Here is a 57,671-nt window from a genome sequence, read left to right as displayed (position 1 = left end):
AAAAGGAGTATAAACTATTGGCCTTACTTATAAGTGATCCTACGAGGGCATTTTCATACCAAGAAATTCATAAACAAGTGTGGAATCAACTAAATTCAAGTAATAATTATCGAATAGCGAATCTGGTGCTTCATCTTAGAAATAAACTGGATGAAAATGAAAAAGACAGTTATATAAAAACAGTAAGGTCAATTGGTTATCGATTAGTTGACTTGGAAATAAGAAATTAAGGTACTAAGTATCGTTTAGATGAATCTATAAGCGACAGATATATTTAGTTTGAGATGACTATTATTCCATCGGTGATAAAGAGCTGTAAGGAGGAAAAAATGAGAAACAAGAAATTAATATATAGGAGTATGGTTTGCAGTTTAGGAATACTTAGTTTGTTAGGAATATTATGGGTTAGTATTCAATCTACTTCTATTAGTGCTAAGCCGAGCGGCACACCAATTATTATTGATAAGAAGGATCCTAATGTACCTGAGGAGGGTCCAGACTATTCTTTTGAACTACCAAATGATGCTACTAAGTTAGTAGAAGAAGATCTCATCAATAATAGTCAATTTGATGGTTTTGTGCAAAATGAGGATATTGTAACAAACTTTAAAAAAGAAACAAAGTTTATTGGATATAATTCTATTCCTAATTTTAAAGATAGTTTTGAAGGGAAATTTATACAAGTTCCTAATAAAGAAGAATATATTATACAAGTTTCTATCAGTAATAGTCCTACTAATGGAACAATTTTACTAGTTAAAGTAGATAGTAACGGGAATTATATCAGTAAATTTTCTTTAGCTGATTTATCAGTATATGGATCAGATTGGCAACCTGTAAATAAAAATTTACAAAGTCCTTCAACGTGGTTTATATCAAATGTAACAAATATTGAGTTAAGTGATGGGAAAGGTATTGTATATTATTCGCAAGGAAATGGGACAAATAATGGTTATGTAAAAAAATATGTATACTATAATTTAGCTGATTTTAAAGTTTTATCTAAAGGTATAGCATCAGGTTGGGGTGTTGGATATACAAATGGATCTGGATATGGTTCAGTTGGACCGGTGTCAGCATCAAATAAAGATGCAGCGCTAAACGGACTAGATGGTAAACCTAAGGATCGCTTTCAGATTCCTGCACTTTCTGATTTTGGTTCATCCAAAATAACTACAGGAAGAATTGAATTTGGGGTAAATAGATTACATAGTTTATCTGATGGAAGTGTAGGTGGAACATTTACATACTCAGATAAAGGCTTTTTAGGCAATGGTGAGGAGGCTATCATTTGGGATGAAAAAAATGGAGATTTACCTAGACAGATAAAAAATAGATTTGGTTTAATTAAAGGAAAAAATACACATTTTCAGATAATTGCTGAATTAAGTTCAGACAAAGAAGTATATTATCAATATACGTTAGCCAATGAATTCTATAAAATAGTCAAATATTCTATTGCAACAAATACTTTTACAGTAATAAGATCGTTTGAAGCGGGAACTTCTCTTAAATTTTTTAAGAAAGGAAATGAAATATCTTTTATAGGGTATGTACCTATATTACCCAACAATAACATAAAAGAGGCGACTATTGCAGGAGTAATGGATGTAGAACTAAATATATTATCCGTATCAAATATACCATCTAATGTTCCGCTTGACTTTTTAGATATAGTAGGATTATATAATGAAAAATTTTTAACTATTGGAAATACTATAAAAAAAGGTAATTTTATTGATGAGTGGGTTGGTCAGGATAGTAATGCCGTATTTTTAGGCGTATTAAGAACAATTCCAGATTATTCCCCTATCATTGAGTCTCCCAGTAGTATATCTCTTAATTTAGATATATTTAAGAATGAAGAATCATCGATAAAAGAAAGTATTCTATTAAGTAAAGATGGTGGGAAGCAAGCTATTAGAGTTTATGATGAACATGATATTAATAAATCATTAAATCCAATATCAGAACAAGAATTTCAAAAAAGACTTAATCGTAATCCAAAAGATATCACATTACCAATAGACTGGAAATCGTTAGGATTTGACGAAGACAACACAGGGCCGCAACGGGTAACCTATTTTGTTACTGATAGTCAAAAACAAGCAACAGCGACCTCTCGTATCATTAATGCAAAAACAGGTAAAACAAAAGAAAAAGACAACTATTTTTTAGATGCTAATAACTTTTCTTTGCCACTGACAGATGTTTCCACCTTGACAGAAAAGGCAGTTAAAATCAAGGCTAAAACAAAGGCTTGGAACGGGAATTTGGAAGATGAGTTTTTAGATGAAGATGCGACAAAGGAGACCCCATTCCTCAGTTCAAAAGTAACCTTTCCGATGCCAGATCAGCTAAAAGCAATTCAAGAGACAAAAAAAGTTGGGGTCTACCCTCTAGATATTGAATACAAAGGGGCGGACGCAATCAAGGTTTCTAATCGTATATGGGTGTTTGTGACAGATAAAAATACTGTTGTAGATAAAGAAAATAATATCGTCATGTATGCCAATGATTATTATCGTCCTGTGCATGAAGCGAAGAATGAAAATGCAGTGAAAATGTGGGGATACACGCCAAAAACACCTGCTGAAGGAGAAACACCAGCAGTGCCAGAAGTACCTGGTGCAGATATTAAAGTGTACAACTACAAGGCAACAGAACAGACTGGAGATACGCTACCAATGCTAGCTGATAAAGATAAAACTACGTATTTAAGTGTCAATGAGGAGCTGCTAACCGCGATTAGAGAGACACCCTCACCATTACCAAATGGTGAAACAAGTAGAAATTATCCAGCTCAGATTAGCTATACTGCTAATAATAAAACGACCACCGCAAGCATTACTGTTACACTAGGTCAAGAACTTACCGATGTAACGATTCGTTTTGTGGATGAAGATGGGACATCAATTAATGCCAATGTGATTTTAAAAGATCGTCAAATCAACTCAACAATTGATTTGTTAAAAGAACAAGCAATTACAGATGTGAATAAAGTACTCGTGGATTCTAAGAACTATGAACAAAAAATTATCCCAGAAACCTATAAGGTTCAGGTTGAAAATAATGAAGTAACCTATATTTTTAAAGGACTCCTTCGTTTAGTTGATGTTTCAGAGGAATTAACGTTCCAACAAGGTTACACCTCACCCAATGATCAAGTATTAGAATATGAATCATCCAATGACTTTGTGGTGAATGTGGGGGATTATAGAAATTATACCGCTCTAACAGGTGAAGAAAAGAGAGCGAAACAAAGAGGGAACTTTAGCATATCGGTTGCACTGTCTTCACCATTTAGGTTGGTGGGTTCAGATGGGCAACCAATGACAAAAGTGTTATCTGAAGCCCTTTTAAATTATACACCTAAGAATGTGGTCGAACCGCTCACGATTACTCCAGAAGGGGTTACGATTCATTCCTCAACGCAATCAACAGAAGATCCAAAGAAAACAGATTTCTCACTAAAACTGGATGAAAAAAATAAAACAGGAAGAACTGGAAAAGGATGGTCATTATTTGTTCCATCCAAGAAAGTACAAAAAGGAACGTATCAAGCAGAATTGACATGGTCATTAACGACAGGTCCATAGGAGGAAATGAAGATGAAAAAAATGGTCCAGTATAGCTGTTTAATTGGCATAGCTTTTCTATTAATGATAGGCCTATCCGCAACACCAGTATTTTCGGAGAGTACAGCGGATGGACAAACACCAGTAGGTGTGACCTTTGTTGAAGGGGATCCTACAGAAACTAGTGACTCTAAATTTTCAGAGAAACAAGTGGGAAGAACGCCTTCATGGTTACCAGAAACAGGAGAGATGGCAACAATCTTTGGATTGCTAGGTTTTCTTCTCGTAATAGGGATTGTAAGTACTTATTATTATCGACAAAAGAACCATTGAAAGACTTAAAAGTGGCATTAAGCATAACCTAAGGTTATCTATGCAATATAAATGAAAAGAGAGAAAGGAAGAAACATAGAATGAAAAAGTATATACTAAGTAGTTTTCTATTAAGTATTGCTGCACTAACATTATTTGGCCATACAACATTGGCACAAACAGTAAAAGGAAACTCAAAAGCGGATATTCAATTTGAAAAAGGGGAGCTTCCATCAGTGGTAGATCCAACAGATCCCAACACTTCAGTAACACCCAGTCCAGGATTGAGTAAACCTATAGAAACAACAGATGGTGTCGGGGTAACGGCAGTTCCCTTCTTTAGTTTTGGCACAGTAAAAGTGAATGCTTTAAGTCAAGAATATCCTATACAAAAAGGAATGTATACTAAAGGTGAGGGAGAAGATAAGTCCACTTATTATTCTCCTCAGTTCCTTCAAGTTGCAGATGTTTCAGGAGCAGATAAGCTTTGGTCTGTGAGCGTTGGCCAAGATGCTGTTTTTACTTCAGGAGAAGGAAAAGACAAACAAACATTAGAGAACACACGAATTCGCTTATACGGTCAAACAATCACAAATAGTTTACAAGAGCCAGGGAAAGATTTGATAGGTTTTAACCAAAGTGAAGGGTATGGAGAAATTCCTGTAGGATCTACAACGTTAGAAGTATTCAGTTCCAAAAAAGCTGGATTTACAAATAGTTCAATGTCTTCCCTAGTATTTGAAAATAACTATACAGAAGAAAGTAAATCTACTGAAAAAGGTACGAGTGATGGTGTGAAATTGTATGTTCCGAGTAGTGATAAACCAAAGGTAAATAACAAGTATACCGCCAATTTAACATGGACGTTAGCAGTAACACCATAAAAAAGAAATATACTAAAGAAAAATATAGAAACAAAGAGGAGAAAAAATGATGAAAAAATTAGTTATCAGCAGTTTATTAGTAAGTACAGTAGCATTAGGTGGATTTGGAATGTCTGTGTCAGCAGCTCCAACAACAAACGGAAAGGCATCATTTACAGATAAGGATGCGCATACGCATGTTGTAAAACCACAAACGTTAGAAGCAATTAAAGATGTCACAGGAGGTCAAGCACCAGATGGATCTGTTGCAGAAAGTGGAGCAGTTCGATTAATGTATGCACCGACTTTTGATTTTGGAATCAATCAAATTTCAACCATTGATGCAGATTATGCTGTGAAGATGAACTCTGTTCAACCTATTACTTGGACAGAAAACATTGAAACAAAGCCGTCTACTTGGACACACAAAAATACACAAACAGGTGATCCTGCAAAAGACGCAGCAGCCTATGATATCCCACAATTTGTCCAAGTATCGGATATTTCAGGAATAGATACAACGAATTGGAATGTAACGGTGAAACAAGATACAGCATTTACTAATGGAACTGGAGCAGATGCCAAAACATTAAAAGCCGGCACAACGATTGATATTTATGGACAAACATTGACAACAACGTCAGAAACAGCTGTAGCGAATCTTGCAGCGGGGATGACTATGGATGCCTCAGGTAAAGCATCTATTCCTATTGGAAAAGATGTCGGTGGATTAAAAGTATTAGGTCGTAAAGACTCAACCGCAGCAAGTGCGACTACAGGAACGATTACGTCAAATGTCTTCAAGAAAGAGTATGGTGAAGCAGATTATAGTTCAACTAAAACAGCAACATCAACTGAAGATTTTCGTTATAATAACGATGTGAAATTACATGTACCAGCTCAAAAAATTACGAAAGACGTTACTTATTCAACAACCTTAACATGGGCAGTCACAATTGGTGAATAATTAAAGATAAATCTACGTTTGGGCGGGCAAGTGCCCGCTCTTTTTTTAATAGAAAGGAAGCAAGTAATGAAGAAAATTATACATAGTCTACTCCTTATACTGGTGTGTTTTATTTTACCTACAGGAATTGTAAAGGCAGAAGAAGCACCAGAAGGAAGTATTCCATTATCAGTAAAAGCGAATATCCCAGAAAATCAAGAAGAAGGGAAGGAAGGGTATTTTTCATTAAAGGTACAACCAGGAGCGGAACAAGAACTAAGTATTTCACTAAAAAATACAGGGGAAAAAGAAATAGAAGTAGCTTTAGCCGTTAATACAGCGACAACGAATCAAACAGGAAGTATCGAATATGGACAACTGTACGATAAGAAGAAGAAAGATACGAGTTTGAAATTTCCACTTTCAGAATTGTTAATACCAGAAGCAAAAACAGTGAAAATTCCTGCAAAAAAAGAAATAGAAGCAACATTCAAACTGTCTGTACCAGCTGAACGATTTGAAGGAATGTTATTGGGTGCCATTAATGTATCACCAGTAAATAGTGAAGAAAACAATAAGAGTAATGGCGCTGTTGTTATAAAGAATAGATATGCGTATAATATAGGTGTGAAATTAACGGAAGAAGAAGACCCAGGAGAAATCAAAAATACATTGGATCTTTTAGGCATTGAGGCTTCACAGATAACAGGAAGAAATACGATTTTAGCACGGATCCAACATGCCAATCCGACCATTGTAGATGAAGTTTCATATGAAGCAAAAGTGTACAAAAAAAATAGCGATGCTATTTTGCATGAAAAGAAAGCAGAGAATTATCGAATTGCCCCAAATAGTACGTATGAATTTCCGATTTCATGGGAAAATGAGCGTTTTCAAGCAGGAGACTATCGGTTAAAAATGGTAGTGAGTTCAAAGAAAACAGGGGAAAAATGGGAATTTGACAAAGAATTTGCGATCACTCGTGAAGAAGCGAATAAATTGAATGAGACAGCGATTGATTTAACTCCTGACTATACTCGTTGGATTATTTTAGGAGTGGTAGCCTTTGTAGTTCTTATTGTCGGACTGATAGTATTGGTAATTCTGTTACGTCGACGGAAGCAGAAACGTCAAGCATTAGAAAGAGCGAGAGCAAAAAAGAAAAGAAAGAAAAAAGCAGGTGTAGCAAATAATAGAAAGAAAACTGAGACAGGGAAGCCAAAGAAACGAAAGGACTCAAGGGAATGACATTATCAGAGCAAGAAGAACAAGAACTGCCAGTTGTTGAGCTGGAAGAAGCATCACTTCTTTTAGAGGAACAAGAGGTTGTGGAAGAGGAAGAAATGTCAGAGCAGAAATTTCCTTGGAAGCTATTAAGCGGATTGGTAAGCGGTCTCCTAGTCGTGAGTCTTTTAATGGGTTTTTATTTTCTGTATCCAGCAACATGGAAAGTGAAAGGCGACTGGAAAACAAAAACAAGACCTTTTATTGAGATGTCCATTGATTCGTCAAAAAATACAACAATAGAGTTTTTGAATTACGGAGGAGCGAGAGGAATTACGCTCCAGTTTATCGGTAAACTAGAGGCAGTAAATTTTAATAAGTATCAACTAACAAAGATCAAAGGGGAACTACATTTTGATAAGGACCAAGTATCCTCAGACCAACTAAAGCCCTTTGACGAAAATCGCTCATTCTATAAACCTGTATCTGGAACAAAACAAACAGTCCAGTATCAATTGACCAAAAAAGGCTTAGAAAAATTGATGGGCACAAAAGAAGCAGGCCGTTATTTTGTTTTTGATCGAGTATCACTGATTCCCTGGAAGACACCAACATTCTGGCTGAACAATTCTTTAGTATCAGAAAGACGTATAGAATTTACTAAGGAGTAATAGAAAATATAATAAAAGCGATGAAAAAATAGAAACGATGGACAAGGTTGTAAGAAAGCAACCTTGTTTCTATCGTTTTCAATCTAAAACAATGGATTGCATCGGAGAAAGAACACTATATTACATTTATCATCTAACAACAAGTATACTTATTATATAGTCACTATTTTTGCAATGTTGCTTTAAATCGAATCTTAATTATCTAGGAACTGTAATCTGCCTGATAGGGCTATTCATTTGCTGGCAACGCTTAGAAATGATGATAGTGAATATGTTAGAAAATCATGCGGCAATGCACTAAGGGATATTAGTAAAAAATATCCTGAAAAAATTATGGAGGAATTATCGTTATGGCAAGCTAGTAAGGAAGAGCTTCAAATAAAAAAATTTATTTTCAAAAATAAACATTTAGGACATTTTCTTAATAACAATAAAAAAGGACTGAATCATCTTGTTGACAACTGAACGTATCTCTTTTCAACACGAAGAACAAATAATTCTAAACGATATTACCACATCATTCGAAAAAGGGAGCCATACAACGATTACCGGACCATCTGGCAGTGGGAAAAGTACCTTGCTTAAATTACTGGCTTCTTTATTAACTCCGACTAAAGGAGTCATCCTATTCAATGACCAAAACATTGCAGAGTTAACACCAGAAAAGTATCGCATGCAAGTTTCCTACTGCTTTCAACAACCATCATTATTCGGTGAAACTGTGCGAGATAATTTTATGTTTCCATACGAAGTACGCAAAAAAGAGTTTCAAGAGAGCCATGTACTAGGTTTGTTAAAGGAAGTTAAACTCTCTGAAAGTTATTTGGATAAAAAAATCACCAAATTATCCGGTGGCGAAAAACAGCGTATAGCCTTAATCCGTAATGTGATTTTTCTCCCTGAAGTGTTACTGTTAGATGAGGTAACAGCAGGTTTAGATGAAGAAAGCAAAGCAATCGTCAATCAATGGTTGTTAAAATTGAATCAGGAAAAAAATGTAACATTGATTCGTGTCACGCATGATCCTGAAGAAATTGCTCAAGCCTCGATCGTCAAAAAAATCGTAGCGGGTAGCTTGGAGGGCGCAAAATGAATCTAGCTGTCAATGATCTGTCACTTTTATTTGCTGGAATGCTAGTTGTAGTAGCATTACTGATCAGTTATAAAGAAAAATTAGGATTTACCAAAGATATTATAATCAGTGTTTGCCGGGCAATTGTTCAACTTGTTTTAGTTGGATACCTTCTTAAATATGTCTTTCAAATCGACAATGTGATTTTAACCGTAGTCATGGCTGGAATTATTATTGTCAATGCTGCGTTGAATGCAGGGAAACGTAGTAATCATCTGAAAAATGGTTTTTGGATCTCTTTGTTGGCAATATTTTGTAGTACAGGAGTCACGATCGGTGTTCTGGTTTTATCAGGTGCGATTCGGTTTATTCCTTCGCAGATCATTCCTATTAGTGGCATGATCGCTAGTAATTCAATGATTGCGATTGGTTTATGTTATCGGAATATGGATAGTTTATTTCATGATCAAAGACAAGCTGTGCTTGAAAAATTAGCATTAGGTGCAGATATCAAGTTAGCTTCTCGCTCGATTGTTAGAGCAAGTATCCGAACTGGAATGGCGCCAACCATTGATTCTGCTAAAACGGTTGGGATCGTTAGTTTACCTGGGATGATGTCAGGACTGATTTTTGCTGGAGTTGATCCAGTTCATGCAATCAAGTATCAAATCATGGTGACCTTTATGTTGCTTTCGGCTACAAGCATTGGTTCAGTTATTGCAACTTATTTAGCGTATAAAGAGTATTATAATGATAGAAAACAATTGATTATATAATTGGCTTGTTAAAAGATAAGATGAATTTTGTCTTGTCTTTTTTTGTATACTTTGTTTTATAAAAGTATAGACATTTAAAAGGGTTCGCTTTATAATAGTAGTGAATAGGATCGCGAAAAGTATTTTGAGGAAAGTAGGGACAGTCATGCAAAGAACATTTAAAGAAGATTTCTGGTGGGGCGCTGCGACATCAGGCCCGCAAAGTGAAGGGCGTTTTAATAAAAAACATGCGAATATGTTTGATTATTGGTATGAGATCGAACCAACAGATTTTTATGATCAAGTTGGTCCAGATGTGACGTCTAATTTTTATAATAGTTTCAAAGAAGATATTGCATTGATGAAAGAAATTGGCTTGAATAGTGTTCGTACTTCGATTCAATGGAGTCGTTTGATCGATGATTTGGAGCTTGGATCGGTCAATGAAGATGCGGTTCGTTTTTATAATGAAGTGATTAATGCGTTTTTAGAAGCTGAGATTCGTCCTGTGATGAATTTACATCACTTTGATTTACCTGTAGAACTGTACCATAAATACGGTGGATGGGAATCAAAACATGTCGTTGATTTGTATGTAAAATTTGCGGAAAAATGTTTTGAACTTTTCGGTGATCGCGTGAAGGATTGGTTTACTCATAATGAGCCGATTGTGGTTGTTGAAGGAGAATACTTACATCAATTCCATTATCCAAAAATCGTGGATGGTAAAAAAGCAGTACAAGTTGCATATAATCTGAATTTAGCTTCTGCCAAAGCAATTCAAGCGTTCAGAAAAATGGGGCTGCAAAATGAAGGTGGTAGAATTGGAATCATTCTAAATTTAACCCCAACTTATCCTGCATCTGATTCACCCGAAGATGTAGCTGCGGCCAATATTGCTGAGTTATTTAATAATCGAATGTTTTTAGATACCGCAGTACATGGAGAATTTCCACAAGAGTTAGTTGATTTATTTATCAAAGATGGTGTTCTTTGGGAAAGTACACCAGAAGAATTAGTGATAATCAAAGAAAATACAATTGATGTTTTGGGAGTTAATTTCTATCATCCTAACCGTGTACAAGCACCGGATATTGCACCAAATAGTGTGGGAGCTTGGCTTCCAAATCGTTATTTTGATGAGTATAATATGCCAGGACGTCGAATGAATATCGATCGAGGCTGGGAAATTTATCCTAAAGCATTATATGATATTGCCATCAATATTCGTGATAACTACAATAATATTCCGTGGTTTGTCTCTGAAAATGGAATGGGAATTTCTGGCGAGGAACGTTTTATGAATGAAGTAGGTGTTGTTCAAGATGATTATCGTATTGATTTTATTCGAGAACATTTAGAATGGGTTCATCAAGGAATCGAAGAGGGTTCTAATTGTTTTGGTTATCATTTATGGACACCGATCGATTGTTGGTCGTGGGCAAATGCCTATAAGAACCGTTATGGTTTCATCTCTACTAATATTCATACGCAAATCAAAACAATCAAAAAATCAGGTCATTGGTTTAAAACGGTTGCCCAAACAAATACAGTAACAGATAAATAAAAAAAGAATGTGACGCAAAATGGATTATCCGTTTTGTGTCACATTCTTTTTTTTAACTAGGCATAATCAACATTTAAAATAGAATAACTTCTTTGATCGTACCGATTTCGGCTACATGAAAACTCGATGGGACGACCATTTTTTGAATAGACAACTTGCTGTACTTCAAGTACAGGATCATCTTTTTTGCAATTTAAATAGTGTTGATCGTATTCATCAGATTTATCTGCTTGAATATTTCGATAGGCTCCTGCAAAATCGAGAGATAACTGTTCTTTAATATACGTATAAATAGAGTCTTTCAAAATATCTGTTGTGAGGCCAGGGACTAAATCACAAGGCATAAACGTATGTTCCAAAATAAAGGGCTCATCTTCAAGAATCCTAAGACGAATAATCTTGTAAACAGGCTGTTCTTTAGAAATAGCTAAACGTTCTTGGACTTCTTTAGAAGGAAATTCGACTTCAAATAAGATCACTTGGCTTTTTAACTTTTTATGGCGGTCATGCATTTGTTTGCTAAGCCCATCATATTCATTAGCTGGTGAAGTATCTTTGTCCCAAAAAGAGCGATTCAATACTTTGGTGCCTGAACCTCGTTGAGAGTATAAAAGTCCTTCCATGACTAAAATACCGATTGCTTTTTTAACTGTCATTCGGCTTACATTAAATTCTTTTACCAAATCTGTTTGGTTAGGAATCAAGGTATCTGTTTTATAAATATTATTCTTTATTCGTTCACGCAAAGTATCTGCGATTTCTTCATATTTTGGCTTCATATCGTTACAACCTCCTCATGTGTATTGTAACTGATTATGAATGTATAGACAATTAAAGAAAAAAAGTGCAATTAAATCGCACTTTCTTTTTCTTTATCTAATAAACGTAAGAATGGATACCAGATCAGACCGACAAGGAGTAGATCGATAAGTTGTAAGATACCGCCTAAGATCGAATTTGTTGCTAGCATGCCACTAAAGAAAATTGGAACAGTCCAAGGGACAGATACACCAGTTGGAGGTGGAATAATGCCTGCCGCCATTACAAGATAATTAAGCACTGTAACGATCAGTGGAGCTAGTACCCAAGGAATTAGGATAGTCGCATTTAAAACGATTGGTAAACCAAAAATTACGGGTTCATTTACGTTGAAAATTCCAGGCGCTAAACTTAAACGACCAATATCTCGGTATTGTTTTTTCTTCATGACAAAGGCCATGATCAAAATAACTGCAAGAGTCATACCAGAACCACCCAAGCCAACAGTGAAAGTTTCCATAAAGGGTTTTGTAATGATATGGGGTAATTTTTCTCCTGCTTTATAAGCATCTAAGTTTTCTAACATTAAAGTGTTCCAAATAGGATCCATTACAGAATTAACAATGATTTGTCCGTGTAAACCGAAGAACCATAAAAATTGGACAAAGAATAAAGCAATTAAAGTTGCCGGTAAGCTGCTGCCTAAGCCGACTAACGGTTTTTGGATAACTTCATAAATGACATCATGAAGATTAGTTTTGAACAAACCAGTAACGATTGCATTGATAAACAGAAAAACAGATAACGTTAATATAGCAGGAATCAAGGCAGCAAATGATTTAGCGACAGCAGGTGGTACACCATCTGGCATTTTAATTTGCCAACCCTTTTTAGTGATTCTACAATAAATTTCACCAGCAAGAAAGGCTGCGATCATCCCAATAAACATCCCTTTAGCGCCTAAACGATCTAAAGATAGGACACCAGATACTTCTGTACCATCTTCAAGTGTCATCATAAATGGAGTTAGAAGTAGAAAACTAGCAAATGAAACTGCTCCGCCAAAAATGCCTTCAACGTCATAAGATTTAGATAAATAATAGCCAATACCGAACGTAACAAAGACTGCCATAATGCTCATTGTCGCATTTTGACCGTTACCAAATAAAGAGGATAAAGTTCCTTTGGTAGTGTCACTAAAAAAAGGTAAGTTGTTGATAACGACAATGATTGATCCGAACATTGTTAAGGGAAAAGACAACATAAAAGCATCTCTTAAAACAGAAAGATAACGATTTTGTCCGAGTTTATTGGCAAGTGGCATGATCTTTTCTCCAAGAGAATCCATGAAACTATTCATACTGATCAGTCCTTTATAGTTTATTTGTAATCGATTACAAAAATAATATACCACTTTATTTATTAAATGTCTATACTTTTATCTTTAATGAATATATATATATATGCGGATGAAAAAAGAGCAAACCACAAGGGTTTGCTCTTTTCTTGATTTATTTAGATAAAATCGGAATGCTTCAATTTCTAAATACTAGCGCCGCCACCACCGGAAGAACCGCCTCCGCCAGAGAAGCCACCTCCACCGCCGAAGCCGCCGCCACCACTTGAAGAGCCACCGCCAAAACCGCCACCCCAATACCAAGGACCACCGCCGCGACCACCTCGGCCGCCACGTCCCCCAAATAATATGAGAGGCAGGATAATAAGGAGAACGAAGAAAACACTGAAGAATCCTTCGCCATCAGAGCTGTCTTCTGAGGCAAATTGATCTATTTCATCATCTGACAAAGCATTTTTATCAACAGGATAGTCATAATGTTTATCGATTAAAGTAGTGACTGCATTAAATGTATACTGTAGTCCCTTATTGATCGAAGTATCATTAGATGATTTCAGATCATCTTTAGCATGTTGCAGAATATTTCCAGCAACGCTATCGGTAATGACATCTTCCAAACCATAACCAACTTCAATCCGGACATTTCGTTCGCCATCATTGACTGCGTAAAGAATCAAAACGCCGTTATCTTCTTTTTGATTACCAATTTTCCATTTTTTAAATAAATCGGGCGCATAACTATCAATACTGTCACCATCAGTCGAATCAATCACAGCCAAAACAACTTGTGGTGCTTCTGTTTTTTCTTTATAAAGCTTGCCTTTTTGATCAACTAAATTTTTAGTTGTTTCATCCAGAATTCCTGGTTGGTCCAGGTAAAAATGATCGGGTGAAGCAGGTAAGTTTTCAGCAAAAGCAGGTAGTTGAAAGCCAAGGAAACAGGTGACAAGGAAAAATAATAGGCTAGGGAATAAACCTCGTCTAAAACGTTTCATCGATCATCACTTCCCACTAGAAGTGCTAGTAGAATTATCAAAATTCACGGAAGGTACAGTGCTAGCTGTTGGATCAGCTTTAAAGTAATCCTTCTTACCTAGACCCATCATATTTGCAAAGATATTTTTAGGGAAAGAAACCACTTGTTCATTGTATTCTTTCACGACTTCATTGTAACGTTTACGTTCAACTGAAATACGGTTTTCAGTGCCTTCTAATTGTGTCATTAATGTTTGCACATTATCATTTGATTTTAGCTCAGGATAATTTTCATTGATGACATTGATCAACGTTCCAACAGATTGATCCAACTCTTGGCTAGCTTTGATTTTATCTGAGTCATTGTTAGCAGAACCATAAGCCTCACGAGCTTTAGCAATATCACCAAAGACTTTTTGTTCTTGCTGCATGCTTCCCTTTACGCTGTTGACTAAGTTTGGCACGAGATCTGCTCTACGCTGCATCACGTTTTCTACTTGACTCCATTGAGACTCTACTGATTGTTCTTTTTTCGCTAATCCGTTGTATTGACTGACCCCGAAAACGCCTAGTAAAACAATGACGATTACAGCGATCAAGCCAAATCTTGTTTTGTTGTTTTTCATGTCTTTTCCTCCTAAAATTAAAAAACTGAGTGAGCTCGTGAAACGAGCCTTTTAAAGTTGATGTAATGATATTGTAATGTTTTTGCAATGTTTTGACATCCAACTTAAGACCTATTTTTTATAAACAGATGGTTTTATATTGTTAATTATAAGGAGTTTTAAGCGATAAGCCAAAGAAACCGACTTTTTATGAAAACTTGTTTAGTGTAAAAACGTATCATTTGTCAGCTCTAGTATTTTGTATTAGGGTAAAAGAGTAAGCTGGTAGTTCTTTTTTATTGCCAACAAATTCATAGGAGGAATCAAGATGACAGAAAAAATCGAAAATCCGTTAACAAGATTCTACGATGGGAAATTTGAAAAACAATCACAGGAAGCACCCGCATTACAACAAAAAATGACACCTGTACCTGATTGTGGAGAAACTTCATATAAAGGGTCTGGCAAATTGGAAGGGCGTAAGGCACTAATTACAGGTGGAGATTCTGGAATCGGTCGTGCTGCGGCCATTGCATATGCAAGAGAAGGTGCAGATGTGGCAATCAATTACTTACCTTTTGAAGAAGAAGATGCGAAGGAAGTTAAATCATTGATTGAAGCAGAAGGACGTAAAGCTGTGTTAATACCAGGTGATCTAAAAGAAGAATCATTTACACGCAAACTTGTTCATGAAGCTGCTAAAGAGTTAGATGGTTTGGATATTTTAGTCCTAAATGCAGGTATGCAGCAAGCTGTGGAGAACATCAAAGACTTATCCACACAACAAATAATGGATACGTATACGACAAATATCATATCAATGTATTGGACAGTGCAAGAAGCGTTAGATTACTTGCCAAAAGGCGGTAGTATTATCACAACGACTTCGATTCAAAGTGCTGAACCAAGTGCAAATTTATTAGATTATGCCGCAACAAAAGGGGCGATCACTTCGTTTAGTAAAGGCTTATCCGCACAATTAGCTTCTTCAGGGATTCGTGTAAACACCGTTGCACCGGGACCTATTTGGACAGCCTTACAAATTTGTGGTGGACAACCACCAGAAAAAATTCCAGAATTTGGACAGCAAGAATCAATTGGCAGAGCGGGACAACCTGCTGAATTGGCTGCTGTGTACGTGTTCTTAGCTTCAAATGAGGCCAGTTATGTTACTGGACAAGTTTATTCGATCACTGGTGGTAGTTTCTTTGCCTAACTAATTTCTTTATGTAAGGAGATGAATGATAATGCCTTGGGATTTAAAAGATTATCCAAGTTCGTTTAAAAACTTTGAGCTTTTATTAAAAAAGAAAGCCATTGAGATTGCGAATGCATTAGTCAGTGAAGGGTATCCAGATGATAGAGCGATCCCGATTGCGATTTCACAATCGAAAAAGTGGCTTGACGAAGCGACCGATACTGAAAAAGCTGCTTTTAAGAAGATGGCTGATCCTAAAAAGACAGACAAACACAGCGATAAAAAAATCAATACAGATTTGTTAGATAATGATGTGTTGGTTTTTTATAAAGAAAATCGGTGGTATGTTCAGACGAAAAATGCTGAAAAAGCGGTTGATTCATTTGATACTAAAGAACAAGCGATAGAAAGAGCAAAAGAAATCGCTGAAAATAAAGACTCAAAGGTTGTTGCGTATAAAAAAGACGAAGAGCCTAATACTTGATCATGTGATAGTAGATTTTTAGATAAAAATAACAAAATAGCTATGGAGTTCGTTAACAATTGACTTCCATAGTTATTTTGTTATTTTTTTAATTGAGTCCAATCATTTTGAAAACTCAAAAATAGATTAGACCCAACGTTTCTTTAATTTGTAGCGGTTACATTATATAGTGAGTACAGGAGGAGCAAGATGATTGATTATCGAATGAGTTATCTTACTGGCATGTCGCACAGTGTAGGGTACTCCTTTCAAGAACTGAGCGAAATGACAGGATTACCTACAGAAACAGTGATTGATCAGTTAGGAAAAATTGATGAGCAGCTGCAGAAATTTTCCTACGAACCGATTTATTGGGAAAAAGACAAACTCTATTTTCCAAAGCAAGTAGCTGATAAATGGTTGGAACTTCATTTTAGCAAGTTGGAAATAGAAATCTTCTATTCAGAGTATGAAAGACAAGCGCTGCTTTATCTGTTGACGTTTACTGCAGACGAGGATTTATCTGTGTTTCATTATCAAGAATTTTTTCAAGTCAGTAAAAATACGATTTTAGCGGATATCAAAAAGTTACGGAAACACTTAGCTATACAGCAAATCAGTTTAGACTATTCACGAAAAAATGGGTTTTATTTATCGGGGAACGAAGAGCAGATTCGGATTCAAGCACATCAGATGATTGCCAAAGTCGTCACATCAGTTTCAGGGAAATGGGGCTTAAAAAAAGGCTTGGTCAAGTATACAAGAACGTTTGAAGCAGACGTTCGTACGTATCTTTTTGACACGATCAAAGCAAGTGAGTTGGTTATTGTACCCAGCCGAATTGAAGAGACGATTTATTTTATGGCGTATGTTTTAAGGCGGGCAAAATCACATTCAATTAAGTTGGATAGACAAGCAAAAGAGAGGTTAAAAGAGCTGAATGCGTTTCATGGAAGTCAGTTGTTTTTAGCTAAATTTTCGAACATCTTAGATTCTGAAAGTGAAGAATTCTATTTCACAGTCATTTTTATGACGATCACACAAGGAGAAATCCGTGATACAGCGCTAGAATTTTTGCTAGAATGTGGGAGCCAAATCATTCATGAGATGGAACGTTTGGCGGTCATCGAATTTAAAGCCTATCGAAAATTACTACTCGATCTTTTTTATCATTTAGTGCCAGCTTTTTTTAGAATCAAGTATCATTTTTCGCTGACCAATGTGTTGATAGAAGAAATCAAAGAACAATATGGTGAGCTATTCGCCTTAACCAAAATAGCGCTACACCCTTTAGAGAGGCTGACAGGTCAAGCGATCCCTGACGAAGAAGTGGGGTATTTTACGATTCTATTTGGTGGTGAAATCGGGAATCAGCGGGAGTTAAATCGGGTGAGCCGGTATAAAGCATTGGTTTTATGTCCAAGTGGAATTAGTTCTAGTCTAATCATGCAATCAGAGTTGAAGGAACTTTTTCCAACGATCGACTTTAGTTTAACAACAACCGTTGATCAATTAGAAAGTATTGCCGAATCTGAATACGATGTGATTTTTTCGAGTGTTCCATTAGATACGCCAAAGAAAACGTATTTGATCAATCCAATCATGACGCAGTTAGAAAAAAATAACTTGATCCGACATGTGCAAGAAGAGTTATTGATACCAGGAATCGTTGTCCCTTCTATCGACGAAATTATTGAAACGTTATTACCGTATATCGAGTTAAAAAAGGGTGTTACCAAAGAAAAAATATACAGAATTTTAAATCGAAAAATGATCAAAAAACTAAAAGTGAAAGAAGATGAGAAGCCAATGCTATCGGAGTTGCTAACGACAGAAATGATTCAGTTGACGGATAAAAAATTAACGTGGGAAGAAGCGATTGCTTATGCGGCCCAACCTCTAAAAGAGCAGGGGAAGATTACAGAGAATTATATTGAAGCGATGATTAAAAAGGTGAACGATTATGGCGCCTTTATTCATATTGGGAAAGGAATCGCCTTGCCTCATGCAAGACCTGAAGATGGGGTCAAACAATTAGGAATGTCCCTTTTAAAAGTGGAAGAACCGGTGTTGCTTTTAGATGATCCGAAGCATGAAATAACGATTTTTATCTGTTTAGCGGCTGTTGATAATGAGATGCATTTAAAAGCATTGGCAAGTTTAACGAAGATTTTATCCAATAAAGAGAATTTAGAAAGACTATTAGTAGCAAAGGATCAAGCAACAATTATTCAGTTATTAAAGGAAGGAGAATCATTATGAAAATGGCAGCAGTTTGCGGATCTGGATTAGGATCTAGTTTTATGGTGGAAATGAATATTAACAGTGTGTTGAACGAATTAGGGGTAACAGGAGTTGAGGTGGCCCATTATGATATGGGAAGTGCCACACCGGATTTGGCAGATGTCTTTTTTGTCGGTGGGGATTTAGCAGATAGTGCGCAGCATTTAGGAAATGTAGTTATTTTAGACAGTATTATCGATATGGACGAATTGAGAGAAAAAGTGAAAGCCGTTTGTAGCAAAGAAGGGTTACTTTAAAGTCTAAAGAAGGTGGGAGAAAAAGATGAATAGCGTTTTAAATATATTGATCGATATTGCAAGTACCCCAGCAATTTTGGTGGCGTTGATCGCGGTGCTTGGGTTAGGTTTGCAGAAAAAGCCGATTTCAGATGTTGTCCGTGGTGGAATCAAGACATTTGTAGGGTTTCTAGTCGTGACTGCTGGTGCGGGAGTGATCGAAGGGTCACTGGCACCGTTTGGTGAAATGTTCCAGCATGCGTTTAATATGCAAGGAGTAGTGCCAAATAATGAAGCAATCGTTGCTTTGGCTTTAACAAAATACGGGACATATACAGCACTTATTATGTTAGCAGGAATGGCGTTTAATATTTTGATTGCCCGTATTACAAAATTTAAATATATCTATCTAACGGGTCACGCGACACTTTATATGGCGTGTATGATCGCTGTGATCATGAGTGTGACCCAAATGAGTGCAGTGCCGTTAGTTTTAGTTGGTGGTTTGGCGTTAGGATTGGCTAATACGATTTTTCCAGCGATCGCTCAGCCATTTACCAAACAAATCACGAAAAATGATTCAGTGGCTTTAGGCCATACAGGAAACTTTGGCTATGCTCTAAGTGGGTTTATTGGTAAATATGTGGGCAATAAAGAAAAATCAACGGAAGATATCAATTTTCCAAAGGGCTTGTCGTTCTTACGTGATTCAACGGTTAGTATTACATTGACGATGGGAATTGTGTATACGATTGTGGCGTTGTTTGCAGGAAATGAGTTTATTTCAGAAAACCTTAGCAATGGGACCAATTATATTATTTATGCCTTACAACAAGCAGGGATGTTTGCAGCAGGTGTCTTTGTGATTTTAGCTGGTGTTCGTTTGATCTTAGCTGAAATTGTACCAGCGTTTAAAGGAATCTCAGAAAAATTAGTGCCGAATTCTATTCCAGCTTTGGACTGTCCAATTGTTTTTCCTTATGCGCCAAATGCTGTGTTGATCGGTTTCTTAACTAGTTTTGTTGGCGGAATCGTAAGCTTGTTTATAATGATCGCAACTGGTACGACTGTAATCATTCCAGGTGTGGTGCCACATTTCTTCTGTGGCGCGACGGCCGGTGTTTTCGGAAATGCTACAGGCGGTGTACGTGGCGCTGTTGTCGGTTCATTTATTCATGGCGTGATCATCAGTTTTATGCCGATTTTATTGATGCCAGTTATGGGTGATCTAGGCTTCCAAGGATCAACATTCTCCGATACAGATTATGGTGTGACGGGGATTTTTCTTGGGAAACTAGCAGATATGGGCGGTCAAATCGCAGTCGTTGCAGGAGTGTTGGCTGTGTTGGCGTTACTGATCGGTTTAACTGTTTTCGGCAAGAAAAAGACCACTGAAACGAAGGAGGCAGCATAATGGATACACAGAAGTTTGTGGATCAGATTCGTTTTTATACGATGAAGGAATTAGACAATCTAGGCTTTGGTCATTTTGGTGGAAGCTTATCTATTGTAGAAACATTAGCGGTTCTATATGGAAACGTCATGAATGTATCGCCAGAAAAGAAAAATAATCCAGACCGTGATTATTTTGTTCTGTCGAAAGGACATGCTGGACCTGCACTATATGCTACCTTATTTTTAAAAGGTTATTTTGATGAAGGATTTCTTTACAGTCTAAATCAAAATGGAACCAATCTCCCTTCACATCCTGATCGAATCAAAACACCTGGTGTAGATATGACCACAGGTTCACTTGGGCAAGGGATTTCCGCTGCAACAGGTATTGCAAAAGGCAATCAATTGTTAGGTAAAAGTAATTATACCTATGCGATCGTTGGAGATGGAGAATTAAATGAGGGTCAATGCTGGGAAGCCTTTCAATTTGCGGCGCATCAAAAGTTAGATCATTTGATTGTGTTGATCGATGATAACAAGAAGCAGTTAGATGGTTATACCACAGATATTTGTGATCCATTTGATTTTGTTGAAAAAATGCAGGCGTTTGGTTTTAGCAGTTGGCGGGTAGATGGCAGTGATGTTGATGCCATTGAAGCTGCAATCGATCAAGCAAAACAGGTAAAGGGAAAACCAACAGCAATCGTTTTAGATACTGTAAAAGGACAAGGCGTTCCTTATTTGGAGGAGTTAGTAGATAATCACCATATACGTCCAGATGAAGCAGACAAAGTAGCAATCAAAAAAGCCATTGTAACATTGGCTGGAAAAATCGAGGTGAATCCACAATGAAGGACTTAGAAATGCGGCAAGTTTATACAGAAACCATTTTAGCATTAGCAGAAAAAAATCAGAAAGTTGTCGCTTTAGAAGCAGACCTAGCGAGTTCGATGGGAACGAGCAAATTAAAAGAACAGCTAGGGGAACGCTATATAAATGTGGGAATTATGGAAGCAGAAGAAATGGGGGCAGCTGCTGGTTTGGCGGTTACTGGCTTCACACCATTTATCCATACCTTTGCGCCATTTGCGACTAGACGCTCATTCGATCAAGTGTTTCTTTCGTTAGGGTATGCTCAAAATCATGCAGTCATCGTTGGGACAGATCCTGGTGTCACAGCTGAAATGAATGGCGGAACGCATATGCCGTTTGAAGATGTTGCATTGATGCGGGTGATTCCAGGAAATAATATTTATGAAGTGTCAGATCCGTATCAGTTTAAAGCGATTTTAGAGTATGCGCATACGGCAAAAGGGTTGTTTTACATTCGGACGATACGCAAACAAGCAACATCACTTTATACTGGAGAAGAAGATTTTTCTAAAGGATACGTTAAACTGAAAGAAGGAACAGCTGGGACGATTTTTGCGAGTGGGATCATGGTAGAAGAAGCGCTTCAGGCAGCGGCCGATTTAGAGAAGTTGGGTATTTCAGTTCAAGTGATCGATTTGTTTAGAATCAAGCCGATGAATGAAGAAATCGTGATTGAAGCAGCTAAAATGGGTCCTATCGTAACCGCAGAAAATCATAATGTGATCGGTGGTTTAGGAAGTGCTGTAGCGGAAATCGTTACGGAAAATCATCCAGTAAAAATGAAACGGATTGGGGTCAAAGAGCAATTTGGTCAAGTGGGTAAACTAGAGTATTTGAAAGAAGCTTATGGATTGAAAGCAATTGATATTTCAAATGCGATAGTTGATTTATTGCATTAAGTGTTTTGAAGGAACGAAGAAATTAAGAAGTAACACTAAAAAGCCGTGCAAATTTTACATGACTTTTTTAGTGTTACTAATAATAGTAGATTTAAGGTATTAATTATTTTAATTTGAAAAGTGTTTCGACGGTTACGCCAAATACACGTGCTATTTCCAGTGCTAACTCTAAGGATGGATTGTATCTGTTGTTTTCTAAATGAAGGATAGTTTCCCTTCGAACACCAACTTTTTCCGCAAGTTCTCTTTGAGTCAGACCTTTTTCTTCTCTGTATTGTTTTAAAGTCGTTTCTATTTTTCCCATGAGTTATTTACCTGATAGTTCTAATGATCTAAAAGTTGAACCATGAAGGATTAGAATTACAGCGAGTATAAATGAAATTATAGCGGGTGAGAGATTGAGACCCATTGGAATAAAATAAACCACTATTCCAACTACGAGTAAAAATATCAAAATAAAGAAAAATGTTGTATTACTAGATTTATAAAAATTATTTAAGGCACGTTCATCAAGTTTTTCTTTATTAGTAAGGATGGTTACGACCATTATTAATAACAAGACTAGAATCATTAAACCTATTGCTAGGTTTTTTATAATTTCTGGGGTTGTTGGTGGCGTAATGAATAGAATTCCTAAGCTATAGAAAATCATTCCGCTCAAGAGTTCTATGGTATAGATTTTTCCAGTTAGATTCATTTTAGTTTTCATAATTAGTACATCCTTTCTGGTGATATATTTATAACTTAGTTATAAATATATCACCAGTTGTTTTAATAGTCAATAGAATCTTTTTCGATATAGTTAAACAATCATATTTCGTTTTTTATGTTATGATAAGCAAAAAAGTTATGCGTAGGAGAAGGATATGAAAAAGAACCAACCATCGAAATTTGACTGGTACCATAACCAATGGGGGAAACCCACACATGATGATCATTTACTTTTTATCTTGTTAACAGTAGGCACCTTCCAAGCTGGATTAAGTTGGAAAGCAGCAGCGGGGAAGCTGGATGTGTTTTTGAGAAACTTCCACAATATGGACATTCAAAAGGTGGCTGGTATGATGCCAGATGATGTGGAGAAAATCATGCAAGATCCCGAAATGATTCGCAACCCAAGAAAAATCAATGCGACGATTCAAAATGCTCAAGCGATTTTAGCTGTGCAAAAAGAATATGGCAGTTTTGCTGAATATATGTGGGATTTTGTTGGAGGTGTGCCTCGTTTGAATGTTTATGAAGAAGCATATGAGGTTCCAAATGTCACACCGTTATCTAAAATTGTAGCCAAAGATATGAAGAAACATGGTTTTACCTTTGTCGGACCCGTTGTGACGTATATGTTTATGAAAGCCAGTGGCATGATTCAAGATGAAGTGTTGAATCATGAGTCATGATAAGAAAGAGGTTGGACAGTAGTGTTTAATTCTGAGAACCAAGTAGGTACTGTACAACATTAAATCATACTTCGTTGTTATGTTTTACAGCAATAAGAAGGAATTCACGAAGATTGCCAAGTATCACAGTGAGCTTGTGAACTGCTGATACTTGGTACCTACTTGGTGATTTCTTTAATTTTTTATGAATTTCAAGTTATTTCAGAAAGAGTTACTTCTGCTCCTACCGTATAGTTAGAAGTGGCGAAGACGTGAGACGCAGAGTTATTTATGTCCTAGTAAATTTCTATTGTGGTAAGTAGTAATTATTAATGATTCATTTCATTTATAAGCTTTTTTAATTGCGACTTATTGATTAGATAGTCCTTGTCTTGTTTGATCAAATAACCTTCCTCCGTCATTTTTTTTAAGACATGTTTATAGTGCCTATAGCTAACACCAAGGTATTCTGCAATTTCGACGTGTTTTTCATGGTAAATCCCATTAATTTGGGCTTGTAAAATAATCTCTGCCAGCCGATACTTTAATTCATAGGATTGATTTCTAGAAAAATGCTCTACACGAATAAGGAGCTTTTCTCCGATATATTGGGCTATCTTCTTGAAAAAAATCCCCTCTGATTTTTGAATCTCCCTCATTGGTATAGCCAAACAAACTGTATTCCCTATTGCTAATACATCTTTAGGTATCTTCTCCGCTCCAACTACTGTTAAATCTCCAATAAAATCTCCAACTGTTAAAAATTGAAGTAAGTTTTTCTTCCCATTTTCGTGAGTAACATAGATTTTTGCTCTACCTTGTAGTAAAAAGAAAAGCTGGTCTAACGGTTGCGTTGCTTGCGTAATATATTCATTATTTTTATATTCTCTGATTTTAGCCATGTCTAGCATCTGATTTGAAAAATAGCGTTTAATGCTTTCTAAATCAGCTGTGCTTAATCCTTGATAAACTTGTAAACTAGTTTGTTTCATTTTTTCACCTCAATAATAGGAGATATCTCCTATTATCATAGCACACTTCTCGTTTATACTAAAAAGGTAAGGAATCAAGATTAAAGGAGTGTTTCTCATGAATAACATCATTAAAACGTTTATTTTTTATGTCTTCAGTGCTTTTGGTATCAGTCTAACCATTAAAGCCAGTATTGGGGTAAGTAGCTTCAATTCCATGAATGTCGCATTAGCTGAAGTCCTTTCTATTAAAGTTGGCACTATTACAACTGCGACTAATTTAGGCTTTCTTTTATTGTGCCTGTTTCTTTCTAAGAAAAATATCTTGAAAGACTATCTACTCATGTTCAGTGCGCTTATTTGCTTTGGCATTGTTATTAATTTTTTCCTCTACGATATTCTTGCTAGCTTTACCATTAGTACTTACTTCTTAAATGTTAGTCTCTTTATTTTAGGAACAATTATTGCTGGTTTTGGAACTGGACAGGTGTTAGCGATTGGTGTTCTTAAATTTCCCATCGAAAAATTTTGCGAATTAATGGCTGCTAGAACCGTTCATTCATTTGCTTGGTATCGTTATGGACTTGATATTTTCTTCGTGCTTACTTCACTCACACTATCATTTTTATTTCATTTTCCGATTTTAATTAGAGAAGGGACCTTACTAAGTTTGTTGCTATTATCTGGCATTATTGCTTGGTCAAAAAACTTAAGCTTAAATAACAAAAAAGAGTTGGGACCAGAAGCGTAGCGCCACCCCCAAAAAAGTTAGAGCGAATAGAAAATCAATTGGTGGGCTGAAGTCGTCAGTATACTGTATTTAGTCCAGCCAATTTTTCTTAACTCGATAACTAATTCATCTAAATATCTTTATTATATAGTAAGTAGTCTTGATCAAAGTGAACTAGTTTTTTTGAAAAAGATGAAGCACATTTTTCATGTTTAGTTGAGATTGTTCGAAAAAAGCTTGATCGTTTTCTTTGATTTCATAATCACTATGAAGTTCATCAAAAATAGGAGTTGATAGTTGGAACAATGTCAAAAAGCCCATTCATTGTCCTAATAAGTGCTTGGAACATCAGTCGTTATCAAAGGTTTCATATAATAGGAATAGCGTTGTAGATAAGGATCTATATCATTTTTAGCAGGTGCAATCGTTATGTAATAAAGAATACACGCTGATGGAACAAGAACAGCTTTTTCAAAGCTCTGGCAAATTACCTCATTAAGAATGAAAACAACTTGTGGAGGATACATAGAACCTACACAGGTTGTTTTTTTAAAGATATTTAGTTAGGTTGATTCCACTAATTTATTCAAAGATTCCTCAGTATCGACCAATAAGGTTCCAAAATTCTGATAAACCACACCGAATATCTCTGAGCAAGCTTCTATCTCTCTAGTGGTTCTTACTTTCTTAGTATCAAGAAAATGAAACATAAAATGCAATGCTTCATGCCATGATTTTAGCTCACACAAAGTAGCTTTTACTGACAAAATCTCCTGATAAGTGATTGTGTTAGATTCCTGTGATTGTCCCATGTCTACATTCTCCTAGTCTAAAGTTGATTAAAAACCCAACTAGATAGACAAATAAAAAACGATCAGACCCGCGCCTCATCGTTTTCAATAGACACAACCACAGCAAATTTGTCGACACAATCCAAAAGAATTTCTCACATAAGGTAGAAATCTGCACTGAAATTGGGTACAATAAAATATGCTGGTACTTTGGTATCGGCTATCGGCAACTTGTATTGGCAGTGGATGCTGTCTTTACAGGGCCTCATAATTTTGGTTCCCGCCAAAATTGTGAGGTGCCGTTTTTTTATTTTCTATCAGGTTGTTGTTACAAAATAGGATAGCAAAAAAAATAGATATCGGGAAAATATCCCAATACCTGTTCATCAATAGTATGAACTAACTTTACTATTTCACTTCTCATCAAATAAAACACGACAAAAAAGAAGCGGTCAATGACACTTGTTTTTTGTACAATGAAAGAAGCTAGTTGTAATGCTAGCGACTATTGGCGACTTGTTTGGGCAGTGGATGCTGACTTTACAAGGACTTCAAGTATAAGGTTCCCGCCAGATACTTGAGGTGCCAATGGTTATTTATATGTGATGGCGCTTTGCGAACTTTTACTAGTTCGTAAAGCTTTTTTCGTTGCTATCCTATACCAATAAGTATAAAGAACTTAACATGAATGGTCAATACGAACAAGGGAGAAAAATAGTTGATTTAAGTAAATTGAATGGTTAGCCATTGTGGGTGTGCTAGATAATTAATTATGAAGCAAAAATTTCGATGAAATCGACAACAAAAAATCATAATTATAAACACGGAAATATTCAATAAGAAGTAAAAATGAATGGCATAATATAATCAATATCTATTCAAAAAAGACCTGATGCAAAACTTCCAGAAGTTACGAGCTATTTCCCAGTTGTTAAAATGTTAGACGGTGATGAATTAATCATTTATTAAAAACTATACATACTGATTCCGCATTATTAACAGGTATGTGAAGGGAACAAAAACAAGTAGTATACCCAACATTACCAACATCGTGCGAATGTATTCTTTATAGTTTTAGCAGTAAGTAGGATTTTACAATATGTTATGATGTCATTGATTTAAAATTATTCCCTTGAACTTATTCAACATTGAAAATAACGCCAATCCAACGTTTAACTGTTGTATTTGACGTTACAATTCAGATGGACAGACTAGTTTGGTTAATTTAAATTATCTTAGTGAAATAAAAATCAACCATAAATTTTTTTTAGTGAAACTTTTATTCAAATTTTGAAGTCTAATAAGTGAAGGAGAAAATATTTAGTCTATGTTTTCTTAGAAATGGAAGGTGTATAAATGAAGAATAATGATTCAAGAATATTTTTAATTAAAAGAGCTAAAAATGGTGATGCAGAGGCATTTATCCAACTTTGTAAACTATATCAGGATGTTTTATATAACTCAGCATACAGAATACTCTTAAATGATGAAGATGTTGCTGATTGCCTGCAAGAAACAGAAATTAGAGCATGGGCAAACATTAAAAAGCTAAAAAATGAATTAGTTTTTAATACGTGGCTATTTCAAATAATGATTAATGTTGCAAAAACTATGTTAAAAAAAAGAGAGGATATCGTCCCACTAGAACATGAAAATATTATAGACACAGGGAATTCACCTTTTGAACTAAAAAATGAATTGAGTACTCTACCAGAGATTTATAGAATCCCTATAGTATTATATTATTATGCAGGATTTAGCATAGAAGAAATTTCTAAAGAATTAAAAGTACCAAAAAATACTATAAAAACAAGGTTAGCACGTGGAAGAAAACAATTAAAAAAGATATTAGGAGGAAGCTTTAATGAGTAAAAAGGATATTGATTTGATAAAAAAAGAAATGAAAATTCCATCAGAAGTACTGGCGAAATTAGAAAAAAACAGACAAAATATTTTAGATGGAAAAATTCATCAAAAAAAGAATCTAACCAAAGAAATAATAATTTTTGCAAGTGTTATTGCCTCAATAATTGCTCTTGTATCATTTAATCCTCAAGTAAATACAGCAATAAAAAGTTTGTTAGGAATTAGTCAAGATCAAGGAATTGAAACTGTAGAAAATGAAGGGATCTCTACAAAGACACAATTATCTAGTACCAAAAATGATTTAGAAATTACACTTACTAAGTTTGTTGCTACGGAAAAAAAATATGCTTTTGATTATCAATTTGAAATCAAGGATGATAAGTTAACAGAATTACTGGAGAAAGAAATCAAGAGTGGAAATAACAGACAATTTATTCGATTTCAATTGTTTAGTAATGGTAATCAAGAAGAATTAAATGATAGCGAAGGTGTCAAATCTACTTTTCGTAAAGAAGGTAACATGTTTTACGGGTCTGTAATTTCTACTTTTACTACTAACAAGATACCCAAAGATGCTAAATTAACTTTAGTTATTAATAGTTTAGAATGGCAAGATCGAGATGTTTTGGAGGCAGCAAAAAAAGGAGCGCAAGCGGATCCAGAAAGTAAATACTTTACTGTAGATCCAGCTTTAAAGTATTCGGGAGATTGGTGTTTTGAAGTTAATACAGAACTTTTAACTCAAACTGCTATCCCAAAAATCAGCAATAGCAATAACATTACTAATATCATCGCTTCTAGTGATGCCTTACAAACAACGGTTACTTTTGTTGCTAAAGGAGCTCAATTTGAAGACTATTATTCAGAAATTGAAAGATTATATGATGAGAGATATGCTACTACTATTTATAAAAATGGTATCGAAAGTAATGATCAATTTTTAATGGAAACTTGGGATCCTACTACTGGTGAGTTTGAAATAGTGTTTAATTTAAGTGCGTTAGATAAACAATCTAGCTACAAACTTGAAGTGAATCAAATCGACGACACAGGAAAGGCTATTAAGGCAGTTGGATCATTTGAAATAGATAATAAATGAATTTAAGATTTTTCTTGAGAGTTGTAAAGTAAACTATAATTTCAAGTGCATTGACACGGGACTTCGAGATATGTTATTCTGTTAATAAGAAATATATAAAGGAGTTTTTGTATGAAAAAGATATTTTTGGGAATTGGAGTATGTTTGTTTTGTAGTATTATTTTAAGTGAAAATGCATCAGCTGCTTCATTTGAATCGATGAAAGAGAACGTAAACAACGGAGAAGGGCTAGTATATAATCCGATTTCAGAAGGCTTCATGACTGAAGAAAGCTCTAAGGAGTATGTAGAGATTATTGAAAAAAAATTGCTTGAAAATCAGGAAGAAGCAAAAGAGGATATCTTACCAGAAGTAATGGAGGAGACTTATGTAGAGACTCAAGATTTAGAAGTAATAGATTCAGAAACGTCACCTGAACCACCTGCTGATATGAGTAGACGTGCTAGCAAACCAACTGCTGTAAGATATTTAGACGAAATTCCTATGAGTTCAGGCTCAAATATTTTTTCAGGAAGTGGATGGAGATACAGTGGATACTATTTCAGGTTCAGGAACATAAAGGCTAATCCTTATTATGCAGTTGCTGTTTCTGGAGACTCTTTTTACTTTCATGGCATTTATGGAGGGAAAGATCCTGTTTACCCCGGATACACTTATTATTTTGATTCGACAAAACCTGGAGTAAATTACCCTGCTTATTTTTCAACATACAATCCTGTATATGGTAGTAGATACTATATATGGTAGTATTTATTAAACCATATTAAGTTTATTAGTTTTTGGCTTTGTAAATAATGTTTTTTAAGATTTTTTTATCAAATTAGTCTTTTTTCAATATCTATGTTGAATTATTTTAAAATACTTAATTGATTAAATAGAGTAGAAAAGAACAAATCAAGAAATTGATTTGTTCTTTTCTACGTTTAACTATGTTCGCCCAAAACGAGCAAAATGATTCTTGTCTGCCCGCTTTTTATTTTGGCTCTTTATCAACTAATATTGGTAAAGAAAATCCAAAGAATTAAAATGAGTATTATGAAGTTACTCATCTAAACTCTTACAACTCTTCACCATTACTCTTAATCACTTGCTGATACCAATCAAACGACTTCTTCTTAGAACGCTCTAAAGTCCCTTGTCCTTCATTATCCTTATCCACATAGATAAAACCATACCGTTTCTTCATCTCACCAGTTCCCGCAGAAACCAAATCAATAAAGCCCCAAGGCGTATAACCAATCAACGGAATCCCATCAAATTCAACAGCTTCTTTCATCATCTCAATATGAGCTTTCAAATAATCAATCCGATATTGGTCATTGATCGTGCCATCTGCTTCAATTTCATCAATGGCACCAAAGCCATTTTCCACAATAAACAACGGCAATTCATAACGCTCATTAAACCAGTTCATGGCATAACGCAAGCCTAACGGATCAATTTGCCAACCCCAGTCAGAGGCTTCTACATAAGGGTTCTTTACTAAATCTTTCGACTCATCATAATCAAAAGCAGGGCCTTTTTCATGATCTTTGATCGCAAACGACATATAGTAGCTAAAACCGATATAATCCACACAACCATGGGTTAAATCAGTCAAATCCTGTTCCGTAATATCTAAATCAAAGCCTTTACGCGCCAAATAATTTTCCATAAAGCTAGGATAATGACCGCGAACATGAACATCCGTAAACCAGTACCGTTTTTGCATGGCACTGACTGACATCATCATATCTTTTGGATCACAAGAATACGGATAGATTGGACACATGGCAATCATACAACCAATTTGAAAATCTGGATTGATTTCATGGCCGATTTTTACCGCTTGGGCACTCGCTACTAATTCATAGTGAGCCGCTTGATACATGATTTTTTCACGATCTTCGCCTTCTTGGTATTTGATACCAGAGTTGGTAAAAGGAGCAAAGTCTTCAGCGTAATTCGCTTGGTTATTGATTTCATTGAAGGTCATCCAATATCTAACTTTATCTTTATAACGATCAAAACAAACACGGGCAAACTTCGCAAAGAAATCGATCATTTTACGATTACGCCAACCACCATACTCGGTGACTAAATGATACGGCATTTCAAAATGAGATAAAGTGATTACAGGTTCGATCCCATATTTTAAACATTCATCAAACAAATCATCATAAAACTGTAATCCTTCTTCATTCGGTTCTGCTTCGTCACCATTGGGGAAAATCCGGGTCCAAGCAATCGATGTTCGGAAACAATTTAGCCCAAGGTCTGCGAATAATTTTACATCTTCTTTATAATGATGGTAAAAATCGATGGCTTCATGGTTGGGGTAATTTTCCCCCTGCAACACACCATCTGTAATTCTTCTAGGAACACCGTGAGCGCCAACCGTCATCACATCAGCAACACTAACACCTTTACCACCTTGGTCCCAACCACCTTCTAATTGATGAGCGGCAACTGCACCACCCCAAAGGAAATTTTCTCTTAAAATTGACATGTGATCTACTCCTTACAACCTTACTATTTTTTTGACGAAATACTTTATTATCCCTGCACAGCTAGGAGGAATCATTTGAACGGAATCAGCTGTGCAGGAATGTTTAAGTCAGTTTAGAACGGATTTTTTTTAAGCTTCTGCTTCAATTTCTTCTAAGACTTCTTCTGTAATGGGTTGATTTGTTTCTTGTGCATAATTGATTGCATCCATTTTTCTAGCAAATGGTAAGTAGATGAAGAAACCTAACGTTAAGACAAATGCTTGTAGTAACGCTGCTTGCCAACCTCCGACTAATAATCCGGAAATGATTGGAGGCGTTGTCCAAGGGACTTGAACCGCTGTAAATAGTGGAACTAAACCAGTATAGAGTGCAAAATACGTAATAACAGATGAAACAACAGGTGTTAAGATAAACGGAATCGCCATAATTGGGTTCATAACGATCGGTGTCGCAAAAGTAATTGGTTCATTGATATTGAATACAGCAGGACCAATCGATAAACGACCTAATTGTTTGAACTGCGCAGATTTAGCAAAGAATACCATGTAAACCACTAATCCGAGTGTCATACCAGCACCAGTCACCGTTAAAAATTGATCTAAAAATTGTTGTGTTACGATATGACCACCGTTGGCAACAGTCAACTCTTTACCAGCTTTTAAAATATCTGTGTTTTCTAAAGAGTTCGCTTGTAAGATCGGGCCCATGATTCCGCCAACAATCGTTGAACCGTGAACACCAAAGAACCAGAATAGGGGAACTAAGAAACCAAGGACTAAGGCGCCGCCTAATGAGTCTGTTACACCTTGAAGTGGAGATTGTAAAACATCGTAAATGAAATCAAAGAACGTTGTGTTAAAGACTTTATCAAAGAAAATATAAACAAACATTGCGCCAGTAATTAAAGCTGCCGCTGGAATCAAGGCTGTAAAGGAGTTCGCAACATTTTCGGGAACTGCTTCAGGTAATTTGATCCGAATATCATGACGTAAGAACCAGCTGTATACCCAACCAACAATTAACCCAACGATAATTGCTGTGATCATTCCTTTACCGGCAGTCCAATCTTTATTGATAACATTGCCGATTGTTACACCGCTGTCTAAATCAGTAACACCAGGTGCCATAAATAATATAAAGACAACGAGTGAAATCATTCCAGCAGGTAATCCTTCAAAGCCTTCTGTTTTAACATAAGAATAAGCAATCCCAATAACAGCAAAGATAGACATGATCGCAAAAGAGGCACCATACGCCTGATTAAAGTAAACAACTAAACCACTGTCAGTGATCCATTTTGCCACAGATTCAATTGGTAAATTGGCTAATAATAGAAAAATCGAACCGACGATCGTAAATGGCATCGTGTATAACATACCATTTCTTAATGCTGTAATCGCTTTAGTATTAACGAATTTTAACACGGGTGGTAGAACTTTTTCATTGATCCATTCATTCATTCTAAACCTCTCCTTTGGCTAACTAAAGTAACGGAAAATAAGTGCTTGTAGTAGTATTTCAATAGAACGGCCGCTAAGATTTTTTTCTAATGAATACGTTTACAATTTTACTATAAAAGAATTTTTGCGTATTTTAAATAGGGTAAGCTTGTTCAGAAACATGTACCGTGTAAAAAAACAAATCAATCAAAATACGACCTTGAAATAAATCAAACAGCAATTTACTTCAAGGTCGTATGTTTATTTACTAACTGCAGGTAGTTTTAAGATGATTTTTTTATTTTCAAAATCAAGTAGTTGAATATTGTTTGTTCCACCGATCTCATATTCAGGTGATTGGTAAAGCTCGCCATAACTTGCGCCGATAAAGTTATCAATATCTGCCAAAGTTTCCCAAGGTCCTGTGAATACGGCGTAATCGCCAGTTTGTAGTGTAAAGGTACGATTTCCTTCGCTATCTTCAACAAAATATTTGTACGTACCATTGCTTTCATCAGGGTCATTGATAATGATTGCTCGGATACTTTTTTTGTCAGTAGGCAAAATCTCTAGTTTTTGGTTATTCACTTCAGCAAAATCTTCTGGTGTTTTAGGAATAGCAAATTTGTACTGTTTTCCAGTGATTACTTCGTTGTCCAAATGCTCGATGTTAAAAGACATGAATCGTCACGCTCCTCTTTTATAATAGGTCAGATGTACTTTCATTATTTAACTATGTTTGGCTCCAGATACTTGGTACACCGTCTCAAAAACCATAGCAACTCTTAAGTGTTTTGTCAAAATTTCGGTATTATAATTTGTTTAAATCATTTACTCGGGTTGTTGTTTTTTTGCTCCTCTGTTTTTGCAAACTCTTTACCCGCTTGATGGGCAAGTAGTTCGATCAAGGCAATAACTGGAATTTGTGTAGTGATATTGATATACGGATCAGTGTAAATAGATCGTTCGTCAGGCATGTAATAGGAGATATTGTAGTCAGCTAAACGGGCAATCGTTGAATGTTCATCATTGGTAATACTTAAAATTTTAGCACCAGACCGTTTAAAATCAGTCACCTGTTTGATAACTTCAGTGGTTTCACCAGAAACAGAGAGAATGATTGCTAACGTATTCTCAAACCCCCTTTGAGGAATTGGTGTAAATGGGTCACCGATACTGTAGGCGTTGATGCCCATATTAGCAAAGTAACGACTACCATAGGTTCCTAAAATGCCACTTGTTCCAATCCCTGAAAAAACAATATGGCGAGCAGAGGAAATTAAGGTGATCGCTGGTTTCAATGTTTCATAATAGGTTTGTTGATTAAGACGTTTTAAAAAAGAATCAACATGGATTGTGGCATCATAGTATTGTTCAAAGGAATGTTCTTGTTGTTGTTCTTCCTTTTTTATAGCATATTTCAATTCTGAAAAACCATCGAATCCCATTTTAGAACAAAAACGTAGAATCGTTGAAGTGGACACATGACAATTTGTAGAAAGTTGACGAATCGTTAACTTTGGAATATTGCTCATATGTTCTAAGACATAGTGATAAACAAGCATTTCCAGCTCATTTAACGACTGGACTTTTTCTAAATCGAACAAAAAGATCCCTCCTGCACAAAGATTGTGGTTCCTTCATTTTCTTTATAAGAAACAAAAAAAGTGTTCAACCTATATTGTACAGGAAACGTTGTTATTTCGCTTGTTATTACTATCTTTTATCAATAGAAACAAAACAGCTTAGTAGAACTAATGCTCCTAAGTATTTTCAGTAAGTTCTTTTCTTCTATGGAATCGTTGATAAAGTAAATACGCAATCAAGGAAAACAGCAACGGTCCAATCAATAATGTTAGACTTTGCAATAGATTTCCTTTGGAAAGAGGCTGATAGAGCTGGAAGCCAATCGCTAAAGCAATACTTATAATAACACTGCCACTAATAACTGTTGCACGGCTCGTTGATTGAATCAAAACGGATGTGGGATTGTCTGTTAATTGTTTTTTCTTAAACGATGGATAAGCAAGTGCCACTAATAAATAAGGAATAGCTCGTGAAATATTTGTCATCAACGTCAGTTGGTTATATAAAAAGACCACATACTGACTTCCAAGAATAATGCCTAAAATAAATAAACTGATCAGGCTGCCTTGAATCAACAAAGCATAAATCGGCATGTCATGTTTATTTTTGTGTTTCAAACGAGGATGCCAGTAATGCTTAGGTGTTCCTTCTACTAGTGTGCGAATCGGCAGATAAAAAATAGTCGATAATAAACTGATATAAGAAAGCAATAACGTCAAAGCCGTAAAACGAGTAAATAGTTGAGCTAGAATCTGAGAGTGAGTAGATGACAATGAAAGAGCGTGACCGCAAGCGTAACCCAAATGTTCCATTAATTCATACATTAAATTCCCTAAATGCACTGTATTATTGGCTTTTAAATTGTTTAAATCCGTTCCACCGCTCCATAAAAGAATGCCTAAAAAATAACAAATAACTACTAAAAAACTGCTGTAAATCAATAATTTAGGAAACTGCTTCTTTTGTTTTCCTGTTTTATCCACTAAGCTTGCAATCGTATCTAAACCACCAAATGCTGTAATGGCAAAAATCAGAAAAGATAATTGTCCGACCAAGGATTGTCCTGATTGTGAATCTGTTTGAATCCCATTGAAACTAGCGGTAAGATTAGGTAAAATGTCTGAACGATTAGTAATCCATAACAACAAATTTCCGCCGAGGCTTGCAACGATTAAAATAGTCATCATGATCCCGCTTAAATACAACGAGGAAGCAATTCCTTTGAATCCTTTACTAACAAAAAACAGCGTTATGATAACTGCAAAAATAGATAAAAGTCCAATTAAAACGGATGTTGAAAAATAAGGGATAGAACTGGTTTTTTTAGTAAAATCTTTACCAAAAAGTAAAATTGATGACGGAATCCAAATCTTCATAAACAAGCTGATCATCCAAATAAAATAACTGCAGTACCATAAAAAAGCGGCAATAAAAGCAATTTTTTCAGAGAGGTGACCGGCTAACCATTGATACAACCCGCCAATATGATTTTTATAAACGCCTGTAAATTCTGCTATAATGATAGCGTAGGGAATAAAATAGAACAAAGCTGCTCCAACAAAATATGGGAAAGCCTTGATGCCCATTAAGAAAAACGCTGTTGTCATACTAGAAAAAGAAAAAACAGTCATGGTAATAATCATAACCAAATGCTTGGGACTAAAAGTAGTGGTTGTTTTCATATAAAAATCCTTCTAAAATTAAGATGATGTTGGCTTAAGAATAAGAGAAGATTTAGAAGAAAACAAGCTTTTTGTCAAAAATTAGGGAATAGGAGTAGTCAAATGACGGATCAAATTCAGCAAAGAATCGATCAAATAAAAGAGGAACTTCAAGTCGATTTTGTTGCGTTAGCTCTATCCACAGTTAATGAGATGACAAAAGTACGAGTGATCCGCTGGAAGTACGTGGCTGGAAATACCAATCATTATTATCAGCGTATTCGTCTGCAAGTCGGTAAAGGAATTGGTGGAATAGTTTGGCGAACCGGTAGAGCGTACCAAGCAACAGATTTACAAAAGCAGCCGGAAAAATTAGTGGAACTACCAATCACACGGATGGAAAAATTGGAAAGTATTGCAGCCTTTCCTGCATTAGAGCAGGGGGAAGTAAAAGGTGTTCTTCTAGTTGGCTATCGAGAAAAAACGATTATTACAGAGGATTTTTTGACAGTTGCAAAAGACAAAACGGATGAACTGGTAGTTTATTTATAGGTGAAAAAATGGAAATGATTATAGTGAAAAAAGTATTTGAAAAAGCAAAAGATGCCTTGTTTTTGATTGAAGAAAACAAATGCATCCAGCAAAATAAAGCAGCAATTAAATTAGAAAATGATTACCTGTTTCCTTTAGAAAAAGTTCTGGAAATCGCTAGAGGAGAAGGTTGTATGCTTCATTCTACGATGGAAAAGTGTTTAGATTGTGAAGTGAGAGCCGATTGGGATCAAGCTGCGTTTCCTTTGATTTTGGGAGATTCCAAAGGTAGACAGGAGCAATTCAGTGGTAGTTATACAGTGATCGATCAGAAAAATGCCTTGTTGAGTATTCGTCGTCTAGCCGTTCAGGATCGTCTGCAGCAAGTGATTCAAAATAAACGCTTGATCGAATACGTCAATCAAGCACATGAAAATGAGCGCCGAGCACTTTCTCAAGAACTGCATGACGGATTAGCTCAAAGCATTTATAGTTTGATGTTGGAGACCAGACAGTTAAAATGGAGCGATCAATCAGACAACTTAGCAACTAAATTACAAAAAATCGACGAGGATTTTGTCGCGTTGCTTGGTGAGGTGAAACAACTTGCTATTGATTTACGGCCGACAGCTTTAGATGATTTAGGCTTGATTCCAGCAATCGAAACCTTATTACATCGCTTGACAGAAACAACTGGGGTAGCGATTCATTTTATTCCGATGATCGAAAATAAACGTTTTCCTGATAGTGTGGAAACGATCACTTATCGTGTGTTGCAAGAAAGTGTGATGAATAGTGTTAAGCATGCTTCTGTGGATGAATTGTGGGTAACATTGAGTGAACAAGCAGCTCATTTGATACTGACTGTTCGGGATCATGGAAAAGGCTTTGATCTTCAAAAGGTGAATGAATATAGTCAGGGATTAGGTCTTTTAAATATGCAGGAAAGAGCAGAATCAATCGGTGGTCATTTAATCGTTCATTCGGAAAAATCAGAAGGAACAACAGTGACATTACGGTTGCCTATTCAATGGGAGGAAGTCAAATGAACATCATAATAGCAGATGATCATGCAGTAGTCAGAAGTGGTCTTCGTTTATTACTGGAAAGCCAACAGGATATCACCGTTGTAGGGGATGCGGCAGATGGCACCGAGGCTTTTTTACTCCTTGAAAAATATCCAGTAGATGTTGTCTTGATGGACATGCGGATGCCGCCAGGAGAAAATGGTTTGCAAACAACACGTCGTATCAAAGAGCATTTTGCCGATGTAAAGACGATTATTTTAAGTATGCATGATGAAGAAGAATATGTTCGCACAGCATTAGAATACGGCGCAAAAGGTTACATTCTTAAAAGTTCACAGGATATTGTCTTATTAGAAGCAATCAAGCAAGTAGCTGCTGGAAACATTGCAATCGACCCCTTATTTGGTCCACATAATAAAGATTATTGGCTAAAAAAAGTTGATAAAGAGGAAAAGGATGAAAAATACAAACGCCTATCAAAAAGAGAACGTGAAGTTTTACCGCTCGTTTCTCTAGGATATAGTAATAAAGAAATCGCGGAACGCTTATTTATTTCAGTTAAAACAGTGGAAGTCCATAAATCCCATGTAATGAAAAAATTAGAATTTGAAACGTTTAGCGAATTACTGCAATATAGTATGAAACATCAATTAATCGACTTATGAGGTGAGAAAAAATGATCGGAATTCTTTATGTCTTTCATGGCAGTCAGAAAGCTGAAAAAAATCAAGCAGCAATGGATTTTATTAATCAATTAAAAACAAAACTCGATCCAACGATCTACCAAGCAACAGCTTTTTTAGAAAATCATTCTGATACAATCCCGAAGGTTGCCGAAGAAATGATCAAAAACAATGTGACGCAAATAATTGTTGTTCCTGTATTATTATTTGCAGCGAAACATGCTTTAGTTGATATCCCGAATGAACTTGAACCTGTTAAAAGGACACATCCAACAGTCAAATTTATTCAAACAGAAACGTTTGGTAGCAAAAAAGGCAGCCGTCAAGTATTGTTGGAACGATTCCAAGAAGTAGCGTCGTCGTATCCAGATGAGCAACTAGTGGGAATGTTAGTCGCTCATGGAACCAAGCAAACGGATGAACCACAACAAGTATTAACTGAGATTGCAGCCGAAATCCAACAACAAGTCGGTTTTTCCATTATCCCAACAAGTTTGAAAGGGCAGGAAGACTACTTAGAAGATATCAAAAAACAAGTATCAACGGATCAAAAAATAGTGATTGTTCCTTTCTTTTTATTCGATGGACATTTGATTACGATCATGAAAAATAAACTTAACGAAGCATTTCCCAAAACGGATTTTATCATGACAAGAACACTGGAATTTGACCCGCGGATTTTAACCGATTTACAAGGAATTGTGAAAGAGGCTATGACATGTATCCAGTAATGCTTGATTTAACGGGGAAGAAAATCGTGATCATCGGCGGTGGCCGAATCGCATTACGAAAAACCATCGCGATTTTAAGCGCTAAAGGACAGGTGACGCTTGTTGCACCAACTTTTTTAGAGGAATTCAATGAATTAGAAAATATAAAGCGGATTAAAGCAACCTATATGGCTGAGTATATCAAAGAAGCCCATCTAATTTTTGCTTGCACTGATTCCAAAGCCATCAATCAGGAAATCGTCGACGATGCATCTGAATCTCAATGGGTCAATGACTGTAGTCAGAAAGAGAACAGTGATTTTTATAATATGAGTACGATCGAATCTCAAGATTATTTGATAGCGTTGTCTTCTTATGGAAAAGACCCGGCAGCCCTAAAAAAGAAGAAAGAGCAATTCAAACTGTTGTTAGAAGAATAAAAAATAAACTATAGATTATCAAGTTCTGTCCCTTTTTATACAGTTCGTCATTTTGAGCTTAGCAATCACTCAAGCATTATTAATTATTCACTTTCCCAGTAGACCTCGAACTGCAGTTGAACAAAATAGCCTGATTTGCCGAATAATCCTTTTTAACAATTTAACAATACCAAACTATTCGTTTGCCATTAGAAATAAGATAGCTCTCTTTTTTACCAAATAATTGATAGGAATGTTTCCAACTGTAAATTAAATCATTTGATGGGAGTCCGTATTTTTTAGCTAATGCACGTCCGCCCAGAGTACCTTCAAGGTACTCTTTTACTATCTTTAATTTAAATTCTACTTCATAATAGTTCATAAAAAATAACCCCCAAAAATTGTATTTTTCACGTACAACTTTCGGGGGTCACATCATTATGTCCCAGGCCTATTTCAATTACAACTAAATAATGACATAGACAGTTAATTCAAAAAATTTCCTTGAATAATTCTCCAACTATTTTTATCTTTTTCTAAAATCCAATAATAATCTTTATAGATTGATAATGGAGAGAGTGCACCTGAAAATAATTTAGTTCTAATATCAGAACTTAGAACAATTAAATCTTTTTTATAGTCATCAGAATAGTCTTTAAGAACTCTGTCGGAGATCTCTTGATCAAAAATTAAAGTTACAGGTCTACCTACAGTCAAAAACTCTTTATAATTATTTTCCACTACAGCTACAGCATCTTCTATTTCTTCTTTTGAATATTCACTTGATTCTCCTATATTCTTATCTATTGAATAAAAACAAGACGTTAAATATAAAAGTGGAAGTAATAGCAGTATCCATTTTGCACGATTCATAGACATTTTCCTTAATTTCAATATTTTGTCGAATCATTTAATAAATAATTTAAATGGCTCTAATAATATAAACATAATTATCGTTTAAGCTCAAAGATATACTATTCCAATTCCAATTAGTTCTGTTTGTACTATGTTGACTAATATAAATGTTTCCGTTCAGTTTATCCGTTACTACAGCATTATGCCAAGATCTACCAGTTTTTTTATTTGCATAATTCAAAATATCTCCAAGCTGGGCATTTTTATTCACATCATTTCTATTTGAATATCTTCGTACACTACGCCCTTTTACTTGCCAGTATTGTCTAAACGCATCTGCATTTATCCACGCAGCAGAATCTTTTAATCCTTGGCTAGTTCTTTTACTTGACCAGTCAATATAAACTGGATATCCTGTTATTCCATCTTTCGCTCCGCCAGCTCTAAGTGCTTGTGAAGCAAAATTTGTACAATCTCCACCTCTGCCATCATAATTATTGTATGCTGGATTTGGTCGCGTTCCAAAAGTTCTTGCATAATTAGAGACATGGTTATTTGACCAGAGTCCACGAGGTGAAATTCTTGGAACACTATTTTTTTGCTCAGAAGCTGTTTGTGCAGACTCTAAGTTTTCTTCATCAACAATTTCTTTAACATCAGCTAATGTCATATCAGACGACTCTTCAATCGTTGAGATTTTCCCATCTTCTTCAGGAAGTGTTTCTAAATATATATATTCAGCTGCATAAGCTAGTATATTATCATATTCGTCTAATTTAGTTAGCTCTTGATCACTTGAACTAGTTAATTGATCATATAGATAGTCAGAAAGCTCTTTGGAATGAAGTGAGTAGTCTAATCCTTGCTCTTTTAAATAGGCCATTAAAACATTTTCAATTTCACCAAGTGTCATATCCATACCAGAATTAACTTCACTAACAGCCTCATCCGCATAAACTACGCTTGCTCCAAACCCGATTGAACAACAAATTACTAACCCTAAAATAAATTTTTTCATACAATAACCTTCCTTCTGTGTATTATCAGTACAATTTGTACTATAAATAATAATAAATGGTTTGAAAGAACATTGCAATCTATTTTTTATTTTTAGTATCATTTAATTTTCCTGAAATTAATTTAAACTTATGCTAAGTTGATATGTTGGTGGTGATTTTTATAATATGAGTACGATCGAATCTCAGGATTATTTGATAGCGTTATCTTCTTATGGAAAACAGCCACAAAGAAATTAAGAGACTGGTTGATCGATGTTCTTGAAAAAAGATGAACAGTTTTTATAGGTACTAGGCTACTTTGCTTATTTTAGCGAAGTGGCTTTTTTTGTTGACATTGTTCTTTAGTGCAATGTTAAGATGCAGTTAGATCAATAAAAAAAGGAGTTGAGAGGATGTACAAAATGAAGGATGTAACCAGCGAAATGACTATTCCACTTTCGACGATCAGATATTATGAACGTCAAGGAATTGTTATAGGAAAACGGCAAGAAAATGGCTATCGAATTTTTGATGAAGCAGATAAAATTTTATTAGAGTACTTAATCGTTATGAAGCACGTAGGTTTTTCCATAGAAGAAATGAAAGAATTATTAAATTTTTTGAAGTTTCCAGAAAACGATGAATGCAGTGAACGCTCTGAACAGCTTTTGACTAAAAAAGAAGCTGAAATCAAACAAAAGATCAAACATGAAAAAATGGTTTTAACATTGATCAAAGAATTGAAACCTAAGATCATTGCAAAAGAATATGAACAGTATGAACCAGAAATCAACAAAAAAATCAGCGATATTTATCAAGAAATCAAGCAGTCGAAGTTAGGAGAGAAGTGATGAAAACAACCATTATTTATGCTCATCCATGGGAAGGTAGTTTTAATCATGCCATTTTGAGCAATTTAATAACACGTTTAAAAAACGAGCAAAAAGAATATCAATTAATTGATTTAAATAAAGACCAGTTTAATCCTGTTTTTTCGGAAAAAGATCTCGCCTTATTTTCCAAAGGGGACACAACAGATCCTCTTGTTAAACAGTATCAAAAAATGCTGGGAGAAACGAGCGAGCTATACATTATTGCTCCGACATGGTGGTATGAATTTCCTGCAATCATCAAAGGTTTTTTCGACAAAGTGATGTTGAAAAATAGTGCGTATGATGACTCAGGACTAAGTTTAAAAGGGTTGTTTACTAATATAAAAGAAACGACGATACTCAATACAGGAACAGCGCCCAAGTGGTATCTAACAGTTGTAAAAGGAAATTATGTTAAGTCTGTTTTTATTAAAGGAACACTGAAAGATGTTGGGATTAAAAATGTGAAATGGAAATACATCGATGTAAAGACTGCATCAAAAAACAAAAGAGAACAATTTCTAGCCAATGTTTAAACATTGATCATAGTAAAAATAGCAATCAATTGTCTTAACTAAGAGGAGGAATTTACTTAGTTTAGGACAGTTGATTTTTTTGTTGGAAAAGCAGCATAGCCATCAATTCAAAAAGTATTGGTAAAATAGCCAAGTTATTAGGTAATTCCCTAATAGCCACCATCTGTCATTCTTGCTATTCTAAAAAAGACAAAGCATCGACTAAATTGCTCAAAAAATCACAAAGGAGTGTTTACATAAAATGAAAGAAAAGCTTGTCTTAATTGGAAATGGAATGGCTGGCGTTCGTACGATTGAAGAAATCTTAGATCGTGATCCCGAACGTTATCAAATCACGATCATCGGAGAAGAAAAATACCCAAATTACAACCGGATCATGCTCAGTAATGTTTTACAAAAGAAGATGTCTGTTTCAGAAATCATTACGAATCCAATTGAATGGTATGAAGAAAATCAAATTAAACTAATCAATCATGATCCAGCAGTCAAAATGGATACAGACAATAAAAAAATCATTACACAATCTGGTAAAGAAATTTTCTATGATAAATGCATTCTTGCCACAGGATCTAGAGCGTTTATCTTACCAATTAAAGGCGCTCAACTACCTGGTGTTGTCGGTTTTAGAACAATTGATGACACAGAAAATATGCTTGAAGCCTCTCAAAAATACCAAAAAGCCGTGGTAATTGGTGGCGGATTGCTTGGGCTAGAAGCGGCCAAAGGATTGTTAGATCAAGGTATGGATGTAACAGTTGTTCATTTAGAAAAATGGCTGATGGAAACTCAATTAGATGAAAAAGCAGGCAAAATGCTGCAAGCCGATTTAGAAAAACAAGGATTAAAATTTCTAATGGAAAAAGCGACACAAAAAATCCTCGGCGAGACTCGTGTTACTGGTTTAGCTTTTAGTGACGGAACTACAATTGAAACGGATATGGTCGTAATGTCGATCGGGATTCGCTCAGAAACAACACTAGCAAGAACAACAACGATCGAAGTGAACCGTGGAATCGTTGTGGATGACTTTATGAAAACAAATGTTCCAGACGTTTTTGCTGTAGGGGAATGTGCGGAGCATAACGGCAATGTGTATGGGTTAGTTGCGCCCTTATTTGAACAAGGAAAAGTCTTAGCGGATGTGTTGACAGGTAAAGAGGCGAAACCCTATCAAGGAAGTACCACCTTTACTTCGTTAAAAGTATCTGGCTGTGATTTGTATTCTGCTGGAAACATCAAAGAAGCAGAAGGCATCAATAGTATCGAAGCTTTTGATGGCATCAATTATACGTATAAAAAGATTTTTGTGAGAGAAAATCAAGTGGTCGGTGTTGTTCTTTATGGCGATACAAGTGAAGGAAATCGTTATTATAATATTTTGAAGAAAAATGAAAGTATTGAAGAATATACGCCTGTCTCTTTACTGCATATGGTTGGTGAAGAAGCGAGTGCTGACGTTAGTGAATGGCCGGATGATGAAGTGATCTGCGGTTGTAACGGCATCGATAAAGGAACTATCATGACTGCCATCAATGAAAAAGAGCTAACCTCTGTTGCAGATGTAACAAAACATACTAAAGCAGGCGGTTCTTGTGGAAAATGTAAATCAGTGATCGGAGATGTTTTGGCTTATGCATTAGGTGGGGAAGTAGTGTCTGCACCAACAGGAATTTGTGGTTGTACGGATTTAACCAGAGATCAAATCGTCACACAAATCTATGCGAAAAAATTGACCTCATCAGATGAAGTTTACCGAGAATTGAATTTTACCAATCCAGAAGGGTGTCCTAAGTGTCGACCAGCTGTCAATTTCTATTTAAACGTGGCTTGGCCTAAAGAACATGCGGATGAAAAAGAATCACGTTATGTCAATGAACGTTTATATGCGAATATTCAAAATGACGGTACATTTTCAGTGATTCCAAGAATGCGTGGCGGGAAAACAAATCCACAACAATTGTTACTAATTGCCAAAGTTGCTGAAAAATACGATGTACCGATGGTTAAAGTTACAGGTAGTCAAAGAATTGGGCTATACGGAGTAAAAAAAGAAGACTTGCCAAAAATCTGGGAAGAATTAGACATGAAATCAGCAGGTGCATACGCAAAAGCTGTTCGCTCTGTTAAAACGTGTGTCGGTGCGAACTTCTGTCGTTTTGGTACCCAAGATTCAATGGGGCTTGGGATTAAGTTGGAACAGCGTTATGAATTTATCGATACACCGCACAAATTTAAAATGGGTGTTTCTGCTTGCCCGAGAAGCTGTGTAGAAAGTGGTGTGAAAGATTTTGGCATCATCGGAGTGGATAATGGATTTCAAATTTATGTTGGCGGTAATGGCGGAACGGAAGTCAAAGAAGCTGTACTGTTAACAACGGTTGAAACAGAACAAGAAGTGATCGATATTTGTGGGGCAATGCTTCAATATTACCGCGAAACAGGTATTTATGCTGAACGAACTGCACCATGGATTGAACGTATGGGATTTGATGTTGTGAAGGAAGTCTTATTAGATCCCGAAAAACGTCAAGAGCTGTTGTCTGCTTTAGATGAGGCTGTCATAGGACGTCGTGGAAATCCTTGGGACGAAGTTGTAGAGGATAACAATACACGCCAAGAATTATACACAGTAGGGAGAGTATAACATGGAAAAAATTTTAGTTGGTCAATTAGCTGAGCTAGCTCCTAGAATGGGGAAAGAAATTATTGTTGGAGAACAAAAAATTGCTGTTTTTCGTTTAAGCGATGATCGTGTCAAAGCGATTGAAAATATTTGTCCACATAAACAAGGTCCATTAGCTGAAGGAACAGTTTCTGGTGAATATGTTTTTTGTCCTCTTCATGACTATAAAATCAATTTAAATGATGGGCAAGTTCAAGAACCAGATGAAGGTTGTGTCCGTGCATATGAAACGATTGTCGAAAATGACCTCGTTTATGTCATGGTGTAGTTTATGGGAAACGTTTATTTTGTCGGTGCTGGTTCGGGCGACCCTGAACTATTGACGCTTAAAGGAAAAAGAGTGCTGGAATCAGCGGATGTGATTATTTATGATCGCCTAGTTCATCCAGTGTTGTTATATTTAGCGAAGGATTCAGCACGTTTTATTTACAGTGGAAAGTACCCAAAAAATCATGTGTTGAAACAAAAAAACATTAATCAATTATTGTTAGAAGAAGGGCGTAAAAATCAGATTGTAGTCAGATTAAAAGGTGGAGATCCTGGTATTTTTGGTCGAGTAGGGGAAGAAATCTCCATACTTCAAAGCGAAGGAATCGGCTACGAGATTATTCCCGGGGTTACCGCTGCGTCCGTTGCTAGTAGCTATAGCGGTATTCCCTTAACTCATCGGGCGTACAGTAGTAAAGTGACGTTAGCAACTGCTCATCGTCAAGCTGGCGAAATAATTGATTTTAAAGATCTGACAGATAACGGTACGATGTGTTTATATATGGGCGTTGAAAAAGTGCAGAGTACGCAGAAGAAACTTTTAGAGCAAGATGTTTCGCCACAATTACCGGTGGCAATCGTGGAGTGGGGTAGTTTAGGTCGTCAGCGTACAGTCGCTGCAACGGTTCAAACGCTAGTCAAAGCAATCGAAGAACATCAAATTCAAAACCCTTCTCTGATCATTTTAGGAGATGTTGTTTCTTGTCGAAACGGTGCAGATTGGTTTGAACAATTACCGTTATTTGGACACAAAATATTGTTGATCGATACAGAAAAAATCGATTTTGAAATAATCATTTCTTACACACAAAAAGGTGCGGATGTATACGCGATTCAAGTCGGTAAAAATCGTGATCAGCGTTTTGATGAAGTGCATCAGCAGTATTTAAAGGATCACTATTTTGATGAGATAATCTACTTGAATGAAGAATTAACAACAATGTATAAAAAGCAGTGGGATATTTTAAATAAAAAATTTGTTTAGGTGATTTTATGGGTTAGATTCTCGGGAAAAAGATAAAAATTAAATGTGCCAAAGAACGTCATAGTTAATTTTTGCTATTTTTCAGTTGAGACTTATCAAACCCACTGAGCTTTTAAGTAAAGGAGATAAATCTATGAGTTCACTTCAACCACCAGAAATAGTCGATGTGACAATTGACAAAGGGGTTCAGAAAGCGCGCGCTAGCTTTTTGACGTTAGCGGTATTAGGATTTTTAGCAGGTGTTTTTATTGCTGTTGCAGGTATTGCGATGATTCGGGCGATGGGGACAATGCCTAAAGAGTGGGGATCACTTGTTAATGTGATCGGTGCAGCTGTTTTTCCATTTGGATTGATATGTTTATTGCTTGCCGGAGGAGAATTGGTCACAGGGAATATGATGGTTGTTTCGATGGCGTTGTTTGCTAGAAAAATTACTGGAAAAGAATGGTTTCGCAATATTATGATCGTGACGATCTTCAACTTGATTGGTTCTTTATTTGTTGCTTATTTCTTTGGATATTTGAGTGGGGCGTTGCAAGGAGATTTTGCTGAACGGGCGATTCAGGTGTCCCTTGGTCGAACCAAAGATACTTTTTTACAAGGGTTTCTTTCAGGTATTGCCTGTAATTTCTTGGTCAGTACAGCAGTTTATTTAAACTTTGCAGCGAAAGATTTTATTGGTAAGATCGTTGGGATTTTCTTGCCGATCATGGGCTTTGTGATTTGTGGGTTCCAACACGTAGTTGCTAATATGTTTTTGATTCCGATGGGGATTCTTTTAGGAGGCAATACGTGGTCAGCTTTTGGTCAAAATATGGTTAGTGTATATCTAGGCAATATTATTGGCGGCGGCTTTTTTGTAGCTGGGCTTTATTTCTTAGCGTATAAAGTTGGTACAGGGCAGTTGTCAAAAAAATAAAATTCAGTATGATTAGAAGATAAGTAAAGAAAAAAGGAAGTAAGTTGAATGAAAACTGTTCGTGTCGGTACCAGAAATAGTCCTTTAGCGATGAAACAAACAAAGATCGTATTAGATTTATTAAAAGAAGTTCAGGGAGAGTTTCCAGTAGAGATTATCCCAATGACGACTAAAGGAGATCAAATGCTTTCAGTCAGTTTGTCCAAAATCGGAGGAAAGGGATTATTTATCAATGAAGTAGAGCAGGCTTTATTGAAAGGCACGATCGATTTTGCAGTCCATAGTTTAAAAGATATGCCAGCAAAAGTCGCAGACGGATTGACATTAGCCGCGATTCCAGAGAGAACGGATCCTGCTGATTGTTTGATTTTTAGAGAAGTGAGTTCACTAGACGAGTTGCCAAAAGGTGCGAGAATCGGAACAAGTAGCTTGCGTCGTGAATTTCACATGAAGAATTTGCGAGCAGATCTTCAAGTCGAATCAATTCGCGGAAATGTCGGCACTCGTTTAAAACGGATGGAAGAACAGGGATTAGATGGTATCGTTCTAGCTGTTGCTGGTTTAAAACGATTGAATTGGTTTGATGTGCCTACTCATCCCTATGTCGTTTTGACAAGCGAGCAATGCATTCCAGCGGTAGGACAAGGTGCGTTAGCTGTAGAATGTCGTAGTCAAGATCAAGAAATGAATGACTTTTTAAGCCCGATTGATGATTTGTTAACAAGAAAATTAGTTATGGAAGAACGAGCTTTTTTAGCAATGCTGAATGGTAATTGTGATATTCCGATTGGTGCCTATGCTGTTCAAGAACAAAATGGTTATCGTTTTTCAGGTTTTTTAGGGGATAAAAAGCTACAGCAGTCATTTACTAAAACTACTGTTGTTCAAGAATTATCAGGTGTTGGAGCGCAAATAGCAGCAGAATTATTAGATGAAATGAATCAGGGATCATTATGAAAAAAATTCTTCTAACACGTCTGCCAGAAGATAATTGCGAGGATTGTTTATATTTTCAAAAAAGAGGATTTGAGACGGTCGAAATCCCTTTGCTTACCTTAAAAAAAAGAGCAGTAGAACATTCATTTGAATCATTGGTAAAGCAAAGTGAATGGGTCTTTTTAACAAGTCAACATGCTGCGGCATTCTTTTTTCAGCAACTAAGAAAAACAGAGTTTGAAACGAAAAAATTCGCTGTTATTGGTGAGAAGACTGCTCAAATTCTTTTAGCAAATAATGTAGTTGTAACGTTTCAAGCGCCTTATCCAACAAAAAAACACTTATTTGAAGCTTTTGCAGCCTGTTATTTAGAACCGACAACGATTCTTTATCCAAAAAGTAATTTAGCAGATAACGCTGGTGAAGCTGGATTAGTAGCAAAGGGACATCAATTGTTTTCACCAATCCTTTACGACAATTATTTTCCAAAAAAAAATCAACAGTTACTAAAGGAATCTTTGTTGACCCAAAAAATAACGGCTGTTTACCTAGCAAGTCCGTCTTTATGGCATCGATTTTTAGCTGTTTATAGAAAAACTGATTTAAAAGAAATGCCTAAATTATACTGTCTAGGGCAAACCACAAGACAGGCGATTATAAAAGATGGTTTCACCGCAACGTTAAGAAATGAAGCATAGTTGAATGAGGTTGGGACCAAAGTGTTTAACTCAGAGAACCAAGTAGGTATTGTGCAACATCAGTTCATTATATTCACTGTGTTTTACAAGAATTTTAGCCTCTTTCCACTAGGCTTTTTTTTATTGGACAAACTAGTTGACGAAAGTTATAAAACAGGTACAATGAATAGTTCGAAGGCTATACCTATTTTAAACTAGATGGAGGTTTATTATGAGCAGAGAAGTAATTTTATACATTGCGGCAAGTGTTGATGGGTATATTGCGGAAACAGATGGCAGCATTGACTTTTTAGGCGGCGGAATTGAATTAGTGGAAGAAGATACTAGCTATCAAGAATTGATGGGGAAAATCGATACAGTAGTGATGGGGCGAACAACCTATGATCAAGTAGTCAATGAATTATCCCCAGATCAATATCCTTATGAAGAGCAAATGTCGTATATCATTACGAGTCATCCAGATGAAAATACTGAAAAATTGATTTTTACAAGTAAAGGACCTGCAGAATTGATTCAAGAATTAAAAGAACAAGACGGAGAAGCAATTTGGGTTGTGGGTGGCGCAAGTATTATTGCTCCATTAACGGAAGCAAAGCTGATCGATACGTATATCCTTACAACGATACCGACGATTTTAGGGAAAGGGATTCGTTTGTTTAATGAATTCAATGGACCAGTGAATTTAAAAGTTGAACAAGTCTACGTGAAAAATGACATGGTCTATACAAGCTATTCCAATCGAAACCAGTAGAAATTCCTATAAACGATACTAAGTTTAAGAACAACAGCCGTAAAACAGTAGCTTAATATGAACCAACCGAGCGTGGGACAAACACTCATGAGGGCTACCGCCCTCACCAAACAGAATGAAAATAAAGTGATCGACCTACAGGCTATTTCCTGTCATACTAGAGATGACAGAAGTGGCTTGTAGGTCGATCGCTTATTGAGGTTCTTCTCCAAGTAACCTTGAGGGACAAACTAGATCATTCTACTTATTTGTACCAATCATTAGGTCATAGAACCTGCGTATAAAAATAAATTTGTTTCTATAAGTAGAATAGCCTCTTCTGTACTTTTTTTCAAGGAGGAATGTTGAAAATGGAAGATGTACTTCGTTCTTGTTGTGCTGGATTAGACATCCATCAAAAAGTAATTGTTGCGTGTATTATTCGTTCTGCTGAAGGAAAAAAACGCCCAGAAAAATTCTTTGGTAGTTTTGATACGACAACTCGTGGTCTTTTTGACTTATCTGATTGGTTGACTTCTTACGAAGTCACACACATAAGCATGGAAAGCACGGGTGTTTATTGGAAATGTGTCTGGCGAATTTTACAAAATCATTTTGATTTACAGTTGGCGAATCCTCGCCACATCAAAAATATTCCAGGAAAAAAAACGGATATGAAAGATGCGGAATGGATTGCTCGTCTCACTCGATTAGGAGTCGTTCCTACAAGTTTTGTTCCACCAGAACCTATTCAGGAATTGAGAGACTTAACACGTTATCGCAAGCACTTAGTAGAAGATTTGAATCGAGAAAAAAATCGGGGGCACATGGTCCTGCAGAATGCTGGAATCAAATTAACCTCAGTGATTAAAGATATCTATGGAAAATCTGGCAGAGCCTTACTCTATGCCTTAATTGAAAATAAACCAATCACAGAGTCACTCATTCTCGAGTGTGTGTACACTACCTTACGCAGAAAAGTGCCTCAATTGCTTGAATCCCTAGAAGGATTTATGACACCTCATTATCGTAAAATGTTAGCTCTTCATCTCACTCAAATTGAGTGCTTAGAAAAACAACTAGTAGAAGTCGAAGAAACAATCAACGACTATCTCGTTCCTTATGAAGAATACGTAGAACGTTTGGAGGAAATCCCAGGAATCAATCGAAGAACAGCGGCAGTTGTACTCGCAGAAGTGGGGATAGATATGTCTGTTTTCCCGACATCTGGACATTTGGCTTCATGGGCAGGAGCGAGTCCAGGAAACAATCAAAGTGCTGGAAAGAATCGAAGTAAACGGGTAGGAAAAGGAAATTCTTATCTAAAGAAGGTCTTAGCGCAAGGAGCACTAGCGGTTTCCCAAGGGAAACCCAATCGAATCCAAGCATTTTTCTTTCGGGTAAGAAGAAATGCTGGACATAAAAAATCGGTTGTTGCGACCGTTCATTTATTAATACGTATCATTTATCGGATGTTTTCCGATCAGTCCCGCTATAATGAACTTGGAGGAAGTTATTTACAAAATAGAAAGAACACTCTAACAAATAACTGTTGAAGCGTTCTAGACCAATTTTAGCTAACTACGGTTTCAGTAGGAGGTAGCTTTTTTTTGTTTTTTTACAGTATTAGTTTTCGTATAAAAACGAAAGATCAGTTTTGTTTCACGCTCTAAATCCGAATAAATGGCGAGAAAAGAACAGATAAAATCTTCCCTTTGACAAGTTGGAAAAAAAGAGCTATTATTAATCTATCAGTTGACTACACATGTAGTTCTTGGAGCTATGTAAAGAAATCAATAAAAAGGAGACTTTTTATGTCAGATAATAAAAAAGCATTAAATATCACTGATGCAGAATGGGAAGTCATGCGTGTTGCCTGGGCCACTAAAGAAACAACTAGTAAAGAAGTGACGGATATTCTTAATGAAAAAACTGAATGGAAGAGCACCACTGTGAAAACGTTACTGAGTCGTTTAGTTGATAAGGGTATGTTAGGAACAACGCGTAATGGTAACAAGTTTACCTATTTTCCTTTAGTAGAAGAACGAAAAAGTATTGAGGCACTTTCTAAGGAGATGTTGACCAAAGTGTGCAGCAAAAAAGTTGGCAGTGTTCTTGAATCGATAATTCATGATAGTATATTGAGCTTTGAGGATATCGATGAGTTAGAAATACTATTGAAAGAAAAACGAAAGTCAGCTGTAAAAGAAGTCCCCTGCAACTGTGTACCTGGACAATGTCAGTGTCACTTAGTTAGTTAAAGCAATACCAATAAAAAATTACAAGGAGTGTTTACCAATGGAAAAAACAGTAACGATCAACGGAATGAAATGTGATGGTTGTGTGAATATCGTTAAAGAAAATTTCGAAAAAATTTCAGGTGTTCAATCTGCAAGTGTTGATTTAGAGAAAAAATCAGCTTCAGTAACAAGTGATAGAGAAATCTCAAATGATGAATTACAAAATTCATTGTCAGAAACAAAATTTACTGTTGCATAAAAAACTATACAAAAAAAGGGCCTTCTCTGAAAATATTTCAGATGAGGGCTCTTTTTTGTACAGTAAAAAAATTTGGCAAAATCAGTTGCTTAATTTTTATCTTGACGATAAACCATCAAATAATTCATAAGCATAACACCGTTGCGGTATTTAACCTTTTGTTCTACTAATTCAAATCCAAGAGATTCAAAAAATGGTTTAGCTGTGATGGAAGAGTATACAGTAAGTTCTTTTGCTCCAGCTTTTAATGCATGATCCATTAAATCTGTAGCCAGCATTTTTCCTATGCCATAACCGATCCATTTTTTATCTACATACAATAGATCAAGTTCACCGGTATCCGTAATATTGCCAAACCCAATAACTTCCATTCGATTCAAAGCGACCATACTATAGCTTGACGAAAGTCTAGCATGCCATTTTTCATAATCAGGTTTTAGTTGAACCCATTGATCGATTTGTTGTTGTGTATAGTCTTTTTTATTGATTGCTTGAACAGTTCCGTTAAATATAGCAAGTATGTTTTCTAAATCAGATTTTTGATATTTTCTCAAACTGAATACAGTCATTATTCCTTCACTCCTATTCATTATGATTAGTTTAATCACATAATAGGAATATGTCAAAGTATAATTGACAGAATATAGTCTTTTTTAGAAAAAATATTCCTCTCTAGTCAAATCCACTAAATTTGTGAGGGGGGTTCTAGAGGATCAAGCAACTTTTTCATTGAAAGAAATGAATAGTAAGTATGAGCTGAGAGGAAAAGTTGAACTATATTTGTTTTCCTAACTTATTCTTATTTTCTTCGAGTATCCTGGATAGTCCGATAGTATTTTTCAGTTAAGCTACTATCTTTATTTGTATAGTAGTACAACTTATCTTTAGTCTTGATTTCTAAAATTGGTTTTTTATCTGTTAAAACAAGTAAATAAGCCGGTTCAGAATTAACCTGAAATTCTCCAGTTAAATAATTTTCTGTTGCTGTTCCGAAAATACGGAGTTTGTCTTTCGGGAGGTTATCAACCAATTTTACGGATTCAATTTCATTCCAAGCAATCTGTTTATGTTGACTTAATGGAGCGGATAATGAGATGCCGTTATGAGTTGTAGTCAATTCAAATGGATTACTCGAAAAATCACTGATCAGCATCGGGATACTTGCTCCAACTAGAGCAACCAAAACTAAAATTCCGGTTAGACCTAAAGTTAATTTTCCAACGGGTCTGCCTAAATTGACAGAGATATTCATCCCAACGCGATCTGGTACCATGATTCTTTTATCATTCGGATTAATATAGATTCCGTATTTCCAGTATTGATCTTCATCACTGTAACGGTATTCCTTCGCTTGTGCAATCAAGTCATCTTGTTTTTTTCTAGAGGAGAATAAATAATAAAAAGTGAAAATGACAAATACAAGTATAAGGATAGTGTAACCAATTGAAAATGCCATCATTTGTTCATAAGGAACTACTAGAGAACTAGTTGGCAAAAAAGCCAAAGGACTCAAAACAAATGCTGAAACAGCCATCAAAACAGACCAATGATGACGCATTTGGTCATTGACCTTTTGATTGATTGTTCCATTGCTTGTGACGGATTTAACTGGAAAACGTGCAATAAAATAATAAAAAAGTAAAAACATTCCCATTATAAGGAGAGAAATAAGGCAAATAAGCCAAGTGCCATTAGACAATCCAAGGGTTGTAAATGCATAAATACAACCTGAAAGAGTAATCAAAATGCTAGGTAAAAACCACCAAACAGAAATCAATTTACGATTTTTATTGGCTACTAATGTTGTATCAACTAAAATTGGGCTTGTTGGTAAAATCCAATTATTTTTGACTTTTACTGTCGTCATTTTACGAATATAGACAACTTGTAAGTAAAAAGAAGCCCCAATCATGCCAATGATCATTACCAGAAAATAGAGCAATGTCAAAGAATCATAAGGAATCAAAACAATCGGCAGAGCAATAATAGTGAAAACTAACGCCAATTGCAGCAATCTTTTTTTGTACGTTCTACTAACCAATAAAACTTGATCATCTTGCAGTTTATCTTTAGGTAAAGTCGTTTCTAAAAGAACATTCTTATGCGGATTTGCAGGAATTCTCCCAGCAAATGCCATTAAAAAGTTGACCCCAACAAGTAATAAATAAAGAAAAAAATTCATTTTCAACACACCTTTTACTGTTCAAATTTTTGATAAATCTGTTTCACTTTTTCTTGTACCATACTTTCTGAAAGTTTATGAATAGAAGCTTCAGCTAATAAAAGTTCTAACGCTTTTGAAAAACGCTCCTGAAATGGCGGATCAATCGTTTGTTTTTCAGCCACTTTGGTTCCGTTTCTACGATCGGTTAAAATGTATCCATCATTTTTTAACAACGTATAAGCCTTTGAAACAGTCATCATATTTACACCAATTTCGTCAGCCATTTGTCGAACAGATGGCAAAATTTCTCCAGGCCGCAGCTTATTTGTGGCAATACCAAGAATCAATTGGTTACATATTTGCTGATAAATCGGCATTTGGCTTTGAGTATCTATTTCTAATAACATATTTTCACCTCTTTTTTAATCCTTTGTATTACATATAATAATACAAGTGATGCAAAGAAGCAAATTTATCTTATCAAAAGCTTGAGGGATTGAAGATTCAGGCATATAATAAATAAGGAATAGGATGAATGAAAGGATGAATCAATATGTCAGTAATCGAACCAACAGTAACACAAAAATTTCACGATACCTTTGCGAAAAACAATAAACATAATGCCTTACAACGCGGGGTTGTCAAAAATGGTATTACCGCTTCAGCTCAAAATCAAAGTGCCGAAGTAAATAATGTCCCTGTATTTTCAGTTGACATCACAACTGGAAAAGTAGCAAATCAAAAACAAAGTGGACGTTGCTGGATGTTTGCTGCATTGAATACGTTTAGACATAAAATGATCAACAGTTTTAATTTAAAAGATTTCGAACTTTCTCAAAACTATACATTTTTCTGGGATAAATATGAAAAATCAAATTACTTCTATGAAAATATTATTGCAACAGCGGATCAAGAATTAGACAGTAGAAAAGTAGCTTTCTTATTAGCAACACCTCAACAAGATGGTGGACAATGGGATATGATCGTTTCTCTTTTCCAAAAATATGGCGTTGTGCCGAAAACAGCGATGCCTGAAAGTAGCAATAGCTCAAATTCTCGTGACCTAAACAATTATTTAAACAAAAAATTAAGAAAAGATGCAACAGTTTTACGTGAGTTGATCGCGAGCGGAAAAACAGCTGCAGACGTTCAAACAGCCAAAGAAGCAATGTTAGAAGAAATCTATAACTTTTTAGCAATTTCATTAGGAACACCTCCAGAAACATTTGACTTTGAATATCGTGATGAAGAAAAAAATTATCATCTAGATCAAAATCTAACACCACACTCTTTTTATGAAAAATATGTGGGTGTGAATCTTGATGATTATGTGAGTATAATCAATGCGCCAACAGCTGACAAACCATACAATCAAACGTATACTGTAGAAATGCTTGGAAATGTTGTAGGCGGCAAAGAAGTCAAATATATCAACGTGGATATGACTACATTCAAAAAATTAGCAATTGCTCAATTAGAACAAGGAGAATCTGTTTGGTTTGGTTGCGATGTAGGTCAATCTTCAACAAGAGATAGTGGGATTATGTCTCTAGATGCGTACGACATGAATGATTTATTCGATATCGATTTCACTATGACTAAAGCACAACGTTTGGATTTTGGTGAAAGCCTAATGACTCACGCGATGGTTTTAACTGGTGTCGATATGATCGATGGTGCGTCAACTAAATGGAAAGTAGAAAATAGTTGGGGCGAAAAAGTTGGCGATAAAGGATTCTTTGTGATGAGTGATGCGTGGATGGATGAATATACGTATCAAATCGTTGTTCGTAAAGAACTTTTGTCACCAGAATTACAAGAAATATGGAAACAAGAGCCAACTGTTCTAGCACCTTGGGATCCAATGGGCGCTTTAGCGTAGTAATGGTTTTTGTTTCGTGAAGAAGAGTCCAAAAATTGAAAAAATAAATGCGAGAGCGCGAAATAAAACGAAAGATCAGTTTTTGTTTCGCGCTCTAAATCCGAATAAATCGTTTATTTAACGAAACAAAGGAATAGAATAAAACGCATAATAAATGAACTTCAAAAAGGAGTAAAACCAATTTATTTTAACTATATGTAAAATAATTGAGTTAGGTTATTGACTTTTTTTGAATATCAAGGATAATCATAGTTAGAAAGCGCTTTCTTTTTTGTTAGGAGTGAGACAGTGGAAAATAAGAAAACAAGAAATATTAGTTGGATGCTAGCAGCTATCTTTTTGGGATACACGTGTATTTATGTAGATAAAACGACAATTGGTATGTCACTAGTAACGATTGCAAATGATTTAGGCTTTGATCCGCAGCAAAAAGGATTAGTATTGAGTGCTTTTTTTCTAGGATATACGATCTTCCAAATACCGTTTGGCTATTTATCTAATAAGATTGGAACGAGAAAAATGATGATCACCTCCGTTTTTTTAGTAGGAATTTTCCTCTTTTTATTTGGATTCGGCTTTTCTTTATTATATTTGATTTTGATCCGTTTTATGACTGGAGCTGTGGCACATTCTGGTTACCCATCTTCAGTAAGTACGTTTATTTCACAAGAACTGCCTATGGAAAAGCGAGGTCCGGCACAATCCACAATGATTGCATCATCAGGTTTTGCAGCAATCGTAGGTCCATTATTGATTGCCCCGTTATTACTGCAAGTTGGTTGGCATAAGACATATTTTTTTTTAGGAGTGGCTGTTTTATTGATTGCCGTTGTAATGTCTTTTGTAATTCCTAAAGATTTTGGGGGAGTAAAAGACCAGTTAAAAAATAAGAATGTTATTTCATTTCGAGAAGTGTTGAAGGACCGAAATGTGTTGATTTTGATTTTTGCAGCATTTTTTATCAATGCTGCGCTATATGGACTCAATGGCTGGATGGCGACATATCTTGTTGAAGCACACGGGTTGGCATTAACCCAAACAGCCTATGTAGCAGCTATTATTGGTTTTTTCACAATGGCTGCAGCTATGTTGGGCGGTCTTATAGTGAATAAATATTTTATTGGAAAAGAGAAAAATGTGATTTTTGTAGCAACGATCGGTGGGGGGATTTTTTCTGTTTTAGTTTCAGTTTTCGGAACATTTTTGATGAGTATGATTGCGTTAACATTCTCTGTG

60 protein-coding genes and 1 pseudogene (2 of these 61 running past the window's edge) are annotated in these 57,671 nt (G+C 35.7%); 42 read left to right on the top strand and 19 right to left on the bottom strand.

Features of this window, described 5'->3' with window-relative positions:
- From IGJ02_RS13125 to IGJ02_RS13075, 11 genes and pseudogenes are all read left to right on the top strand, one after another.
- On the top strand, nt 1-230 hold the final stretch of the coding sequence (locus IGJ02_RS13125; protein ID WP_430602299.1) for a winged helix-turn-helix domain-containing protein. 487 nt of this gene lie to the left of the window's left edge; 230 of the gene's 717 nt are visible here — the last part of the coding sequence; the start codon falls outside the window, past its left edge; it ends in the stop codon at nt 228-230.
- A 99-nt stretch (nt 231-329) separates the two neighbouring features.
- A complete protein-coding gene (locus tag IGJ02_RS13120) occupies nt 330-3,599 on the top strand; it encodes a hypothetical protein (protein WP_430602298.1) in 3,270 nt (1,089 codons plus the stop codon).
- A 12-nt stretch (nt 3,600-3,611) separates the two neighbouring features.
- The gene (locus IGJ02_RS13115) at nt 3,612-3,911 is read left to right on the top strand and encodes an LPXTG cell wall anchor domain-containing protein (protein ID WP_430602297.1); all 300 of its coding nucleotides are present in this window, start codon (nt 3,612-3,614) and stop codon (nt 3,909-3,911) included.
- Nucleotides 3,912-3,991: 80 nt separating this feature from the next.
- Nucleotides 3,992-4,774: a WxL domain-containing protein gene (locus tag IGJ02_RS13110; protein WP_430602295.1), complete on the top strand. Its 783-nt coding sequence runs from the start codon at nt 3,992-3,994 to the stop codon at nt 4,772-4,774.
- Nucleotides 4,775-4,820: 46 nt separating this feature from the next.
- The gene (locus IGJ02_RS13105) at nt 4,821-5,720 is read left to right on the top strand and encodes a WxL domain-containing protein (protein WP_430602293.1); all 900 of its coding nucleotides are present in this window, start codon (nt 4,821-4,823) and stop codon (nt 5,718-5,720) included.
- A 66-nt stretch (nt 5,721-5,786) separates the two neighbouring features.
- Complete coding sequence (locus IGJ02_RS13100) at nt 5,787-6,947, top strand: WxL protein host-binding domain-containing protein (protein ID WP_430602292.1); 1,161 nt, start codon at nt 5,787-5,789, stop codon at nt 6,945-6,947.
- Nucleotides 6,944-7,594 carry a hypothetical protein gene (locus IGJ02_RS13095; RefSeq protein WP_430602291.1) on the top strand — a complete coding sequence of 217 codons (651 nt, stop codon included), beginning with the start codon at nt 6,944-6,946 and terminating at the stop codon, nt 7,592-7,594. The genes IGJ02_RS13100 and IGJ02_RS13095 overlap by 4 nt, the downstream gene beginning before the upstream one ends.
- 219 nt (nt 7,595-7,813) lie before the next feature.
- Nucleotides 7,814-8,059 (top strand): annotated as a pseudogene (locus IGJ02_RS13090) (DNA alkylation repair protein); the annotation flags it as partial.
- On the top strand, nt 8,046-8,687 hold the full coding sequence (locus tag IGJ02_RS13085; RefSeq protein WP_430602289.1) for an ABC transporter ATP-binding protein: 642 nt from the start codon (nt 8,046-8,048) through the stop codon (nt 8,685-8,687). The pseudogene IGJ02_RS13090 and the gene IGJ02_RS13085, both read left to right, overlap by 14 nt.
- Complete coding sequence (locus IGJ02_RS13080; RefSeq protein WP_430602288.1) at nt 8,684-9,442, top strand: ABC transporter permease; 759 nt, start codon at nt 8,684-8,686, stop codon at nt 9,440-9,442. The genes IGJ02_RS13085 and IGJ02_RS13080 overlap by 4 nt, the downstream gene beginning before the upstream one ends.
- Before the next feature lie 145 nt (nt 9,443-9,587).
- The gene (locus IGJ02_RS13075; protein ID WP_430602287.1) at nt 9,588-10,988 is read left to right on the top strand and encodes a glycoside hydrolase family 1 protein; all 1,401 of its coding nucleotides are present in this window, start codon (nt 9,588-9,590) and stop codon (nt 10,986-10,988) included.
- Between the two features lie 56 nt (nt 10,989-11,044).
- On the opposite strand, the gene IGJ02_RS13070 is transcribed toward IGJ02_RS13075, so the two are convergent.
- The 4 genes from IGJ02_RS13070 to IGJ02_RS13055 form a co-directional block, all read right to left on the bottom strand.
- The gene (locus tag IGJ02_RS13070) at nt 11,045-11,767 is read right to left on the bottom strand and encodes a GntR family transcriptional regulator (RefSeq protein ID WP_430602286.1); all 723 of its coding nucleotides are present in this window, start codon (nt 11,765-11,767) and stop codon (nt 11,045-11,047) included.
- Nucleotides 11,768-11,838: 71 nt separating this feature from the next.
- The gene (gene celB, locus IGJ02_RS13065) at nt 11,839-13,107 is read right to left on the bottom strand and encodes a PTS cellobiose transporter subunit IIC (RefSeq protein WP_430602285.1); all 1,269 of its coding nucleotides are present in this window, start codon (nt 13,105-13,107) and stop codon (nt 11,839-11,841) included.
- Nucleotides 13,108-13,289: 182 nt separating this feature from the next.
- A complete protein-coding gene (locus tag IGJ02_RS13060; RefSeq protein WP_430602284.1) occupies nt 13,290-14,099 on the bottom strand; it encodes a TPM domain-containing protein in 810 nt (269 codons plus the stop codon).
- Between the two features lie 6 nt (nt 14,100-14,105).
- Complete coding sequence (locus IGJ02_RS13055; protein ID WP_010762751.1) at nt 14,106-14,705, bottom strand: LemA family protein; 600 nt, start codon at nt 14,703-14,705, stop codon at nt 14,106-14,108.
- Between the two features lie 307 nt (nt 14,706-15,012).
- Between IGJ02_RS13055 and IGJ02_RS13050 the strand changes: the two genes are divergently transcribed.
- From IGJ02_RS13050 to IGJ02_RS13020, 7 genes are all read left to right on the top strand, one after another.
- Nucleotides 15,013-15,900, top strand: coding sequence for an SDR family oxidoreductase (locus IGJ02_RS13050; RefSeq protein ID WP_010762752.1), 888 nt, complete (start codon nt 15,013-15,015; stop codon nt 15,898-15,900).
- A gap of 31 nt (nt 15,901-15,931) precedes the next feature.
- On the top strand, nt 15,932-16,366 hold the full coding sequence (locus tag IGJ02_RS13045; protein ID WP_430602282.1) for a DUF2188 domain-containing protein: 435 nt from the start codon (nt 15,932-15,934) through the stop codon (nt 16,364-16,366).
- Nucleotides 16,367-16,555: 189 nt separating this feature from the next.
- Nucleotides 16,556-18,607 carry a BglG family transcription antiterminator gene (locus tag IGJ02_RS13040; RefSeq protein ID WP_430602281.1) on the top strand — a complete coding sequence of 684 codons (2,052 nt, stop codon included), beginning with the start codon at nt 16,556-16,558 and terminating at the stop codon, nt 18,605-18,607.
- Nucleotides 18,604-18,885, top strand: a complete 282-nt coding sequence (locus tag IGJ02_RS13035; RefSeq protein WP_010762755.1) for a PTS sugar transporter subunit IIB — start codon at nt 18,604-18,606, stop codon at nt 18,883-18,885. The genes IGJ02_RS13040 and IGJ02_RS13035 overlap by 4 nt, the downstream gene beginning before the upstream one ends.
- A gap of 25 nt (nt 18,886-18,910) precedes the next feature.
- Entirely contained in the window at nt 18,911-20,278 is a 1,368-nt protein-coding gene (locus tag IGJ02_RS13030; RefSeq protein ID WP_430602280.1) for a PTS ascorbate transporter subunit IIC, read from the top strand.
- Nucleotides 20,278-21,111, top strand: coding sequence for a transketolase (locus IGJ02_RS13025; RefSeq protein ID WP_430602279.1), 834 nt, complete (start codon nt 20,278-20,280; stop codon nt 21,109-21,111). Before IGJ02_RS13030 ends, IGJ02_RS13025 begins: the two co-directional genes overlap by 1 nt.
- Nucleotides 21,108-22,031 carry a transketolase family protein gene (locus tag IGJ02_RS13020; RefSeq protein WP_430602278.1) on the top strand — a complete coding sequence of 308 codons (924 nt, stop codon included), beginning with the start codon at nt 21,108-21,110 and terminating at the stop codon, nt 22,029-22,031. Before IGJ02_RS13025 ends, IGJ02_RS13020 begins: the two co-directional genes overlap by 4 nt.
- 103 nt (nt 22,032-22,134) lie before the next feature.
- On the opposite strand, the gene IGJ02_RS13015 is transcribed toward IGJ02_RS13020, so the two are convergent.
- Nucleotides 22,135-22,335 (bottom strand): helix-turn-helix transcriptional regulator, encoded by a 201-nt coding sequence (locus IGJ02_RS13015; protein WP_430602277.1) that lies wholly within the window; start codon nt 22,333-22,335, stop codon nt 22,135-22,137.
- A 3-nt stretch (nt 22,336-22,338) separates the two neighbouring features.
- Complete coding sequence (locus IGJ02_RS13010; protein ID WP_430602276.1) at nt 22,339-22,740, bottom strand: hypothetical protein; 402 nt, start codon at nt 22,738-22,740, stop codon at nt 22,339-22,341.
- A gap of 157 nt (nt 22,741-22,897) precedes the next feature.
- Between IGJ02_RS13010 and IGJ02_RS13005 the strand changes: the two genes are divergently transcribed.
- Entirely contained in the window at nt 22,898-23,428 is a 531-nt protein-coding gene (locus IGJ02_RS13005) for a DNA-3-methyladenine glycosylase I (protein WP_430602275.1), read from the top strand.
- A 308-nt stretch (nt 23,429-23,736) separates the two neighbouring features.
- On the opposite strand, the gene yeiL is transcribed toward IGJ02_RS13005, so the two are convergent.
- Nucleotides 23,737-24,399, bottom strand: a complete 663-nt coding sequence (yeiL, locus tag IGJ02_RS13000; protein ID WP_430602273.1) for a transcriptional regulator YeiL — start codon at nt 24,397-24,399, stop codon at nt 23,737-23,739.
- A 97-nt stretch (nt 24,400-24,496) separates the two neighbouring features.
- On the opposite strand from yeiL, the gene IGJ02_RS12995 reads away from it, so the two are divergent.
- Nucleotides 24,497-25,129: a hypothetical protein gene (locus IGJ02_RS12995; RefSeq protein ID WP_430602271.1), complete on the top strand. Its 633-nt coding sequence runs from the start codon at nt 24,497-24,499 to the stop codon at nt 25,127-25,129.
- A gap of 542 nt (nt 25,130-25,671) precedes the next feature.
- Here the strand turns inward: IGJ02_RS12995 and IGJ02_RS12990 are convergent.
- Nucleotides 25,672-25,920, bottom strand: coding sequence for a hypothetical protein (locus tag IGJ02_RS12990; protein WP_430602270.1), 249 nt, complete (start codon nt 25,918-25,920; stop codon nt 25,672-25,674).
- A gap of 1,335 nt (nt 25,921-27,255) precedes the next feature.
- Between IGJ02_RS12990 and IGJ02_RS12985 the strand changes: the two genes are divergently transcribed.
- The 3 genes from IGJ02_RS12985 to IGJ02_RS12975 all read left to right on the top strand — a co-directional run bounded on the left by IGJ02_RS12985 (nt 27,256) and on the right by IGJ02_RS12975 (nt 29,611).
- Nucleotides 27,256-27,771: an RNA polymerase sigma factor gene (locus IGJ02_RS12985; RefSeq protein WP_430602269.1), complete on the top strand. Its 516-nt coding sequence runs from the start codon at nt 27,256-27,258 to the stop codon at nt 27,769-27,771.
- Entirely contained in the window at nt 27,764-28,864 is a 1,101-nt protein-coding gene (locus IGJ02_RS12980) for a hypothetical protein (RefSeq protein WP_430602267.1), read from the top strand. The genes IGJ02_RS12985 and IGJ02_RS12980 overlap by 8 nt, the downstream gene beginning before the upstream one ends.
- A gap of 111 nt (nt 28,865-28,975) precedes the next feature.
- Nucleotides 28,976-29,611 (top strand): hypothetical protein, encoded by a 636-nt coding sequence (locus IGJ02_RS12975; RefSeq protein ID WP_430602266.1) that lies wholly within the window; start codon nt 28,976-28,978, stop codon nt 29,609-29,611.
- 310 nt (nt 29,612-29,921) lie between these two features.
- On the opposite strand, the gene IGJ02_RS12970 is transcribed toward IGJ02_RS12975, so the two are convergent.
- From IGJ02_RS12970 to IGJ02_RS12950, 5 genes are all read right to left on the bottom strand, one after another.
- Nucleotides 29,922-31,352 carry a 6-phospho-beta-glucosidase gene (locus IGJ02_RS12970; protein ID WP_430602265.1) on the bottom strand — a complete coding sequence of 477 codons (1,431 nt, stop codon included), beginning with the start codon at nt 31,350-31,352 and terminating at the stop codon, nt 29,922-29,924.
- Nucleotides 31,353-31,481: 129 nt separating this feature from the next.
- Nucleotides 31,482-32,813, bottom strand: coding sequence for a PTS sugar transporter subunit IIC (locus tag IGJ02_RS12965; RefSeq protein WP_010762764.1), 1,332 nt, complete (start codon nt 32,811-32,813; stop codon nt 31,482-31,484).
- 240 nt (nt 32,814-33,053) lie between these two features.
- Nucleotides 33,054-33,473, bottom strand: coding sequence for an effector binding domain-containing protein (locus IGJ02_RS12960; RefSeq protein WP_430602264.1), 420 nt, complete (start codon nt 33,471-33,473; stop codon nt 33,054-33,056).
- Between the two features lie 146 nt (nt 33,474-33,619).
- Complete coding sequence (locus IGJ02_RS12955; protein ID WP_430602263.1) at nt 33,620-34,399, bottom strand: MurR/RpiR family transcriptional regulator; 780 nt, start codon at nt 34,397-34,399, stop codon at nt 33,620-33,622.
- Between the two features lie 156 nt (nt 34,400-34,555).
- Nucleotides 34,556-36,061, bottom strand: coding sequence for an amino acid permease (locus IGJ02_RS12950; RefSeq protein ID WP_430602261.1), 1,506 nt, complete (start codon nt 36,059-36,061; stop codon nt 34,556-34,558).
- A gap of 102 nt (nt 36,062-36,163) precedes the next feature.
- Between IGJ02_RS12950 and IGJ02_RS12945 the strand changes: the two genes are divergently transcribed.
- Genes IGJ02_RS12945 through IGJ02_RS12925 form a run of 5 tightly spaced genes read left to right on the top strand, consistent with a single transcriptional unit; the run spans nt 36,164 to nt 39,432 of the window.
- Nucleotides 36,164-36,592: a GAF domain-containing protein gene (locus tag IGJ02_RS12945; RefSeq protein WP_010762768.1), complete on the top strand. Its 429-nt coding sequence runs from the start codon at nt 36,164-36,166 to the stop codon at nt 36,590-36,592.
- Between the two features lie 14 nt (nt 36,593-36,606).
- On the top strand, nt 36,607-37,620 hold the full coding sequence (locus tag IGJ02_RS12940; protein ID WP_430602260.1) for a sensor histidine kinase: 1,014 nt from the start codon (nt 36,607-36,609) through the stop codon (nt 37,618-37,620).
- Nucleotides 37,617-38,264 carry a response regulator transcription factor gene (locus tag IGJ02_RS12935; protein ID WP_010762770.1) on the top strand — a complete coding sequence of 216 codons (648 nt, stop codon included), beginning with the start codon at nt 37,617-37,619 and terminating at the stop codon, nt 38,262-38,264. Before IGJ02_RS12940 ends, IGJ02_RS12935 begins: the two co-directional genes overlap by 4 nt.
- Before the next feature lie 11 nt (nt 38,265-38,275).
- Nucleotides 38,276-39,013: a sirohydrochlorin chelatase gene (locus IGJ02_RS12930; RefSeq protein ID WP_430602259.1), complete on the top strand. Its 738-nt coding sequence runs from the start codon at nt 38,276-38,278 to the stop codon at nt 39,011-39,013.
- The gene (locus IGJ02_RS12925; protein WP_430602258.1) at nt 39,001-39,432 is read left to right on the top strand and encodes a precorrin-2 dehydrogenase/sirohydrochlorin ferrochelatase family protein; all 432 of its coding nucleotides are present in this window, start codon (nt 39,001-39,003) and stop codon (nt 39,430-39,432) included. The genes IGJ02_RS12930 and IGJ02_RS12925 overlap by 13 nt, the downstream gene beginning before the upstream one ends.
- Before the next feature lie 160 nt (nt 39,433-39,592).
- Here IGJ02_RS12925 and IGJ02_RS12920 read toward each other — a convergent pair whose 3' ends face one another.
- The 3 genes from IGJ02_RS12920 to IGJ02_RS12910 form a co-directional block, all read right to left on the bottom strand.
- On the bottom strand, nt 39,593-39,793 hold the full coding sequence (locus tag IGJ02_RS12920) for a transposase (RefSeq protein ID WP_430602257.1): 201 nt from the start codon (nt 39,791-39,793) through the stop codon (nt 39,593-39,595).
- Between the two features lie 104 nt (nt 39,794-39,897).
- Nucleotides 39,898-40,284, bottom strand: coding sequence for a hypothetical protein (locus IGJ02_RS12915; RefSeq protein ID WP_430602256.1), 387 nt, complete (start codon nt 40,282-40,284; stop codon nt 39,898-39,900).
- Nucleotides 40,285-40,333: 49 nt separating this feature from the next.
- On the bottom strand, nt 40,334-41,284 hold the full coding sequence (locus tag IGJ02_RS12910) for an amidase domain-containing protein (RefSeq protein WP_430602254.1): 951 nt from the start codon (nt 41,282-41,284) through the stop codon (nt 40,334-40,336).
- Between the two features lie 393 nt (nt 41,285-41,677).
- Here IGJ02_RS12910 and IGJ02_RS12905 point away from each other — a divergent pair, with 393 nt between their 5' ends.
- The 12 genes from IGJ02_RS12905 to IGJ02_RS12850 all read left to right on the top strand — a co-directional run bounded on the left by IGJ02_RS12905 (nt 41,678) and on the right by IGJ02_RS12850 (nt 52,389).
- Nucleotides 41,678-42,115 (top strand): MerR family transcriptional regulator, encoded by a 438-nt coding sequence (locus tag IGJ02_RS12905; protein WP_010762773.1) that lies wholly within the window; start codon nt 41,678-41,680, stop codon nt 42,113-42,115.
- A complete protein-coding gene (locus tag IGJ02_RS12900; protein ID WP_010762774.1) occupies nt 42,115-42,672 on the top strand; it encodes an NAD(P)H-dependent oxidoreductase in 558 nt (185 codons plus the stop codon). Before IGJ02_RS12905 ends, IGJ02_RS12900 begins: the two co-directional genes overlap by 1 nt.
- 241 nt (nt 42,673-42,913) lie before the next feature.
- Nucleotides 42,914-45,316, top strand: a complete 2,403-nt coding sequence (gene nirB, locus IGJ02_RS12895; protein WP_430602252.1) for a nitrite reductase large subunit NirB — start codon at nt 42,914-42,916, stop codon at nt 45,314-45,316.
- A 1-nt stretch (nt 45,317) separates the two neighbouring features.
- Nucleotides 45,318-45,623: a nitrite reductase small subunit NirD gene (gene nirD, locus IGJ02_RS12890; protein WP_430602251.1), complete on the top strand. Its 306-nt coding sequence runs from the start codon at nt 45,318-45,320 to the stop codon at nt 45,621-45,623.
- 3 nt (nt 45,624-45,626) lie between these two features.
- Nucleotides 45,627-46,607: a uroporphyrinogen-III C-methyltransferase gene (gene cobA, locus IGJ02_RS12885; RefSeq protein WP_430602250.1), complete on the top strand. Its 981-nt coding sequence runs from the start codon at nt 45,627-45,629 to the stop codon at nt 46,605-46,607.
- 133 nt (nt 46,608-46,740) lie between these two features.
- Nucleotides 46,741-47,526 carry a formate/nitrite transporter family protein gene (locus IGJ02_RS12880; RefSeq protein WP_010762778.1) on the top strand — a complete coding sequence of 262 codons (786 nt, stop codon included), beginning with the start codon at nt 46,741-46,743 and terminating at the stop codon, nt 47,524-47,526.
- Between the two features lie 48 nt (nt 47,527-47,574).
- Complete coding sequence (gene hemC / locus IGJ02_RS12875) at nt 47,575-48,483, top strand: hydroxymethylbilane synthase (protein ID WP_430602249.1); 909 nt, start codon at nt 47,575-47,577, stop codon at nt 48,481-48,483.
- The gene (locus tag IGJ02_RS12870; RefSeq protein WP_430602247.1) at nt 48,480-49,160 is read left to right on the top strand and encodes a uroporphyrinogen-III synthase; all 681 of its coding nucleotides are present in this window, start codon (nt 48,480-48,482) and stop codon (nt 49,158-49,160) included. Before hemC ends, IGJ02_RS12870 begins: the two co-directional genes overlap by 4 nt.
- Before the next feature lie 211 nt (nt 49,161-49,371).
- On the top strand, nt 49,372-49,911 hold the full coding sequence (locus tag IGJ02_RS12865) for a dihydrofolate reductase family protein (protein ID WP_430602246.1): 540 nt from the start codon (nt 49,372-49,374) through the stop codon (nt 49,909-49,911).
- Between the two features lie 350 nt (nt 49,912-50,261).
- Entirely contained in the window at nt 50,262-51,446 is a 1,185-nt protein-coding gene (locus IGJ02_RS12860) for an IS110 family transposase (RefSeq protein ID WP_430601783.1), read from the top strand.
- Between the two features lie 258 nt (nt 51,447-51,704).
- Complete coding sequence (locus IGJ02_RS12855; RefSeq protein WP_430602245.1) at nt 51,705-52,151, top strand: CopY/TcrY family copper transport repressor; 447 nt, start codon at nt 51,705-51,707, stop codon at nt 52,149-52,151.
- Between the two features lie 37 nt (nt 52,152-52,188).
- On the top strand, nt 52,189-52,389 hold the full coding sequence (locus IGJ02_RS12850; RefSeq protein WP_010762783.1) for a heavy-metal-associated domain-containing protein: 201 nt from the start codon (nt 52,189-52,191) through the stop codon (nt 52,387-52,389).
- An 89-nt stretch (nt 52,390-52,478) separates the two neighbouring features.
- On the opposite strand, the gene IGJ02_RS12845 is transcribed toward IGJ02_RS12850, so the two are convergent.
- From IGJ02_RS12845 to IGJ02_RS12835, 3 genes are all read right to left on the bottom strand, one after another.
- A complete protein-coding gene (locus tag IGJ02_RS12845) occupies nt 52,479-52,958 on the bottom strand; it encodes a GNAT family N-acetyltransferase (RefSeq protein ID WP_010762784.1) in 480 nt (159 codons plus the stop codon).
- A 230-nt stretch (nt 52,959-53,188) separates the two neighbouring features.
- The gene (locus IGJ02_RS12840) at nt 53,189-54,571 is read right to left on the bottom strand and encodes a DUF5808 domain-containing protein (protein WP_010762785.1); all 1,383 of its coding nucleotides are present in this window, start codon (nt 54,569-54,571) and stop codon (nt 53,189-53,191) included.
- A gap of 14 nt (nt 54,572-54,585) precedes the next feature.
- Entirely contained in the window at nt 54,586-54,960 is a 375-nt protein-coding gene (locus IGJ02_RS12835; RefSeq protein ID WP_010762786.1) for a GntR family transcriptional regulator, read from the bottom strand.
- A 146-nt stretch (nt 54,961-55,106) separates the two neighbouring features.
- Here IGJ02_RS12835 and IGJ02_RS12830 point away from each other — a divergent pair, with 146 nt between their 5' ends.
- On the top strand, nt 55,107-56,435 hold the full coding sequence (locus tag IGJ02_RS12830) for an aminopeptidase C (protein WP_010762787.1): 1,329 nt from the start codon (nt 55,107-55,109) through the stop codon (nt 56,433-56,435).
- Nucleotides 56,436-56,723: 288 nt separating this feature from the next.
- Nucleotides 56,724-57,671 carry the 5' portion of an MFS transporter gene (locus IGJ02_RS12825; RefSeq protein WP_430602242.1) on the top strand. 252 nt of this gene lie beyond the right edge of the window, so only the first 948 of its 1,200 coding nucleotides appear in the window; the start codon lies at nt 56,724-56,726; the stop codon falls past the right edge of the window.

It is taken from the genome of Enterococcus sp. DIV0724b (genome assembly GCF_050531475.1).
GTDB lineage: Bacteria > Bacillota > Bacilli > Lactobacillales > Enterococcaceae > Enterococcus_L > Enterococcus_L haemoperoxidus.
Note: the sequence above shows the minus strand (reverse complement) of the source record. Positions and strands in the feature narration are given on the sequence as shown.

Bases quoted from the DNA above. Each gene is read 5' to 3' on its own strand.
- IGJ02_RS12910 (WP_430602254.1), bottom strand. From the start codon at position 41,284: ATGAAAAAATTTATTTTAGGGTTAGTAATTTGTTGTTCAATCGGGTTT.
- IGJ02_RS12985 (WP_430602269.1), top strand. From the start codon at position 27,256: ATGAAGAATAATGATTCAAGAATATTTTTAATTAAAAGAGCTAAAAAT.
- IGJ02_RS12840 (WP_010762785.1), bottom strand. From the start codon at position 54,571: ATGAATTTTTTTCTTTATTTATTACTTGTTGGGGTCAACTTTTTAATG.
- IGJ02_RS12945 (WP_010762768.1), top strand. From the start codon at position 36,164: ATGACGGATCAAATTCAGCAAAGAATCGATCAAATAAAAGAGGAACTT.
- IGJ02_RS13025 (WP_430602279.1), top strand. From the start codon at position 20,278: ATGGATACACAGAAGTTTGTGGATCAGATTCGTTTTTATACGATGAAG.
- IGJ02_RS12880 (WP_010762778.1), top strand. From the start codon at position 46,741: ATGAGTTCACTTCAACCACCAGAAATAGTCGATGTGACAATTGACAAA.
- IGJ02_RS12960 (WP_430602264.1), bottom strand. From the start codon at position 33,473: ATGTCTTTTAACATCGAGCATTTGGACAACGAAGTAATCACTGGAAAA.
- IGJ02_RS12835 (WP_010762786.1), bottom strand. From the start codon at position 54,960: ATGTTATTAGAAATAGATACTCAAAGCCAAATGCCGATTTATCAGCAA.
- IGJ02_RS12925 (WP_430602258.1), top strand. From the start codon at position 39,001: ATGTATCCAGTAATGCTTGATTTAACGGGGAAGAAAATCGTGATCATC.
- IGJ02_RS12980 (WP_430602267.1), top strand. From the start codon at position 27,764: ATGAGTAAAAAGGATATTGATTTGATAAAAAAAGAAATGAAAATTCCA.
- IGJ02_RS13015 (WP_430602277.1), bottom strand. From the start codon at position 22,335: ATGGGAAAAATAGAAACGACTTTAAAACAATACAGAGAAGAAAAAGGT.
- IGJ02_RS13080 (WP_430602288.1), top strand. From the start codon at position 8,684: ATGAATCTAGCTGTCAATGATCTGTCACTTTTATTTGCTGGAATGCTA.
- nirB (WP_430602252.1), top strand. From the start codon at position 42,914: ATGAAAGAAAAGCTTGTCTTAATTGGAAATGGAATGGCTGGCGTTCGT.
- nirD (WP_430602251.1), top strand. From the start codon at position 45,318: ATGGAAAAAATTTTAGTTGGTCAATTAGCTGAGCTAGCTCCTAGAATG.
- IGJ02_RS12950 (WP_430602261.1), bottom strand. From the start codon at position 36,061: ATGAAAACAACCACTACTTTTAGTCCCAAGCATTTGGTTATGATTATT.
- IGJ02_RS12855 (WP_430602245.1), top strand. From the start codon at position 51,705: ATGTCAGATAATAAAAAAGCATTAAATATCACTGATGCAGAATGGGAA.
- IGJ02_RS13100 (WP_430602292.1), top strand. From the start codon at position 5,787: ATGAAGAAAATTATACATAGTCTACTCCTTATACTGGTGTGTTTTATT.
- IGJ02_RS13055 (WP_010762751.1), bottom strand. From the start codon at position 14,705: ATGAAAAACAACAAAACAAGATTTGGCTTGATCGCTGTAATCGTCATT.
- IGJ02_RS12850 (WP_010762783.1), top strand. From the start codon at position 52,189: ATGGAAAAAACAGTAACGATCAACGGAATGAAATGTGATGGTTGTGTG.
- IGJ02_RS13045 (WP_430602282.1), top strand. From the start codon at position 15,932: ATGCCTTGGGATTTAAAAGATTATCCAAGTTCGTTTAAAAACTTTGAG.
- IGJ02_RS12965 (WP_010762764.1), bottom strand. From the start codon at position 32,813: ATGAATGAATGGATCAATGAAAAAGTTCTACCACCCGTGTTAAAATTC.
- IGJ02_RS13120 (WP_430602298.1), top strand. From the start codon at position 330: ATGAGAAACAAGAAATTAATATATAGGAGTATGGTTTGCAGTTTAGGA.
- IGJ02_RS12860 (WP_430601783.1), top strand. From the start codon at position 50,262: ATGGAAGATGTACTTCGTTCTTGTTGTGCTGGATTAGACATCCATCAA.
- hemC (WP_430602249.1), top strand. From the start codon at position 47,575: ATGAAAACTGTTCGTGTCGGTACCAGAAATAGTCCTTTAGCGATGAAA.
- IGJ02_RS13010 (WP_430602276.1), bottom strand. From the start codon at position 22,740: ATGAAAACTAAAATGAATCTAACTGGAAAAATCTATACCATAGAACTC.
- IGJ02_RS12865 (WP_430602246.1), top strand. From the start codon at position 49,372: ATGAGCAGAGAAGTAATTTTATACATTGCGGCAAGTGTTGATGGGTAT.
- IGJ02_RS13115 (WP_430602297.1), top strand. From the start codon at position 3,612: ATGAAAAAAATGGTCCAGTATAGCTGTTTAATTGGCATAGCTTTTCTA.
- IGJ02_RS12975 (WP_430602266.1), top strand. From the start codon at position 28,976: ATGAAAAAGATATTTTTGGGAATTGGAGTATGTTTGTTTTGTAGTATT.
- IGJ02_RS13075 (WP_430602287.1), top strand. From the start codon at position 9,588: ATGCAAAGAACATTTAAAGAAGATTTCTGGTGGGGCGCTGCGACATCA.
- yeiL (WP_430602273.1), bottom strand. From the start codon at position 24,399: ATGAAACAAACTAGTTTACAAGTTTATCAAGGATTAAGCACAGCTGAT.
- IGJ02_RS12995 (WP_430602271.1), top strand. From the start codon at position 24,497: ATGAATAACATCATTAAAACGTTTATTTTTTATGTCTTCAGTGCTTTT.
- IGJ02_RS13110 (WP_430602295.1), top strand. From the start codon at position 3,992: ATGAAAAAGTATATACTAAGTAGTTTTCTATTAAGTATTGCTGCACTA.
- IGJ02_RS13040 (WP_430602281.1), top strand. From the start codon at position 16,556: ATGATTGATTATCGAATGAGTTATCTTACTGGCATGTCGCACAGTGTA.
- IGJ02_RS13060 (WP_430602284.1), bottom strand. From the start codon at position 14,099: ATGAAACGTTTTAGACGAGGTTTATTCCCTAGCCTATTATTTTTCCTT.
- IGJ02_RS12920 (WP_430602257.1), bottom strand. From the start codon at position 39,793: ATGAACTATTATGAAGTAGAATTTAAATTAAAGATAGTAAAAGAGTAC.
- IGJ02_RS13020 (WP_430602278.1), top strand. From the start codon at position 21,108: ATGAAGGACTTAGAAATGCGGCAAGTTTATACAGAAACCATTTTAGCA.
- IGJ02_RS12990 (WP_430602270.1), bottom strand. From the start codon at position 25,920: ATGGGACAATCACAGGAATCTAACACAATCACTTATCAGGAGATTTTG.
- IGJ02_RS13070 (WP_430602286.1), bottom strand. From the start codon at position 11,767: ATGAAGCCAAAATATGAAGAAATCGCAGATACTTTGCGTGAACGAATA.
- IGJ02_RS12930 (WP_430602259.1), top strand. From the start codon at position 38,276: ATGATCGGAATTCTTTATGTCTTTCATGGCAGTCAGAAAGCTGAAAAA.
- IGJ02_RS13095 (WP_430602291.1), top strand. From the start codon at position 6,944: ATGACATTATCAGAGCAAGAAGAACAAGAACTGCCAGTTGTTGAGCTG.
- IGJ02_RS12900 (WP_010762774.1), top strand. From the start codon at position 42,115: ATGAAAACAACCATTATTTATGCTCATCCATGGGAAGGTAGTTTTAAT.
- IGJ02_RS13050 (WP_010762752.1), top strand. From the start codon at position 15,013: ATGACAGAAAAAATCGAAAATCCGTTAACAAGATTCTACGATGGGAAA.
- IGJ02_RS13035 (WP_010762755.1), top strand. From the start codon at position 18,604: ATGAAAATGGCAGCAGTTTGCGGATCTGGATTAGGATCTAGTTTTATG.
- IGJ02_RS12905 (WP_010762773.1), top strand. From the start codon at position 41,678: ATGTACAAAATGAAGGATGTAACCAGCGAAATGACTATTCCACTTTCG.
- IGJ02_RS12830 (WP_010762787.1), top strand. From the start codon at position 55,107: ATGTCAGTAATCGAACCAACAGTAACACAAAAATTTCACGATACCTTT.
- IGJ02_RS12845 (WP_010762784.1), bottom strand. From the start codon at position 52,958: ATGACTGTATTCAGTTTGAGAAAATATCAAAAATCTGATTTAGAAAAC.
- IGJ02_RS12940 (WP_430602260.1), top strand. From the start codon at position 36,607: ATGATTATAGTGAAAAAAGTATTTGAAAAAGCAAAAGATGCCTTGTTT.
- IGJ02_RS12870 (WP_430602247.1), top strand. From the start codon at position 48,480: ATGAAAAAAATTCTTCTAACACGTCTGCCAGAAGATAATTGCGAGGAT.
- celB (WP_430602285.1), bottom strand. From the start codon at position 13,107: ATGAATAGTTTCATGGATTCTCTTGGAGAAAAGATCATGCCACTTGCC.
- IGJ02_RS12915 (WP_430602256.1), bottom strand. From the start codon at position 40,284: ATGAATCGTGCAAAATGGATACTGCTATTACTTCCACTTTTATATTTA.
- IGJ02_RS13005 (WP_430602275.1), top strand. From the start codon at position 22,898: ATGAAAAAGAACCAACCATCGAAATTTGACTGGTACCATAACCAATGG.
- cobA (WP_430602250.1), top strand. From the start codon at position 45,627: ATGGGAAACGTTTATTTTGTCGGTGCTGGTTCGGGCGACCCTGAACTA.
- IGJ02_RS12935 (WP_010762770.1), top strand. From the start codon at position 37,617: ATGAACATCATAATAGCAGATGATCATGCAGTAGTCAGAAGTGGTCTT.
- IGJ02_RS12970 (WP_430602265.1), bottom strand. From the start codon at position 31,352: ATGTCAATTTTAAGAGAAAATTTCCTTTGGGGTGGTGCAGTTGCCGCT.
- IGJ02_RS13030 (WP_430602280.1), top strand. From the start codon at position 18,911: ATGAATAGCGTTTTAAATATATTGATCGATATTGCAAGTACCCCAGCA.
- IGJ02_RS13105 (WP_430602293.1), top strand. From the start codon at position 4,821: ATGATGAAAAAATTAGTTATCAGCAGTTTATTAGTAAGTACAGTAGCA.